Genomic DNA, 46,205 nt, shown 5'->3' with positions numbered 1-46,205 from the left:
CGCTGGTCGGCTCGTCCAGCACCAGCAGCGGCGCGCGGGTGGCGAACGCGGCGATCAGCGCGACCTTCTGCCGGTTCCCGGTCGAATAGGTCCGGGCGGGTTTCGAGGGGTCGAGGGCGAACCGGTCGACGAGCTCGTCACGGTAGGCCGGGTCGACGCCCGGGCCGGTGGACGCCTGCAGATGCAGGATCTCCGCGCCGGTCAGCTGCGGCCACAACGCGACATCCGCCGGCACATAGGCCAACAGCCGGTGTGCCAGAGTCACATTTGCCGCGTCGACATCGAACACCCAAGCCCGGCCGGCAGTGGGGCGGGCCAGGCCGAGCAGCAGGCGGATGGTGGTGGACTTACCGGCACCGTTCGGGCCGAGAAACCCGAACACCTCACCCGCGGCAACATCGACGGTGAGGTCGTCGAGGGCGACCAGGCGCCCGTACCGTTTGGTCAGGCCGACGGCGCGCAGCGCGAGAACGCTCATCACAGGAGTCCTTCGTGGTCGTACGGATATGACCGCCGACCAGACTTCCCGGCACACCTGCCCTCACCGTACGCCTACCGCCCCACCGCGGATAGCACCCGAGTAAAGGATCAGCGTTGCTCCATGTCCCGCTCGTAGACGTCGGGCACCCCGTCGGCGTCGGCGTCGAGTTCCTCGGCCGCGCAGATCCGCCTTAACCGGCACACTAGGTCCGGTCAGAACGGAAATTCCCGGCCTGGCCCGGCGGTGTAGGTGAACCTTGTCCGGGTAAACGCACGTTATGTTGTCCGAGGTATGCGCACGGCGTGGAAAGGATCGCTGCACCCTCGCGGCGACCGCGACCCTCGCCGCGACCATCAGATGAGCACCGAGCCGGGTCTCGCGCATACCGCCCTGATCGCCAGCTCGGACACCGAACTGCTCAGCATCCTCGTGCCCGAGCTGCGCCGGTCCACCGAACGCTACGACGAGACCCTGCTAGTGGTCCGCGAACACACCCGTACAGTCCTCGGCGAGCAGGTCGGCGCCCTGGAAAGCGCTGCGCTGGGTGAGCCCGCGGAGTTTTACCAGCGGCTGGGATTTGCCTACGAAGGGTTCCGCCGGTATCTGGCCGCACAGCAGGATGCCGGCCGGCGGGTACACCTGCTCGCCGAGCCCGACCTCACCGGGGCAACGGACGCCGGGCTACAGGCCGACCGGGCTGCCGCATACCTGGCCTACGAAGCAGTCTGTAACCAGACCTATGCCCCCTACGGGAGCGCGATCACCTGCCTCTGGAATCCGCAGCACCACCCCCGCCCGGTCCTCGACGGAGTACGAGCCACCCACCCGTACCTGCTCACCCCGACCGGACCGGTCCGATCCCCGACATACCTGGCCCCGCAGCGTTACCTCAGCGAACGGCAGGACATGCCGTGGCGGCCCGCGCCCGCCCACATCGACCACGAGCTGGTCCTATCCGAGGTAGCCGGCCTCAGCCGCCTGCGCACGGTGCTGCACACCTGGGCCATCGAGCACCAGTTCGCCAGCGAACCGGCCGAGGACCTGGTGGTCGCGACCGTCGAAGTGGCCGCCAACGGCCTGCGCCACGGCGCCCCACCCGTCCGGGTCCGCGCCTGGCACCACCACGACACCCTCATCGTCGAATGCGACGACAGCGCCGGCCGGCCCATCCCGGCCACCGCCGGATACCAGCGGCCGCAACCCGCCGACCCGACGCCCGGCGGTCGCGGATTGTGGGTAGCCCGGCAACTCGCCGACGTCGTCCAGATCCACTCGACGTCAAACCGCACCTGCGTACGGCTGCTTTTCCCGCAACACACGTCATGCACGCCCACGGTGTAGGCCGCCCGCCAGCCGATGGCGAGCCGCTCTCGAGTTTCGGGTGGCCGGTCCGGCACGGACCGGCGCACCTTCGGATCCTGCCGGCGTCTGCTGTGCGGGCTCCGTCAGTAATGATCACCAGTTCGCGCTGGTTCTCTCTTCCGGTGTCCCGCCTACCTTCGACTGCGGCCCGGTTAGCAGCTCCGGGCGAACACGTCGAGGATGCGGTTGCGGTCGTTCGGGACCAGGTTCGTTGCGTACGACACGAACGCCGCTCGGGTGCCGTCGGCGCTCAGGGCTGCTGAATCGCTGACGCTGTCACCTTCACCATTGGTGCCGGAAACACTGACTCGCCTGGTCACACCCGTCCACCGGTCCTGCACAAAGATGTCCTCAACGCCGTTGGTGTCGCCCGGCACCAAGTTCGTGGCGAACGATCCGAAAGCGACGAATCGGCCGTTGCCGCTGATCGCCGGCGCGAAGCTGTTGTCGTCGCCCTGCAGGCCGGTGCTCGACAGGCCGGCACGGCTGGTCGTATCGGCGCGGAGATCCCGTACGAAGATGTCCTGAACGGTGTTGGTGTCGCCCGGCACGACGTCGGGCGCGTCAGTGTAGAAAGCCACGTGCCGGCCCTGAGCACTGATCGCCGCATTCAACCCGAGGTTACCTCCGGCCGGGACGCCGCTACTGGTCACGCTCGCCAGTTCGGTGTGGTTCTGCCGTAGGTCCCGGACGAATACGCCGCTGGCGCCGCTCGGTACGAGATTGGTGGCGAATGAGCCGAAGGCGACGTAGCGGCCGTCCGCGGTGATGGTCGGGCCGAGGCTTCGCTCGTTGGCCTCGACACCGGCCGTGGATACGCTGATCCTTCGGGTAGTTCCGGCCTGCCGATCGTGGACGAAGACGTCTTCGGTGGCGTTGGTGTCCCCGGGCACGAGGTTAGCGGCGTGCGACACGAAGGCGACGTACCTGCCGTCGGCGCTGATGGCCGGACTGTGGCTGGTGTTGTCGGCCTCTGCCCCCGCGCTGGTGACGCTCACCCGGGTGGTGCGGGCTTCCCGGCGGTCCCGGACGAAGATGTCACCGCGGTCGTTGGTGTCGCCGCTCGCCAGGTTGGTGGCATGGGACGAGAAAGCGACATACCGCCCGTCGCCGCTGATCGACGGTTCGGACGCCTCCTGATCGGCCTGCACGCCGCCGGTGGCCACGCTGATACGGCTGGTGGTCCGAGTCCGCAGATCCCGGACGAACACATCGGCGACGGCATTGGTGTCGCCGGCCACCAGGGTCGTGCCCGTGGACCAGAAGGCCACATATCGGCCGTTACCACTGACTGCGGGAGCGAAGCTCTCGCCGTCCGACTCCGTGCCCGCGCTGGACACGCTGACCCGGTTCGTGAGATCGCCACCGGTCGAAACGGCGGCAGCCGAGGAGGCCGACTCCAGGACCAGCAGACCACCGACCACGATCACCGTCGCCGTTCGGCTCCGAAAACGTCTCATCATTACCCCCATCACAGCAGCGGCGACCGGGGTCCGGGGTCAGAATTAACCTCAGCCTCCACCGGTTGACGGACAGCAGCAAGCGAAAGGAATGCCAACCAGGCGTGGAGACATTCGAGATCAACAGACTGCCAGTCCGTCACCCCGAAGCATCACCCCCACGGTGAAGAGCAATCTTCGACTGGCTGAGCTATTCTTATGCGCTTGGAGACAGCGCGTTGTCTCCGATCAGCTGCCTCAGACCCCGGTAGCGCACCGATTCCGACAAGATGACCGGGGGCAGTTGTGGCCGTTGAACAGCGTGCGTCAAGGAAATCCTCAACAGGGCGTCCGCATGACCACGTTGCGGCACGGATGATCCACGGTGACTGATGCGGACTGGCATACGCTGCCGATATTGCCGCCCTTTCTGCTTACTCCTGCGACGGATCGTCTCGGCCCAGCGGTGACCGTGATCGGCGACGCCGGCATGGCGATCGCGGAGGTGGCGGCGCACGGGCAATGGTCGCTCGCCCTCGGCGAACAGGTATCGGCGGCCGTGCGCAAATGCCTGGCCGGACCCTCTGCCTCGATCATCGTCGATCTGCGCGATCTCGTTGATCCTGACGGCGTCAGCGTGTCGTTCTGGTTGAGGTTGTGGCAATGGGCCTGGCTCGGCACGACGCCGATGAGTGTGTCGTTCTGCGTGCCTGCTACGGCCGCGTTGAGCCGGCGCCTGCGATATTTCCCAGGGCCGGCGCCACGCGTGTTCACTGCCGTGGCCGAGGCGCGTAAAGCGATCGCTGGACGGATGTTGCGCGCGGACTGTCTGCAAACCTGTCTGCTGCCCCGGCCGGGATCGGTCAAGGCCGCTCGCGCCCTCGTCACGCAGGCCTGTCACGCGTGGCACCTGCCAGAGCTGCTGCAGGAGGGCTGGTCGATCGTATCCGAGCTGGCCGGCAACGCCGTGGAGCACGCCCGCACCGATTTCATCGTCACTGTGTTGCGCAGCGGACCACGACTGCACGTAGCGGTTCATGACTGCGTCAGCTGGTTCCCGTGCCCGACCGGATTGCAGCTCATCGACCCGCAGGCCCCGCTCGACGAACGGGGGCGGGGCCTGCGGCTGGTGCACCGCGTCGCCGCTGCTTGGGGCGCCATGCCGACTCATGACGGCAAGGTGGTATGGGCGACGGTGATGTGACGGCAACGGCGCCGGGTGCGGGGTGCGGGTGCCATCACGGGCTTTGGCCCTCCTGAAACCCACCGACCGCATCTTGGGCTGTCGAGGGCCACAACGGCATCGGCCGGCACGTCGCCCAGCACCTGGTCGCCGAGGGCGAGACCGTAGTGGACGTTCCGACGAAGCCGTAGGCCCGAGTGTTCACCACCGGCCAAGGCCACAACATCGACACGGTCGACGCGCACAGCGTCGCTGTCGTCCCTACGGACGGCCGGGTTGCGGCACGTCGTCATCGACGACACCACCGGGGGTCGCGGCTGCTCGTCGACCGCCGGGACCAACTCGGCCACACCCGCACCGAGATCATGTCCCAGCTGCATCACCTGCGGCCCGAGACTGGCGGGGCGAAGAGGTCAAATCAGTCGCGAACGTGGTCGCTCGTCGGCCAAACCCACGACCGAGCCGGGCACCGGGAGTCACCGCACCTATCCGGCACAGCCGATTGTCGGCGACCGTGAACCGGTGCCGCCCATCCGAATGGATCGGTCTGACCTATTCGGCTCGATTGCCCTATTTGACCAGTGGGCGCACTCTGTCGGCATGACACACGTGCGATTACGGAGCCGCGCAGCATCCCGACGACTGGCCTTCATCAACGCCTACCAGTTCCCCGCCAGCGTCCGTCTACGATTCGCCGGCCACCACGAGGCTTTGTCTGCCGAGAAGGTGAGCACGGTGGAAGCTGCCACCCGGCAGTGGTTCCGGCTCGCCGCTCGTCAGCCCAAGGCGAGGCTGGCCATGCCCTCGATGATCGTTGACGACATGTGGCATGAGCTCGTCCTGCACACCCGCGACTACGAGCAGTTCTGCCAGACGGCGTTCGTGAGCTTCCTGCACCACACGCCTGAGTCCGCCGTGAGTGCGGAAAGTGCCGCGGCCAACCGGGTCGCTGGGCTTGCGATGACCTACCGGCTGGCCCAGCAGGATGAAGGTGGCGCACCAGGCGGGCTACCGCTGCTGTTCCGAGTGGATCAGGAACTGAATATCGGCGGCGGACGTCGCTACCTAGCCGACTGCGGCGGCCGCGGGCAGTGCCACGACATGCCGGGCGGACATTGCCTGCAGCACCTCCGCGGTCCGGGACGTTGGCACCGCACCCATCGGAGGCAACCCATTGAGCCGAACTATGCAGGCGTATATCCGGCCGGTCCCGCTGGCGGAGGCAACGGTTGCGTCGGCGGAGGAGGCTGAGCGCGCCTGATCAGGTCAGGTGTGATCCGGCAGTCGCCTTCCCGCCAGGCGCTGGCTCCTACTCAGTCGCAGGCGTCGCCGTCGCCGTCTCGATTCGATGCTGCGCGATGACATAACGGGTACCCATGAGCTGAGTCGACGGCTCGGCGTCAGCGGCCGCCAGGAATAAACCTAGCGCTGCAACAACCCCAAATAAATGCAGTCTTTAGGAAGGTGTTATCCAGCCGCGCAGTAACCGGTCAACGGTGGCACCCGGGCGGGCTTCTTCTTCGTCATCCGGGCGTGGTCTCCTCGCCGATCGCGGCGCCGCGATCGTAGTCGACGCGTTCCGGCCGGCAAGCCGTCTGCATCTGCTGGGACTAGCCTGATGCGCCCACACCGGCGCAGGTTGGCATGCGCTGCTCCTATGTTGCGGTGGAATCTGGGTAACCGGTGACACACACGTGGCCCCGGACCCCGGTCATCCCGAAACGACCGAGGAGGACTCGTGCAAGGAACACGGCGATGGGCAGCCGCCCTTGTGCTGACGGCGTTCGCTTTCTCGCTGGGACTATCCAGCCCGGTAGCCGCCGCACCGACGATGTCGAGCGCGACGCAGAACTGCTGTCCGGTGACGGCGGTCCTGGTGAACGAGGCCGACGAAGGGCAGATCAGAATCGACCTCACGAACACCGGTGACGTGAACGCCACCGTGGTCAGCTTCATCCGGCGCCCCTGGGAAGGTGGCCCCTACTCTGACTTCATGGATCCCGGTGCGACGGCCTCGCGGGTCTACGTCGTCGGAACCGAGAGGTACGACATCCGCGTCACCGTGGACGGATGTGACACGGTCCGGTTCAAGGGCCGCTGGACCGCGCCGACGGCCGTGTGACCGACGCGCGGCCGTGCCGCAGGGCGGCCCCAGCCGCCCTGCGCGCCCGGCCGCAGTGAGCGCAGACGTCGTGGTGGGCCTTGAGTCAGGTGGCGCAGTGTTCGACGATCTGGCCGACCTAGCCGAACGGCAGATTCGGGCGGGCGACACCGCGTCCGCGGTCGCGTCCTGGATCGCGGCCAGGTTGGCGGAGAAGTTCAAAGGAGTTCGTGATGTCGCTGCCTCTGGTGTCCTGTCTCATGCCGACGTATCAGCGCCGGGGCTTCGTGCCCCTGGCGATCGAGGGTTTCCTGCGCCAGGACTACCCGGACCGGGAACTGGTCATCCAGGTCCATGCCCTGCGCAGCGAAGCGGCGGGCGTCTGCGGCGTACGCTCGCTGCTCTTCTACGACCCGGTGGCGCAAGCCGCCTGGCGCTACTGCAACCCCGGCGGCGCTCTCGCCTGGGTGGCCTGGCTCGTCGATGTGTTTCACCCGCCAGTTCCGCGAGCGCCACCCGTTCGACGCGGTAGCCTGCGGCGAGGACACCCGGCTGCTGTGGCGCAGCCGATCGTGCCGGATCATGACCCTCGACTACCCGGCCATTATGGTGGCAACGCTGCACCGCCACAACAGCGGCCGTACCGTCCCGAAGGGCGCCCGCTGGCAGCCGGTGCCGGTGGCCGAGGCGACGGCCATGCTCGGGGCGCAGGTCGCGGCCTACCGTGCGGCGGCTCGTTGCTGGCGCGGACGCACCGCGACCTCACCGTGGTGGTAGTCAACGACGGTGACCCGGCCGCCGTGGCCGCTGCTGGCCCATCTGGACGATCCCCGACTGGTCCGGTTCGACCTGGACCGCAACCAGGGCCGGTACTCTGCGACGCGGTGGTGCTCGCCGCCACCGGCAGTCCGTGGTTCGCGCCGCACGACGCCGACGAGTGGAGTGATCCGGACCGGCTCGCCACGTTGCTGCCACCGGAGCAGGTTGCCCGGGCCAACGCGCGACTTCGCCGGCGCCGGAGCGGCCAGCATGAGCGATCGCCGTTACGCGGTGTGATGATCTTGCGCTTAGACCGGAAGTACTGGTCAAGCCGACGCCGTGACCTCCGGTTCGCGCTTTCGATCTTCAATGACTCGCCCAGGCCCGCCGACTGGCGACCTGATTTGCCGCCGATAATGCTCGTTCCGGAGGTTGCACATCTCGCTGCGGCTGCTCTGGCGTGGAGGACCGGCGGGCGGTTGCGGGTACAACGCCCGCCGGTGCGATCAAGAGTACGAGGCCGGGAGTCCGGTGCGGACGAGAAGCATCCTGACTGGTCTGGACGCGTCAATCGGCAGGTGCCCGGTATTGGACGTGAGTCGCCGCTGCCGTGTCGTCATCCCAGCGGTGCGAACTGCCGAAGCGCTGGTTCACCGGCCGGTTCGTCGAGAGCCGGATCGCCGACCGTAACGTGCAGGCCTGGAACTGCGGGGTCGGGCCGGTTTATCAGCTGGTCCGTCGACGGAACCGGGGCTGGAGAACGACACCGTAGGCGCTGCAGGACGAGAAGACGTCGGTGGCGGCCAGTGCGACGCCGTGATCTGGGCCCCGGTGACCGGCAGGGTGGGCGAGACCTGGTCGAGCAAACGCTGCGTCATAGTGGCGTCAATCTCGTGGTCGGCGCTGATGCGAACATCGGCCTCGGTCGCCAGGTCCACGACGTCGTCGCTACCGGGCGGGGATCGAACCGCGGTGGACCATACATGGCAGGATGAGAACCGCGTTTTCCCTGTTCCCGGGCCGTTTGTTGCCGTCTCGGCGGTTCGGTACGCGCCGCACGCGCGCGATCGTAAGAACCCTTTGCATCTCAGTGACCCTGCGTAATATGTACGGGCGCAACGGCTCCGTCCGCTGCCACCGTCGGCGACAAAGCCGGTCAGCGTCGGCTGACCCGCGCTTTGTCTGCGGCGGATGAGGACGCCCGTAAGGCCCCCGGAGCACCGGACGACGGCCACGACCGGAATGAAACACCACCCCAACGGCCGGTATCCCAGCGGGATGGCTCGCCTGCCCCGAGCGAACTGCGCCACAGTGACATCGGGGTTGATCACCTCGACCCGAACAACCGGTACTCGATGGTGTCGACCACAAGTCCGGCACACTTCCTGGCCAGCATGACGCGGAGGAGCGTGATGGCCCACGTAGGTATCGAGTGTCCGCTGACGCCTTCGACGACGAGCAGGTCACACTACCGGAGTCGCTGCGCCACCGTCGCGTAGAACTGCGGGCTCCCTACATGAAGCTTCGGGAAGAGCACGAACTGCAACTGGCTGCCGGGGACACCGAAGCCGGCGGCTGAGGCTTCGATCTGCCGTTGCGGGTGGGCGCTGGCGCCTCTCTGGTGAAACCTATGCCCGGCCGGGTGATAGCCGGACTGCTGGTGTCTGTGGGTCACCGGTTGCATGGCGGACGGAAGGGACGCGAATCGCCGGAGGTGTTTGCGGGTTCTGTGCTCGTTGAGGCTTTGGATGCTATTGCCTGATAACAGGCGGATAGGGATGTGCGGCAGCGAGGCAGCAGTCGGGTCAACTGAACGTGTCGGCGAGGAGGTCGAGGATCATGTCACAGGGGCAGGGGCGTCGCCGCCCGTGGGGTGATCTACCAGTGCGGGTCAAGGTGCTGTGTGCGGTGAGCGTCGCCGCGGTCGCGGCGGTGGTGGCCGGCCTGGTCGGGATTGTCAAGCTCGGCGCGGTGGACGAGACCGGTGGTGGCATCTATGAGAACAACTTGCTACCGATCTCGGCACTGGCACAGATCGACGGCGACGTCAACGAGGTCCGGGCGACCATTCTGCGGCATGTCATCAGCACCGATCCCGCGAGTATGCGTGAACGGGAGCAGGAGATCGCCGATTTCCGGAACGGTCTGACCGAGTTGTGGAGGCAGTACTCGTCGGCTCCGGGCACCGACGAGGAGAAGGCCGTCCGCGAACAGTTCGAAACGGCGCTGGCAACCATGTACGAGGTCACCGACGAGCAGATCCTGCCGGCGAGCCGCGCCCTGCGGACGGCAGAGGTCGCCGCGGCCGAGAGGGAGCAGTTCGACCCGGCCTTCGACGCCGTCAGTGAGGCGCTGAGCGGGCTCAGCAAGCTCGAGATGGCACAGGCCAGCGCGGGTGCCGCGCAGGCGGAGGCGACCTACCGCAGTGCCCGTACCCTGCTGATCGTCGTCCTCGTGCTGGGGCTGGGTGGGGCGCTCACCGTCGGGTTGTACGCGGCGCGGTCCATCAGCATCCCGCTCGGGCACGTCGTGGCGGCTTTGCGCCGGGTGGAGCACGGCGACCTAACCACCGTCGCGGACGTGCGCACCCGCGACGAATTGGGTCAGCTGGGCGACGCGCTCAACGCGACGACGCTTCGGCTGCGCGAGATTATCGGCGGGCGCCTGGCGCAGACCGCATCCGGTCTGGCCGCCGCCGCCGAGGAACTGTCCGCCGTCAGCATGCAACTGCAGTCGGGCGCCGGTGACGTCACGTCGAAAGCCACCACGGCGACCCACGCCACCGAGGAGGTCAACACCGGCGTCCAGTCGATCGCCGCAGGGGCGGAGCAGATGAGCGCCTCGATCACCGAGATCGCGTCGAACGCGGGACAGGCCGCACAGGTCGCCCAGCAGGGCATGGCGGTCGCAGAACGCACCACTGCCCAGGTCGCACAGCTTGCACCGCGAGCGCGGAGATCGGGGAGGTTGTCCGCCTGATCACCACCATCGCGGAACAGACCAATCTGCTCGCTCTCAACGCCACCATTGAAGCAGCGCGGGCCGGCGAGCTGGGTAAAGGCTTCGCCGTGGTCGCCGGCGAAGTCAAGGACCTCGCGCAGCAGACCGGCAAGGCCACCGAGGAGATCACCGCCAGGATCGGAGCGATCCAGAACTCCAGCTCCTTCGCCGCATCGGCGATCGGCGAGATCACCGAAGTGATCGCACGGATCGGGGACTACACCACCACGATCGCGTCCGCCGTCGAACAACAGACCGCCACCACCGCGGAAATGAGCAGGTCGGTCACCGAGGCAGCCGGCAACAGCGGTGCCGTGGCGCAGACCGTCGCCGGCGTTGCCGACGTCGCCGCCACCACCGCTCAGGGCGCCGAGGCCACCCAGCAAGCCGCCACCGACCTGACCCGGCTCGCCGACGAAATCACCACCATCGTCGCCGGCTTCCGCCACTAATTCCCGGCGCTGCTTCCGAAGCGTCGTTGAACGGTGCCTTACGCTCATTTCGCCCACCTGGGGGCTGGGCAGGACAGGGGGCCGCCACCGAGGGTCGGTGGGTTAGGTCCGGGTTGCGTCACACCAGTGACAGACACCGGCAGCACCCCTGGCAAAAGGCCATCATTTTGGGCAGACCCTGCCGAACGCTAGGACACCACTGTCGGCCCCGCGAGTGCCTCCCCTCGCAAACTGACTTCGCCGGCGTATCAGTACTCGTAGCGTAAAGGCGTGGACGACCTGCCAGAACCTCGCATTCCCGCGACGCTGATCCACGAACTCGGCTGCCAACAGCTCCTCGCGCTTCGGCAACTTCAGCGGGCGATGAATCGCTACCGCCGCCCTCTGGCCGAGCAGACGTGGCTCCAAGCCGCCATCGATCAGCTGGAAACCGCGCTTCGACAGCTGCAGGCCAACCACGCCTTGCCCCTGCTGCAGCAAAAGCAGCCATCACTCGACCGGCGGCGTGCGACGAACCCAACACGGGCACTCACCCCCCGCAGAAAGTCACCGTGAACCACAGCGTCATCGGCCGGCCACAGCACATCGTTCTGCCGGGTAGCGACGGCGCATTGCTGCGCCGCCGCCCCCTCAGAACCGGGCGTGCACGTTTGCCTTGCCCCGGTTACGCCTGATGACGGAAGAGTCGTGCCGCCCGGGAAACATCGTCGTGATGAAATGGGTATTTTGATCTTCACGACGCGGGCCGCCTGGTGTGCCGAAACCCGAAGGGGAATCCCGTTCCGGTGGGTGCGGATCGGTCGTCCGCCGCTGTTGCCGGTGAGAGGAGCAGCGGGTGGTGCTGGGGTGGCGGCTTGTGGGTCGGGTCAGTTCGGGACACCCGCGAAAGCTCACCGTCGGCGGTGATCTCCGCTGAACCGACGGAGTAGTGACGCCGTCCGGCAACCAGGCCGGACGGCGTCTCACCCTTTGCCTCAGGTTCGAACCACGCACATGGCCCGCTGTATTTGCCTCAGGTCCAGGCCCGGCCAGTCCAGGCCCGGCCCAGCCAGGTCCCGGCGGTCCAGGCCCGTCCGGTCCAGGCCCGCCCGGTCCAGGCGCGGCCCGTCCAGTCTGTGCCGGTCCAGCGCCGGCCGGCCCAGTTCAGCGACGTCCAGGTGGCGGTGTTCCAGGTCACCGATGCCCACGACGTGCCGTTGTAGGCCGAACCGCTCCAGACGTTCCCGTTCCAGGTACCCCCGGTCCAGGCCCGGCCGTCCCGGGCCAGCGCCGTCCAGACCAGCGGCCGCCACGGCGCGCCGAAGATGTCACGCTCCCCGGTCAGCGCCCTGCCGGTGACCGAGTCCACGACGTACGAGCTGCCGCGGGAGCCCTCGAGCGTGCCCAGACCGGTGGCCGGCAGGAAGGTCTGCCGGGCGTTCAGCGGCGCGGTGAGCGTGGCCGCCTCGGCGATGTCGAGCTGTCCCGCACCGGCCGCGATCGGGTCGGCACCGGCCAGCGGGTCGGCCGAGGCCACCAGCAGCTTCTTGACCTGGTCCGGGGTGAGTCCGGGCCGCTGTTGCAGGAGCAGCGCGACGGAACCGGAGACCACGGCGGTGGCCTGTGAGGTGCCGCTGCCACGGAACGTCGTCTCGCTCACCCGGGCGGCCGGGTACTCGGTGTCGATGTACGAGCCGGGCACCCGCAGCGAGACGATGGACCGGCCGGTGGCCACCAGGTCGGCGTGCCGGGCGACGCTGCCACGGGTCGAGAACGAGGCCACCGTGTCGTCGGTCCGGATCTCGGTGCCGTTGGCGTCGGCGGCACCGACCGCGATCACGTACGGGTTCGCGGCCGGCATGGTGACCCGAGTGGAGGTGGGTCCGTCGTTGCCGACCGCCACGACCACCACGATGCCCTTGCGCCAGGCCGCCTCGACCGCGTACGAGAGCGGGTCGAGAACGGCGCTCTGGGTCGAGTCGGCGCCGAACGAGAGGTTCAGCACCCGGATGTTGAGGCCCGGATCGTTGCGGTGGGTGACCACCCAGTCGATCGCCGCGATCACCTGCGAGACGTCGGCGGCACCATCGGCCGCCGCCACCTTGAGACTGATCAGCTTCGCACCGGGTGCCAGACCCTCGAAACCGGAGGCCGGGTCGTTGCCGGCGATGATGCCGGCCATGTGCGTGCCGTGCCCGTAGCTGTCGACGTTGACCAGGCCCGGCGTCTGCGACTCGAATGAGAGATCGGGCCCGTTGACCACCTTGCCGGCCTGCATCAGACCCGGCACCGGAGCCACCCCCGAGTCGATCAGGGCCACACCGATGCCCGCGCCGGTCAGCGCCGCGGTGTTGGCCTTCTTACCGCCCGCCGCCTTCTTGACGCTGCCGACCGACGCGTTCACACCGCCGTCGTCGATCCACTTCTTGCCCTTCATCCGGACCGTGCCGTCCGCGGTGACCTCGGCCACCCCCGGCGTACGCTCCAGCTCCGGCACCGCGCCGGAGGGTACCCGCGCGGCGAATCCGGAGATCACCGATAGTTCCCGCTCGACGGTGCCACCGGACCGGCGCACGAACGCCTCGGCCCGGGCCAGCGCGTCCGGCGACGCGGTACGGACGATCACGTCGACCGCCGGCCCGCTCGCCACCGCCGGGGTGCCGACCGCGGCCAGACCCAGCACCGTACAGAGACCGGTAACAGTCGCTGCCCATCTGCCGCCCACGCTGCTCCCTCCACCCGACTGGTCGCATGATCACCGCGACGTGCGGCGCCCATCGTCCGCAGGGCGCAATACCTGAGGACTTCTGATCTCGCCGTCTTCGGCGCGACGTCCTTCGGACGGGGTGGTCTTGTAGACGGATGATCCGGCGCTAACTCCAGTTGCTCGGGTACTACGCCGAGGTCGGCGTCCGTTAATGAGCGAATCTCGGATCTGGCAGCCAGCCGTCGATGAGGTGAGCAATGATGCAGGGCGTGGTGCCGTAGGCACCGTAGGTACCGAGATGATCGGGGTGTCGCGCAGGTGAAGAACTGGAGCATCGGCAGGCGGCTGGGTGCCGGGTTCCTGGTGGTGGTGCTCACCATGGTGGCACTTGTCGCGGTCGGCATCGTGCAGGTGCGCACCATCGACAGCGGGCTGACGACCATCAATGACCAGAACGCGGTCAAGCAGCGCTTCGCGATCAACTTCCGGGGCAGTGTGCACGACCGGGCTATCGCGTTGCGCGACGTGCTGTTCGCGGAGAACCTGGAGCAGGTCAACGAAGAGGTCGATCTGATCGAAGAACTCGCCGGGAAGTACACGGTCTCGGAAGAGAAGATGAAGGCGATCTTCGCCGATCCGGCCAACACCAGCGACGCCGAGAAGGCCGCGTTCGCAGAGATCAACAGGGTGCAGGAAGAGACGCTGCCGCTGATCGACGAGGTGATCGAGCTACGCCGCGCTGGTGACAATGACCAGGCTCTGCGGGTGCTCATCGAGCAGGCCAAGCCCGCGTTCATCGAGTGGCTCCGGGTGATCAACGTGTTCATCGACCTGGAGGAGGCGATGAACCAGAAGGAGACCGCCGCGGCCCGGTCGATCGCCGGTACCTTCATTGCGCTGATGACCGGCCTGCTGCTGGTGGCCATCGCCATCGCCGTCTTCGTCGCGTGGCGCACCACTCGCAGCATCACCCGGCCGCTGGCCGAGGCCGGCGAGGTCATGTCGGCGGTCGCCGGCGGCGACCTCACTCGCCGGCTCGACGTGCAGACGCAGGACGAGGTGGGCCGGATGAGCGCCTCGATGAACTCCGCGCTCGACTCCGTCGGCGCCGTCCTGCAGCGGCTGGCCGCCAGCTCGGCGACGCTCGGCGCGGCCAGCGACCGGATCGGCGCCCTCTCGACCGAGCTGGCCGGCGGCGCGCAGCGGTCCTCGGCGCAGGCCGAGACGGTGGCCGCGGCCGCCGGTGAGGTGTCCCGCAGCGTCCAGACGGTCGCCGCCGGCGCCGAGGAGATGGGCGTGTCGATCCGCGAGATCGCGCAGAACGCCAGTCAAGCGGCCAACGTGGCCGGCCAAGCCGTCACGGTCACCCGCACCACCACCGAGACCGTGTCCCGGCTCGGCACCTCGAGCCAGGAGATCGGCGACGTCATCAAAGTCATCACCAGCATCGCCGAGCAGACCAACCTGCTGGCGCTGAACGCCACCATCGAGTCTGCCCGGGCCGGCGAAGCCGGCAAGGGCTTCGCGGTGGTCGCCGGCGAGGTCAAGGACCTGGCCCAGGAGACGGCCCGGGCCACCGAGGACATCTCCCGCCGGGTGCAGGCGATCCAGGCCGACACGGCCGGCGCGGTCTCCGCGATCCAGGAGGTCTCCCGGATCATCGCCCAGATCAACAACTACCAGACCACGATCGCCTCGGCGGTCGAGGAGCAGACGGCCACCACCAGTGAGATGAACCGCAGCGTCGCCGAGGCCGCCGACGGCTCGGGTCAGATCGCCGCCAACATCGACGACGTGGCTGCCCTGGCCCGCACCAGCAGCGAGCTGGTCAGCCAGTCCGAACAGGCCGCACACGAGCTGTCCGACATCTCCAGAGAACTACGAGAACTGGTCGCCAGCTTCCGGCTATAGCCGTACGCCCACGTCACCTGGCCCCGGCGTGCGCCCGGGTGGTGCGTATATCGGCCAGATCCAGTCCTGTGGTGCGGGTGAAGGTGCGGACCGCCGCTTCCATCTGGTCCGCCAAAGCCCCAAGGGCAATGTGCTGCCAGCTGGCCGGCCCTCGGATCTCAGTCGAGTCGCAAGGTGGCGCACAAGTATGGCCCCCGGCGTGCTGGCAACAGGGTGGCTGCCCAACGGCCCGACCGCGCCCAACGGCCCAGGTGAAGTGCCGCTCCCTGGGGCCGTTCACCACGGGAGCGATCTCGCAGATTGGCCGATGCGGCTACCTCCGCGGATTACGGTTGCTGTCAGAACCGCGCCGGCGCCCAGCGCGCACCTCAACCCCATGGCAGGCCACCATGAGCCAGCAAGAGGACCGGGTCAGTTGTGACGGTCAGTCGGTCGGTGCGCTGGAGGAAGTCCTGTCCGCAGCTCTTGAGGCGTACATCGGCGTCGACGCCGAGGGCCGGGTGGTGGGATGGAATCGCGCGGCTTTTGAGACATTCGGCTACACCCAGGACCAGGCGTGCGGGCAACCGGTCATGGAGTTGATAGTGCCGGCGCGGCTTCGGGCGGCGCACCGCGCTCGTATCACCCGCGTGTCCGGGGACGCCGGTCAGGTCGAACGCCAACGCCTGCAGCTTGTCGTCGCCCACCGTGACGGTCACGAATTCCCGATCGAGGCGACGTTGACCTCGACCGACGGGCCGGACGGACGCCGCTTCCACGTCTTCGCTCATGACGTGACGGTCACGGTACGGGCGCAGCGCTTCGCCGCGATCGAGGCGGCGGTCTCCCGGGGTTTGGCCGACGCGAGCAGTAGCAAGCAGGCCGCTGAGCGGGTGGTGCAGTCGCTGGCCGCCGGCATGGGCTGGCCGATCGTGGAGATGTGGCTGGTCGATGACGCCCGGCAGGTACTGGTCTGCGCGGCGCGGTCGACCACCCGGGATGTCCGGGACTTCTGCCAGCCGGAGCTGGAGTATGGCGTCGGGCTCCCCGGCGCGGTGCAGGCCTCCGGACGACCTCGCTGGATCCCGGACCTCGCCGCGGACGCCACCTCGCTGCGCAGCCGCCTGGCCACCCGCTACGGGCTCCGGGTCGCCGTCGGCGTGCCGATCAACTCCGGCAGTGTCACTCTGGGTGCCCTGGCGGTGTACGGCGAGCACGTCGAAGATCCCGAGGACAGCCTGACCGCGCTGCTCGCCGGCGTCGCGGCGCACACCGGGCAGTACCTGGAACGGCGTCGGGCCGAAGAACTGGCTATCGAGTTGGCTCGCACGAAGGACGAGTTCCTCGCCATGGTCACCCACGAGCTACGCAATCCGCTGTCCATCATCACGAGCACCGCGGCGCTGTTCGACGACGAACTCGACGATCTGTCGAACGAGCAACAACGGCAGTACCTGCACATCATCACCCGCAGCGCGGAACGCCTCACCGTGATGACCGGTGACCTGCTCGACCTCGCCCGCCTCGAGACCGGACACCTGGGCATCGATCCTTCCGCCATCGACTTGGCCGAGGTCATCGGCCAGGCCGTGCACGCAGCCGGCACCGCCGCGGCGAGCAAACACCTGAAGCTCACCGCGGACCTCGACTCCACCATGTGTCTGTACGCCGACGCCGACCGGTTACGCCAAGTGGCGGACAACCTGCTCAGCAACGCCATCAAGTACACCCCGGCCGGTGGCACCGTCACCGTGACCGCGCATCTCGACGGCGACGACAGAATCCGCTGGACCGTTGCGGATACCGGCATCGGTATCCCCGCCGCCGACCGGCCACGACTGTTCCGCCGCTTCTACCGGGCGTCCACCGCCCTGCAGCATCGCATCCCGGGCACCGGACTCGGCTTGGTCGTCACGCGCGCCATCATCGAACGCCACCACGGCAGCATCTCCGTTGCCGACCACGACGGCCCGGGCACCACCTTCGTCATCACCCTCCCGGTCAAACCTCCTGCCTGAGCGGGCCACCGAACCGGCACCGCTGATGTGAAGGAAGGGCTCGCTGCGGCGGGCTCATCGCGACCGCGGGGCGGGAACCTGGCTGCCTGAGCAGCAGGGAGGTTCCGTACGCGGTATGACCTCACCCATGGTGGGCAATATCCAGTGATGACCAGATGGAATAGGTAGCGTCCTCCCCACGCCGACGAGGAGATCGCCCGGTGGGCCCTCGACCGGCCACCCGAGCTGCAAGCTCTCCGCGGTACGTTACGCCGGCTCGTCACGCAAGGGGCCATACCGACCATGGCCGATGCCGAGGATTTCGCCGAGCGACTGGTCCTAGTCGCCACCGAACTGGCCAGTAACGCCCTGCGGCACGGCCGTCCGCCGACCGTGCTGGTCGTCTTCCGAGCGGACGGTCACATCGTCGTGGACGTGATCGACAGCGACGCGCAAGCCGCCCCTGCCGTGGAGCCCCACCGCACGCCGGACACCGGCGGTACGGGCTTACCGGTGGTGCAACGCCTCGCCGAGCAAGTCGGCTGGTACACCACCACGCCCGGCAAACACGTATGGGCCTCATTGACGATCACTGATGACCAGCCATGAGGCGCAACGTGTTCGAGCAGGTAGTTCTCGTGCCACGTCGCGTTCGAGATCGGCGACCTCCAGGCCGACGCATTAGGCTGCCGTCGTGGAATCAGCAGGTACGCCGGGCGAGATCGAGCTACTGCGTCAGTTCAAGACGCTGACCGACGCATCCCTGTCTCGCCTCGACGTCTCCGACCTGTTGGACACGCTGCTGGAGCGAGTACGAAGCGTGTTACGGGTCGACACCGCAGTGGTCCTGCTGCTCGACCTGCACGCGGGCCAGTTGGTGGCGACCGCTTCCAAGGGTCTGGAGGAAGAGGTTCGTCAGGGTTTCCGGATTGCGGTAGGCGCCGGTTTCGCCGGGCGGATCGCCCAGACGGGTCAGCCCTTGGTCCTCGACGAGGTGACGTCCGCCAACGTCGTCAACCCCTTGCTGCTCAGGACGGGTATCCGCTCGCTGCTCGGCGTGCCGATCCTCGCCACCGGCAACCTCGTCGGCGTACTGCACGTCGGCACCGTCACCCCCCGAACGTTCACTGCCGACGACGTCATGCTCCTGCAGGTGGCAGCTGACCGGGCCGGCGTGGCCGGACAGTCGCGATTGCAGCAACGCGAACACACTGCGGCCCTCGCCCTGCAACGGAGCCTGGTACCACCACAGTCACCCACCGTGGCGGGCCTGCAGGTCGCGGTCAGGTACGTGCCCGGGCACGAGTTCGGTGTCGGCGGCGACTGGTACGACATGTTCAGCCTGCCCTCCGGCTGGCTCGGCCTGGTCATCGGCGACGTCTCCGGTCACGGTCTGGCATCGGCTGTGGTGATGGGCCGCATCCGCAGCGCGCTGCGCGCCTACGCCCTGCTCAGCGACAATCCCGCTCAAGCTCTGATGTCGCTCGATCGCAAGGTGCAACATTTCGAGGCCGGTGCGCTCACCACCGCCCTGTACGCCATGATCTCCCCAGACCGGTCCACGGTACAACTGTCGACAGCCGGCCACCTACGTCCCGTACTCGCCGTCCCCGGCCAGCAACCCGCACTCGTGGACATGCCCGTCGACGCCCCCCTGGGCGTCAGCCGGTGGGCGCACAACCGGCACACCACCTCGATCAACCTACCGGTCGGCGCACTGATGCTGTGCTACACCGACGGACTGGTCGAACGCCGCCACCGAATCATCGACGTCGGCATCAAGACGCTACTCAACACCGTTCGCCCCGACGACCCAGAGACCGTGTGCGCCACCGTCATGTCCGAGATCGCCCAAGACCGGCCGACCGACGACATCGCCATCCTCGCGATCCGACACTGACCGCGCCGCCCAACCGGCCCCCTTCTGCACCGTCTGGACCGCCGTCGCCGACATCCCCGTTCTCCTCGCCGAAATCGACCTGTACCGCTGGGACTGTGCCCCGAACGGTGTTTCTGGCCCGATTCGCCGGATTTCGGTCCGGCGGGATGGGCACTGTGAGTAATGACCGCAGAGATCGTGCGTCCACGGAAGAACGTCGGCGCCAAGGGCCGACAGCTGTCGCCTGAGCAGGCCGCAGCGGCAGCGATGGTGGCCGAGGCCCGGCAGCGAGGGTTGGCGCTGACCGGCCCTGACGGGCTGCTGAAATTGTTCACCAAGAATGTCCTCGAAACAGCGCTGAACGAGGAGATGACCGAACACCTCGGTCACGAGAAGAACCAGGCCGACAACGGTCGCGTTTCGACGAATGTGCGTAACGGCAGAAGATCGAAGACGGTGGTCTCGGACGCGGCCGGTGAAGTCTCTATTGATGTTCCCCGCGATCGTGAGGGCACATTCGAGCCGAAGATCGTGAGGAGACGGCAGCGCCGCCTCGGTGAGGTCGACGAAATGGTGCTGTCGTTGTACGCGAAAGGGCTGACAACCGGCGAGATCTCAGCGCATTTCGCAGAAATCTACGGCGCGTCGATTTCCAAGGAGACGGTCTCCCGGATCACCGACAAAGTGGTGGCCGAGATGACGGAATGGTCGTCGCGGCCCCTCGACGTCGTCTACGTCGCCGTGTTCATCGACGCCATCGTCGTCAAGGTGCGCGACGGCCAGGTCGCGAACCGGCCTGTCTACGCGGCTATCGGGGTCACCGTAGACGGCCGCAAGGACGTCCTGGGCCTGTGGGCCGGCACCGGCGGTGAAGGCGCGAAATTCTGGATGAGCGTCCTGGTCGATCTGAAAAACCGCGGCGTGTCCGATGTGTTCTTCCTGGTCTGCGACGGACTGAAAGGGCTACCCGGCGTCGTGGAAGCAGTGTGGCCGCAGACCATTGTTCAAACCTGCATCATTCATCTCATCAGGAACACCTTCCGGCTGACCTCACGCAGGGACAGCGACGCCATTAAGAAAGATATCAAGCCGATTTACACGGCGCCGAACGCCGACGCCGCACTCGCTGCCCTCGACGATCTGGAAGAGAATTGGGGAACTCAATATCGGGCGATGATCCGGCTGTGGCGTAACGCGTGGAACGAATTCATTCCTTTCTCGACTACGACGTCGAGATCCGCACGATGATCTGCTCGACCAACGCCATCGAATCGTTGAACGCCCGCTACCGCCGCGCGGTCCGAGCCCGCGGCCACTTCCCGACCGAGCAGGCCGCAATGAAGTGCCTGTACCTTGTGACCCGCAGTCTCGACCCGACCGGCACGGGCCGTACACGATGGACAATGCGCTGGAAGCCTGTGATCAACGCCTTCGCCATCACGTTCGGTGACCGCTGGCCGACCGCCGAGACCTACTAACCGAATGCCAGAAACACCGTTCGCGTTACGGACCCGCGGTTGATGATCGGCGTCCGTCATGGGGTCATTGTGACCACATCACTGCTGCTGGGGTAGTGGTCGAACGTTGCTTGTTCTATGGCAAGTAACACCGATCGGGTGACCAGCGAACGCGCTGCCCGATCCCGGCGGTGGCCGGGCGTTGAACGGAGCTGACTCTTTGCTCTGCGTGAGCGTCCGCGTTGGTGTTGCGTTCGCGGATCATGCGGCGCAGGCCGGCTCGGGCGGCCAGCAGGTCGTCTTGAGCCTGCTCGAGCTTGGTCGTGAGGGCGCCGTTGTCGTGTCGAAGCTGGTCGATGGTGGCATTGGCGGCGTCGGTCTCGAGGGTGAGTTCGTTGATCCGCGCGATCAAGTCGGGGGTGTGGAGCTGGTCGAGCTGGCTGCCGAGCTGGCGCCGCAGCCGGTCGCGCAGGTCGTCGTTCTCTTTTCGGGTCCGCGCGTTGGCGTCCCCGCATGATTGCCAGTTCGGCTTGCAGTCCAGCGGGTCGCGCCCAGGCGCCGACGTCGTTTACCTGGTGGCGGGGATGTTGGGATTGTTGCCGGAGCGGCAGGAAGGTGAGCGGCAGAACTCGCTGGGCGGAGGCGGCCCGCATGCGCCGTAGAACCCGGCTGGCCTTTTCGACCTCCGACCTTTCGACCGGGTCCAGCGCGTGCAGTCTTTGGTGCATGCGTTCGGCGACGTCGCCGAACGCGGTGACCTGCTCGTCGAGGTTGCGCACGACGAAGTCCGCGGCGTCCATGGCCAGTGCGGTCTCCCGGTCGGCCCGTAGTTCTCGCACGTGGGTCCTCCACTGCCGGAAGATAGGACGGGTCCGGCCGGTAGAAGCCGCAGCCGGAAGTTCACTGAACGTCGCCGCACCACCGTGACGGCGCCGGCCGGTGAGACTGACCGACGACGGCACCCCGACCGCGACCAGGCCTCAGGTACGTTTGTCGGCCGGGTCGATACCACGGAACCGTTCAAAAGCCACTGTCACCGCCCCAACTGATCTCCCGGATGACGGCGACGCCATTGGAGTTCGCCCTCGACCTCGCCGCCCCGCTCGTCGCGTTGCTGAAGCCCGTACAGCGGCCCGTTTGTCCGCGTCGCTGGCGTGCAGATTCGGCTCCATCGACGACACCGACACCTGCCCGAGCAGGCTCTGGACAACATCGCGGGCCACCCCGGCCCGGATCCACCCCGTACCACCGCGCCGACCACCAGCGCACCGGCCGGACCCGGCCGGCGTCGGCCTGGTGATCAAGACCGACGGCACCACTACTGGACACAGAACTTCGGTCGCGTCTGACAAATCCGCGCGGCGGCCGGTCGACTTTCGACCGGCCGCATCCGCGGTATCCCACTTCGCTGATCACGAAAACGTGCGGGCGTAGGTACATGCGCAGTTTGCGGGCGAGCCGAACCCGATCCGCCTTCAGCGCCGGCGATGGAGGGTCGCCGATCATGGCCTGGTGGCGGGCGGGGTCGAGCATGTCGCGCTGGAAGATTCGCGCGTCCGCGGTCGAGGATCCAGATCAACGTGTCCAACGCCGGATCGGCCAGGCCGGCAAGGTCTCGGAACGGGTGAGGTGCCGGGCGAGGTGGATCTTCTCGATGCGAGTGCGTTCAGCGTCGCGTACCACGGGTGCCGACGCTGGCGAGTCCGGCGTCTGCGTGGCCATGGTCTTCCCTCAGATCGAGGACTCACATCCGGCGCGGGTGGCGGCCCCTTCCGCGTCCAGCGTCCGGCGAGTATAACTAACTAACCAGTACATACATTGAGGCGGCAGGAGCTCTCAGGCAGTTCCGGCCGTAGTCACCTTCCGTTGCTCCGCAGCCGGCCAGGCCACCGAGGAAGGCAGGGCGTCGTGCTCATCGCTGATCATCATGCTGCGCAGTACACGACAACCGGACCGGCGAGCGCTGCGCAACTGACGATCGCCAACGCATGCTTGTTCGCGTCGCTGTTCTCAGCTGCCGTCATGAAAGGTCGGCAGGATGGACGGTGGCATCGGGCCCTTGTTGCGGCGGCCCTGACCGGTTTCCTCCCAGGCGTGGGCAAGGATGCCGACGCTGCGGCTCAGCACGAACAGGCCCCGTGCCAGTGGTGGCGGGAAGCCCAGCTCGGCGTACACGACGGCGGTGCAGCCGTCGATGTTGATCGGCACGGGCCGGCTGCTGCCTTCGGCGAGGACTCGTTCGATCGCGTGTGCGGCCCGCAGGTAGGTTCCGTCCACGACACCGTCGGTAACAGCGTGTTCCACTTGGCCGAGCAGGGGATCTCGGCGCGGGTCGACGGTGTGGAAGCGGTGTCCGAAGCCGGGCAGATATTTGGACTGGGCCTGCCAGGTTTGGACGGTCGCCGCGGCGGCGGTGGCGAGGTCGGTGCCGTCCTGATGCAGCTGCCGGACGTCGGCCAGCAGGGCCATGCATTGTTCGCCGGCGCCGCCGTGCACGTCACCGAGCAGGTTCACCCCGGTCGCTACCGCGTTGTTCAGGCCGATGCCGCAGGTCGCTGCCATGCGCGCCACCGCGATGGACGGCGCGTGCGGTCCGTGATCCACCGAGGCGACGAGTGCCGCCTCGAGCAGGCGCTCCTGGCCGGCGGTAGCGATCTCGCCGCGCACCATGAGCCAGATGATTCCGGGGAAGCTGATCGAGCCGATCAGGTCCTGCACCGGTTGCCCGCGCAGTTCGATGCGGTTGGGCTCGATTCGTGAGACGCTCGTCGCCCACCAGTCGGACACGTCCTGGACGGTCGGTTCGGGCCGTTCGTCGGTCACGGTGCGGTCACCTCGCCGGTGGGGCATTTGTATTCGCCGTTGTGTTCGCCAAGCAGCGGTGGCGGTGCCGTCGGCCGCAGGGGTTCGCCGTTGACCAAGACCCCGTTGCCGGTGACTCGCAGCGTGCGGTTCGGATCGCCGGGGAACTCCAGCTCGGTGAGGAAGCCGCGCACCTTCAGTTGGTCGAGCTCCATCGCCTGCGGAACAGTGAGGATGCGGGCTGCCGGGACTCCGGCTGTCGACAGGCGTTCTTCCCACTCGATGGCTGGCCGGCCGCGCAACGCGGTGTTGATCTCGTCGTTGAGCGCCGCCCGATGCTGTTTGCGGGCCTCACGTTCGGCGAACCTTGTGTCGGTGAGCAGGTCGGTACGCTCGATGATCCGGCAGAGGGTGTCGAACTGCTCCTGCCGGTTCGCGGCGATGTTGAGAGCTCCGTCCGCCGCTTGAAAGGTACCGGACGGCGCGGCGGTGGCATTCTGGTCGCCCATCGGTTCCGGAGGGACGCCGCTGACGAGGTAATTCGACGCCGCCCATCCCATCGCGGACAGCGACGTCTCCAGCATCGAGACGTCCAGGCAGACGCCTTTGCCGGTCCGTGTCCGGCCGGCGAGTGCCGCGGCGATTGTCATGGCGGCGACCAGCCCACCGATGGTGTCGGAGACCGGGAACCCGACTCGCAGCGGCGCGGTCTGCGGGGTCCCCGTGACGCTCATCATGCCGGACAAGCCCTGGATAATCTGGTCGTATGCCGGCGCCTGGCGCATCGGCCCGGTCTGGCCGAACCCGGAGATCGCGCAGTACACCAGGCGCGGGTTGATCCGCTGCAGGGCAGCCCAGTCGTAGCCGATCCGGCTGAGCACGCCGGCTCGGAAGTTTTCCAGCAGCACGTCCGCTCCGCGCAGCAGGCCCTCGAAGGTCGTGCGGTCGGCGGGGTTCTTGAGGTCGAGTTCGACGGACTTCTTGCCCGCGTTCTGCGCGAGGAAGGAGGCGCCGATCCCGGCGTGATTCAGGTCCGGCTCCGGACCGAGCTTGCGGGCGAGGTCGCCGTCGCCGGGTCGTTCGATCTTGACGACTTCCGCACCGAGAAGCATCAGTTGGTAGCTGCAGTACGGGCCGGCCAGGACGTTGGTCAGGTCCAGGACCTGGACGCCGTGCAGTGGTCGATCGTCATCCATGAGACGTGCCCCTCGGTCGTCATCGGGCGGGCAGCCCGGCGTGGCGGAACTGCTCCCAAATCTTCCGCGGAGCCAAGGCATTGCGAGGCGACCTCGCGGCCCGTACGTTACACCTAGTCCACAGAGCGGTCCATATGGTCTGCCAAGTGGTTCACCGAGGAGTGCTGATGACTGACGACCCGCAGGACGTGCCGATGGCTGTCGGTTGTTTGGTCGCCGGGGAGTGGCTGGTTGACGGGCAGCACGCGGACCGGGTCAGTCCCTGGACCCGGGCCGTCGTCAGCACTGCTCGGCAGGCTGGCGATGCTGATGTCGAGGCGGCCCGGCGTTATGCGCGTCGAGGTGCCAAGGCGGTTGCCCGGATGTCGCCCGCGGCGCGCGCCGGCGTACTCGAACGCGCCGCGGACACGGCCCTCGCCCGGCGCGATGAGCTGGCCCGGTTGCTCGCCCTGGAACTCGGCAAGCCGGTCAAGGACGGCCGTGGCGAGATCGACCGGGTGGCTGACACCTTCGCGGTTTGCGCCGCCGAGGCTCGACGCATCGGCGGCGAGGTCCTGCCGGTGGCGGGTTGGGCCCGCGGTGTGGGCAACACTGCGCTGACCCACAGGGCCCCGGTCGGTGTCACCCTCGCCATCACCCCGTTCAACGCGCCGGCGAATCTGCTCGCCCACAAGCTGGGCGCCTCTTTTGCGGCCGGCAACACGACGATGGTGAAACCACCGCCCCAGGCCCCGGCCTCTTCCGTGGCGGTGGTGCGCCTGCTGCTCGACAGCGGGATGCCGCCCGAGGCGGTGCAGGTGCTGCATGGCGGCGGCCCGGTCGGTGCGGCGCTGAGTTCCGCGCCCGAGGTCGGGGTCATCAGCTTCACCGGAAGCCCGGAGACGGGTGCGGCGGTGGCCCGCTCGGCGGGCGCCAAACGTCTGGTCATGGAACTCGGTGGCAACGCCGCGACGATCATCTGCGAGGACGCGGACATCGCCGCAGCCGCCCGGATCTGCGCCGCCACCGGCTACAGCAACTCCGGGCAGAGCTGCATCTCGGTGCAGCGTGTCTACGTCCACCGCAGCCGTTATGCGGAGTTCCTCGAGGCGTTCACCTTCGCGGTCGAGAAGCTCACGGTCGGGGATCCGCTCGATCCGGCCACGGATGTCGGCTCGATGGTCGACGACGACGCGGCTGAACGAGTCGTCGCGTGGGCGCAGGACGCCGCCGCCGGCGGTGCGAGCATCACCACCGGCGGCCGTCGCGACGGCGCGACGGTGATCCCCACTGTCGTCGCGTCCGCACCGGCTGATGCTCGTCTGATTCGTGAGGAGGTGTTCGGCGCCGCCGTCGCGGTGCAGTCGTTCGACGACTTCGACGAGGTGCTGGGCACCTGCAACGAAAGCCGCTACGGGTTGCAGGCCGGCCTGTTCACCCACGACGTACGCCGGATCCTGACCGCCTGGCGCGAGCTTGAGGTCGGCGGACTGATCGTCAACGGTTCCTCGAACTTCCGCCTGGACCACGTGCCGTTCGGCGGCGTCAAAGACTCCGGCTTCGGCCGGGAGGCACCGCGCTGGATGATCGACGACTACACGGTCGTCAAGACGCTCCTGCTGCGCGGCATGTCCCTTCACGGAGACCAGGAGGAGATCTGATGGGCTCGGTCACCGCCGCCGAGGCGATGGTTAACCAGCTGGAGCAGTACGGGGTCGAGTACATCTTCGGCACCTGCGGGCACACCAACATCGCGCTGCTGGACGCGATCGGGCGAAGCAGCATCACGTTCGTCATCGCCCGGCACGAGCAGGCCGCAGCGCACGCGGCCGACGGCTACGCCCGGGCCAGCGGCCGCACCGGCGTGGTGCTCATGCATGTCGGTCCCGGTCTGACCAACGGGGTCACCGGCGTGCTCACCGCCGCCCTCGACTCGGTTCCGCTGGTGGCGATCGCCGGTGACATCCCGTCTTACTACCACGGCAGGCACCCGCACCAAGAGGTGAACCTGCACGCCGACGCCGACCAGACCGCGATCTACCGGCCCTTCGTGAAACGGGCCTGGCAGGTCCACCGGGCGGCCGACCTGCCTCGCTTCACCGAGCGCGCCTTCTGGACCGCGGCCTCCGGGCGGCCAGGCGCGGTGCTGCTCAGCGTGCCGATGGACCACTTCTCCCGGCCAGCACCGGTCGACACCGGCAGCACCTACCCCTTGGCAGCCCCGCATCGCCCGGCGCTGGCCGCAGAGGTCGCCGATCGCGTCGCCGACATGCTCCTCGCCGCGGACAAACCCCTTATCTACGTCGGAGGCGGTCTGCGTCGCAGGCCCGGGCTCGACGCGCTGCGGTCGCTGATCGAACACCTGGACATCCCGGTCGTGCACTCGCTGATGGCCAAGGGGACACTGCCCGACAGCCATCCGCTGCTGCTCGGCATGCCCGGCTTCTGGGGCCTGGAGGTGACCAACCAGTACACCCGGGAGGCCGACATCGTCCTGGCCCTGGCTACCCGTTTCGCCGAGACCGACGCCAGCTCCTGGGACACCCGCTACACCTGGCAGTTCCCGCCCGGCCGGCTCATCCAGATCGACATCGACCCGGCCGAGATCGGCCGCAACTACCCGGTCGAGATCGGCGCCGTCGCCGACGTCGCGCATGCGGTGCAGGCGATCGACACCGCCGTCCGCGCCCGCTCGCCGCAGCCCCGCCGCCGCGAAGGGCTACGCGAGACCATCACCATGACAAGGCGGACCCTGTTCACCGACAGCCGCGAACGCGGCACCAGCGACAAGTTTCCGTTACGCCCGGAACGCATCCTCACCGACCTGCGGGTGAACCTGCCCGCCGACGCGGTGCTGGTGACCGATGTGGGCTGGAACAAGAACGGGGTCGCCCAGTGCTACGAACTGCCCGAGCAGGGGCGTTTCATCACACCGGGCGGCGCCTCGACCATGGGTTTCGGCCCGGCGGCGGCGGTCGGTGTGCAGATCGCCCAACCCGAGCGGACCGTGGTCGCCCTGATCGGCGACGGGGGCATGAGCGCACAACTCCCGGCGCTGCCGATGGCCGTGGAGCAGGGCGCACCGGTGATCTTCGTGGTCATGAACAACCGATCCCACGGCACCATCAGCGACTTGCAGGCCGCCAACTTCGGGCAGAGCTTCGGCTGCGACTTCACCGGCCCGGATGGCACGCCGTACAGCCCGGACTTCGCCGATCTCGGCCGCGCCTGCGGCGCTGACGGCTATGCCGTGAAAAGCGCTGACGACCTCGGGGACGCGCTGCGCGCGGCCCTTGCCGCCCGGCGGCCGACGGTTATCGACGTGCCGATGATCAACGAACCGGTGCCTACTCCCGGGCATTGGAACATCAAGGACATCTACCAGGGCATCTTCGGCTGATTCCCGGAAGGTCAGGTCGTCTTGCCGGAACGGTTGTTCATCCTCAACGGCCCGAATCTCAACATGCTCGGCCGGCGTGAGCCGCACCTGTACGGCCGGACCACGCTGGCCGACATCGAGAGCCGATGCAGGGCAGTCGCCGAGGAGCTCGATTTCGACCTGTTCTTCACCCAGTCCAACGCCGAGGGCCAGCTCATCGACTGGGTTCACCAGGCTTATGAGGAAGCGGCCGCAGTCATCGTCAACCCGGCCGGGCTCTCCACCCGTTCCGTCGCCCTCTACGACGCTCTGCGCATGCTCGACCGGCCGATCGTCGAGGTGCACCTCACCAACGTGTTCGGCCGCGAACCGCTCTATCGCAACTTGCTGACTGCGGCCGCCGCCTGGGGGTTTCTCGCGGGCTTCGGTGCGGAGGTCTACGAAATGGGAATGCGCGGACTGGCCGGCCACCTGTCGCGAGGCGGCCAGCCGTGCGGATAGGGATCATCGGCTGCGGCCGAATCGCACGCAACCACGTCAGCGCGCTCCGCGGTATCGACGGCGTCCGGGTAGCCGCGGTAGCTGACGTCGATGCCCGGCGCGCTCGTGCGTTCGCCCAGGAGCACGGTGTCGACAAATCCTTCGGCGACGTGGAACAGCTGCTGGACGCCGGTCTCGGAGCTGTGACCATCTGTACCCCGCACGCCGAGCACGAGGCCGGGGTACTCGCGGCGGCGCGCCGCGGTGTGCACGTGCTCTGCGAGAAGCCGATTGCCCTCCGGGTCGAACAGGCCGAGCGGATGATCACCGCGACCGACGCCGCCGGCGTGCGGTTCGGGGTGCTCTTCCAACGCCGTTTCTGGCCGGCGGCGGCGCGCATTCGCGCGGCGATCGACGACGGACGGATGGGGCTGCCGATCTGCGGCGGAGTCGTGGCCCGGCTCAACCGGGGAGCCGACTACTACCGGGCCGAGCCATGGCGCGGCCGCTGGGAAACGGAGGGCGGCGGCGTCCTGATGACCCAGGTGATTCACCACATCGACCTGCTGCAGTGGTTCATGGGTCCGGCCCGAAAGGTCACCGGCCGCTGCGCCACCCTCGTCCACCAGCAGATCGTCGAGGTGGAGGACACTGCAGCCGCCCTCATCGAGTTCGCCTCCGGCGCGCTCGCCACGGTTCAGGCCGGTACCACCTTCCAGCCCGGGCTCGGAGTGCAGGTGTGGGTGAGCGACGCGCACGGCCGGACGGCGAGCCTTATGGAATCACCGGAGGGCATCGCCTACACCGACGTCCGGACCCTGCCCGGTGAGGAGACGTTCGCCGGCGCAGGGGGGCCATCCGACCTCTCGTTGGCCGAGATTCATGACCATCTGGCGCCCTACCATGCCCTGCACATCGCCGACTTCGTGGCGGCGCTGCGCGACGGCCGGGATCCGGCCGTGACCGGCAGGGAGGCGCTGCGATCGCTGGCGATCGTCGAGGCCGTTTACGAGTCGTCGCGTTCCGGCTCGGCCGTGGAGTTGTCGTCGTGACAGCGGGGAAACGGTCAGCTGCTGAACGGGCGATCGAAGCCCCGTTCGGCCATCTGCCGGGCCATCTGCTGCAGGTCAGCAGCAAACTCCGTGACCCGATCAGGCGTGAAGCGGAGCGTAGGCCCGCTCAGCGCCAGGGCGGCGACGACACCGCCGGTGTGGCCGAGCACGGGTACGGCCACCGCGGAGAGCCCGTCCTCGCGTTCGCCGTGGCTCTCGCCGTACCCCCGCTCGGCGGCCTCGGCGATCCACCCGCGCATCGTCTCGGCATGCTGTCGCCCGTAGGGCGAGGTCTTGGCGATCCGCTCCACCAGGGCCGGGGTGGCGTCGCGCAGCAGAACCTTGGAGGAGGCGCCGGCCCACATCGGCAGTTCGTCGCCGACCTGCACGACGTGCCGCAACGGTTGCGGGCTCTCCTGCTGAGCGACGCATACCCGGTAGATGTCGCGAACCACGTACACGTTGACCGTCTCGCGCCGGCGGGCGGCCAGCTCACGCATGCCGCGCTGGGTTTCGGGTGGCAGCTCCCAGCTGCGGCGGGCGAGGTGGGCCCAGCGCCACAGTCCAGGCCCGGCCATGTATCCGCTGCCGGTGGCCCACAGCAGGCCGCTCTGTTCGAGAGTCGACACCAGACGCAGCACCGTCGTCTTGGCCAGCCCGGTCTCCTCCACGATCTGCCGGATCGTCAGCCTGGGCCGGTCGTCGGTCAGCAGGCCGAGAATGCCCAGCGCCCGCTGAACGCTACGTACTCCCTGCTGATCGGCCGCCTCCGCCGCGGCGTTGCGGGTAGTAGGCACGTCCACGGTTGCGCACTCTCCTCGTATCCCGGAAACGATTCGTCGACCATCCTGCCTGCACCGCCCCGATTCTCGGGTGCGGGCCTCCGCATTCACATATCCGTAACGGACCGGACTCAAGCCCTTGTCACGGCCGCGGGACGCCCGTACCTTACGCGTAATCCGCAGAGCGGTTCAACTGGTCCGCTTAATGGTCCGCCGTCAGGCTGGCCGCCAGGTGTGATTTGCCGACACATATCTGAGAGCGAGGCACATTTGCTGAGGAACCCGTCCCGTACCGCTGGCCCGCGGGGCCGGCGAACGGGTCACGCACCGGGAGCGACAGCCGATGGCCGCTGAACCGGAAGCCGTACCGGATGGCCCCGCCTCGTCAGCCGAGCCGGAGGCCCGGCGAGAGTGGCTCGAGCCGAGAATCCTGCGCCTCTGGGGCTCGATCGAGCTCTGGATCGGCTGCCTCGCTCTGGTGACGATCTTCGTCAGTGTGCTGTGGCAGGTGGTCAGTCGGTTCGTGCCTGCGCTCAACTGGCCCGGCGTGAGCGAGCTCGCCAACTACTCGCTGATCGTGCTGACCTTCATCATGGTCGGCTACCTGATCGGCAACAACGGCCACATCGCCATCCAGATCATCGACTACCTGGTGAAAGGACGCGCGTTCGTGCTGGTCAAGGCGGTGTCTGCGGCCTGCACGGGCGTGATCTGCGCACTACTCGTCTGGGAGGCATGGGAGCTGATCCAGGCCTACCCCACCCGGACGACGGCCGCCCTGGGCATCCCGATCTGGATCCTGTACGCGGTCCCGATGCTCGGGTTCGCCTCCGGAGCGGTCCGCGCCTTCGTCCGGGTGTTCGCCGCCAACCGCGACGAGGCCCCCTTCAACGCGGCGGAGGCGAAATGATCCTCGAACTGTGGATGGTCGGCGCGGTCATCGCACTGCTGCTGCTCATCCGGGTGCCGGTCGGCCTCGCCTTCATCGGGCCCAGCCTCTGGTACGCGCTGGCCGACGGCCGCTCCGCCGGATTCGCCGTGAAGACCACCTTCGACGGGCTCAACAGCTTTCCGTTGCTGGCCGTCCCCCTGTTCATCCTGGTCGGAGTCTTGGCCAACCGGCTCGGCATCGCCGACCGGCTCTACGAGTTCTGCCTCGCCGCGCTGGGCCGGCTACGGGGCAACCTGGCGTACGTGAACGTCGGCTCCGCTGTTGGCTTCTCCTGGATGAGCGGGTCCGCGCTGGCCGACGTGGCCGGCCTCGGCAAGATGCAGATCCCGCAGATGATCAAGGCCGGCTACCCCGCCGGCTTCGCCTCCGGCCTAACCGCATCGTCGTCACTGATCAGCCCGGTGATGCCGCCGAGCATCCCCGCCGTCATCTACGCCGCGACAGCAACGATCTCCACCGGCGCCTTGTTCGCCGCATCCGTCCTACCCGCCTTCGCCATGGCCGCCGGGCTCTGTGTCTACATCCTGATCTGGACCATGCGGCGGCCACAGTTCGGATCGATACCGTTCGACCGTGACCGTTTCGTCCGTGCCGCGCTGGGGGCCGTCGGTCCGCTCCTTACCCCGGTGATCCTGTTGGGCGGCATCCTGTCCGGCACCTTCACCCCGACCGAGGCCGCGTCCGTAGCGGTCCTCTACATGCTGGTCCTCGGGCTGGTTTACCGCTCCGCCACGGCCCGCGTGCTGCTCAAGTCGCTGCGCGAAACTGCGGTCATCACCGGCGGCATCACCCTCATCCTGGGCGCTGCCGCACTGCTCGGCCTGCTCCTGACCCGTGCACACGTCTCCCGCAACATCGCCGAGTACCTCACCTCGGTGTCGGAGAACCCCTGGGTCTTCATGATCCTCGTCAATCTCATCCTGCTGGTTCTCGGTGCGCTCATCGACGCCACCGCGGTCATCCTGGTGACGGTGCCGGTGTTGCTGCCTATCGCCGTGGACCTCGGCGTCGATCCCGTTTATTTCGGCGTCGTCATGATCATGAATCTGATGATCGGTCTGCTGACCCCGCCGGTGGGAAGCGTCCTCTACATCACCAGTTCCGTTACCGGCAAACCAGTCGACGTCGTGTTCCGCGGCGTTGCGCCGTTCCTGATTCCCCTGATCGCCGTGCTGATCCTGGTCACCGCACTGCCGGGCTTCGTGCTCTGGCTGCCCGGCCTCCTCGGATTCTGACCGACCAACCCGCCGTCCCGTACCGGGAGGAGAACACCATGCACCGACGTCCAGTAGGGTGGCACCGCCTCACCGCAGCGCTCACCCTCCCGATAGCACTCGTACTCGCCGCAGGCTGCTCCACCTCGAGCAACACCCCCGCCGCCGAGGGCGAGAACCCCACCCTGAGCATCAAGATCGGTAGCTCGCAACCGGAGAGCCAGCCGAACTTCTACTGCGGCATGAAACTGCTCAAGGAACGGGTCGAGGCGCAGAACCTCGGCCTCACCATCGAAATGTTCCCCAACAGCCAGCTCGGACCGGATGCCGAGCGCTTCGCCGGCGTACAGAGCGGCGACATCGACATCGACCTGCAGGGCGGCTCGGCGATGTCGACCGCCTTCCCCCAGATCGGTGTGCTCGACGCAGCCTACGCCTTCAACGACATCGACCACTTCTTCAAATGGGTCGACGCGAACGGCAAGGACTTCTTCGCCGATTTCAACACGGCCACCAACACCACCATCGTCGACGCCTGGTACTTCGGCATGCGCACCTTCACCGCGACCAAGCCGATCCGCAAACCGGAGGATCTCGCCGGTCTTAAGATCCGGTTCCCGAACACCCCACAGTTCCTGGCCAACGCCAAGGCGCTCGGCGCCAACGCGGTCGCCATCGCCGTCGAGGAGCTCTACCTGGCGCTGCAGCAGGGCGTCGCCCAAGGCCAGGAAAACCCGGTGGTCGCCACCCACGCGCAGAAATTCGACGAAATCCTCAAGGTGGCCAGCCTCACCAACCACCAGGTCGGCGCCCACTACGTGGTGATCTCCGACAAGACCCTCGACAAGATGAGCCAGCCGCAGAAGGACGCCCTGTTCAAGGCAATCCACGACATCCGCGCCGAAAACCGCAAGTGCGTCGACGACGAGACCGAGAAGGTCCTCGACGGCTGGCGGGGCGATTCCACCCGTACCGTCGTGGAAATCGACCAGGTCGACCGCGACGCCTTCATCAAGAAGGCCGAAGCATTCTTCAACAGCCACTACACCGGCGAGAACCTGGAGCTCTACAAGAGCGTCCGGACCTCCGCCGGATGACCCACGTGCTGATCGGACTGGTCGGTGCCGGCATCGGCCAGTCCCACTCTCCGCTGCTGCATCAGCGGGAGGCCGACCGGCACGGCATCCGGCTGATCTACACCACGATCGACTCGCATGTCATCGGCTTGCGCGCCGCTGATCTGCCCGACGTGCTGCGCTGGGCACGCACGCTCGGCTATCGCGGGCTCAACGTCACCCACCCGTTCAAGCAGGAGATCATCAAACACCTGGACCACCTCTCGGCCGAGGCGCGCACGCTCGGCGCCGTCAACACCGTCGTCTTCGACGACGACACCACCACAGGACACAACACCGACGCGTACGGCTTCCAATGCGCGTTCGCCGAAGAGTTCCCCGACGCGCCCCGGCGTCACGTCGTTCAGCTCGGGGCCGGTGGTGCCGGATCAGCCGTCGCCCACGCCATGCTCGGCCTCGGCGCGGAACACCTCACCGTCGTCGACATCGACCGGGCCCGGGCGCTTACTCTCGCCGACCGGCTCGGCCCCCGCGTCAGCGTCGCCTCCCCGGCCGGGGTGAGCGAACTGCTGGCCACCGCTGACGGCGTCATCAACGCCACTCCGATCGGCATGGACCATCACCCCGGCTCGCCGGTCGCCGCCACCGACCTGCGCGCCGGCATGTGGGTGGCCGACCTCGTCTACCGGCCCGCCGACACCGCGCTGCTGCAGGCCGCCCGCAGCATCGGCGCGCCCACCCTGCCCGGCGTACCAATGAGCGTCTACCAGGCGGTCGCCGCGTTCGAGCTGTTCACCGGCCGGTCGGCGGACCCCGGGGCGATGTTCGCCGATTCGGCCGAACTGCTGCGAGCCGGTCGCTGAACTCGGCTCCCGCTATGCAGCGTCGTACCGTTCATCGCCCTGCTGATCGCGGTGGCGCTGCTCAAAGTGCTCGCGGCTGACTGGTGGGCCCGGCTGCGCAACAGGGCGCTGGTCGGAGGCCGCACTTCTTCGCCCGGATCGCAGCAGAATCCGCACCTCGGGGCTCGCGATCAGGCGCGGCACGGCGAGTATTTTCTCACGGCGGGCCGGCTTCCGGGGCGATCTCCTGCTGGGCGCCGATCAGGAGGACGCGCGCTCCGGTTCCCGCGAGGGCGTCGCCGACCGCGAGTCCCGCCCGGTCGGCGACCCAGACGGTCACCGTTGCGCTGTCGTGTCCGGAGCCGTTCTGAGAGAGCCAGGCGCGTACGCCCGCCACACGAGGCAGGTCGATGCCGGGCACGGCCGGCAGCGCGTCGATGCCGCCGGCGGCCACGATCACCGTCTCCGGCGCGATCGCGGCGACCGCGGCCGGATCGGCGGGTGTCGACAGCCGCACGTCCACCCCGGCGCGCGCCAGCTGGCTGCGATACCAGTCCGTCAGCCGGCCGAACTCCGGACGGGTGGGAAGACTTGCCGCCAGGCGGAACTGACCGCCGACGATGGGGGCCGCCTCGAGCAGCGTTACCTGATGCCCTCGTGCCGCCGCACTCAGGTTGACGCCCACCAGCAGAACGGTCGCAGCCAATCCAGCGAGCATTTTTGGCATCTGACTCGATCGGTTTTCCGGCATGGTTGCCGCCCATCGTCGAACCGCCCACGTTGCGCGGGGGCGAGGTTGCGGGCCCGGCGAGACGTGAGTCACCGCCTCGCCGGGCCGGCGGCGTGTCCTACTTGCGGATTCGTACCGTCGCTGTCGATGTGAGCTGCTGTTGCTTCCCTTCGTGCCGGAAGTTGGCCGTCAGGGTCAGCGGCACGGCGTCGTCTTCTGGCACGTTGTTGTCGAGGTCGGCCTTGTCGAAGACCACGAACAGCGTGCGGCCGATCGCCTTCGCGTGTGTGGCCGTGACGGGCGTCTGCGACAGTGGTGTCCACAGTTCGACCCCGCCGTCGAGCCGATAACCGGCCGGTAGGGACAGTGTCGCCGTCACGACGCCCCGGACTCCGGTGAAGATCCCGGTCCGGGAACCGAGGTCGACTGTCTCGGGGGTGAACCGCAGCGCACCCGGGAGGTCCCGGGGCGTCGGGTACACCTCGATCTTGCCGGCCGGCCGCGGGTCGGTGCAGTCGTTGAAGAAGTACTCACCGGCGCGGTCGAACGTGAACTCGAAGCGTTCCCCCGGAGCCAACCGAGGATTGAACAAACCTTCGAAGTACTGGGTCGCACAGTGCGGCAGCTGGTTGGGGAAGTTCGGGAACGTCTCCGCTTCGGGATTGAGGAACGTCACGGTGGTGCCCACCGGCACCCGCAGATGGGTCGGCGCCATACCCCGCTGCGAGGTGCTGTCCCGCGCCGCGGCGGTGTCCGTCGTACGGTCCTGGCGGCCCAGCAAAACCGTGTTGCCGACGGTCGCTCCTTCCACCGGGCCGCCCTGCACCGGACGGCGGATCGTCAGCGGAGCCGTGTCCGGCCCCTCCTGGCTGCCCGACTCGGTCGTGTAGGTGCCGCCGAGCTTGAAGGCCCACAGCGAGTCGCCCTGAGTCACCGAGCCGCCGTAGGGGTTCGTGGACCCGGCGGCGAGAACCGCAACGTACTGTTCACCGCCGGCGAGGTAGGTGATCGGGGCGCCCGAGATACCCGACCCGGTCTGGAACTCCCACAGGACATCACCGTCGCGGGCGTCCATCGCCAGTAGGCGACCATCGATCTGGCCGGCGAACAGCAGATCGGTCGCGGTCGTCATCGGGCCTTGGCCGTGCGACATGTCCGTGCCGAGGTGGTTGCGCCACCTCACCTTGCCGGTCGAAGCGTCGTAGGCGAGGATGCCTCCGGTCTGGTATTGGCCGATCGCCCGCTGCCCGTTGGCGGTGGCGCCGTTCCAGTGCGCCACCGGGTTGGTGCCGTACGGGAAGTAGACCATGTTCGTGCTGTGGCTGTAGGAGTTGTTCGACCAGTCACCACCGCCGTTCTGGCTGGTGGTGGACAGGATCGGCAGGTCCCACTGCGGGTCGTACATACAGCCGCGGCGATGGTCCGAGGGATAGCCCTCCGGATAGGTCAGGAATGGCTCATCCACCTTGACGTAGCTGTCCGGATTGAAGACCAGGTTGCCGTCCGCGGCCGGCTGGTAGCCGTTGTAGTTCGGCACGGCACGCCAAGGGTCGCCCGGGACAGTGCGCGGGTCGAGCTTCTGCCAGACGACGCATTCGGGCAACAGCCGTTCGGTCGGGAAGGGCTGGGTCTCGGCGTTGTGCTGCCGGGAGTCCCGGATCATCGGCCTGTCGACGACCGGCAGCACGGGTTTGCCGTTGGCCCGGTCGAGCACGAACTGGTGTCCCGACTTGCTGCCGTAGAACACCACCTTGCGCTTCTGGCCCTTGACCCGGATGTCGGCCAGCGTCGGCGGATGGACGTTGTCCATGTCCCACACGTCGTGGCGGATGGACTGGTAGTGCCACTTGTAGGCGCCGGTCTTCAGGTCGACGGCGACCATGGTGGTGGAGAACAGGTTGTCGCCGGGGCGCAGCGAGCCGTCCTGCGAGCTGCGGCAGCTGCGCGGGTTGCCGAAGGTCATGTAATAGAAGCCGAGCTCGGGGTCGACCGCGCCGTGCATCCACGGCGTCGCTCCGCCCTCGAGGTTGCACTGCGTGCCGTCGGGCAGCACCGGCCCCCAGGTATTGCCGGCGTCGACGGAGTTGCCGTTGACATCGGTGTAGACGGTTCCGCGGTCCGGCCCGCCGAAGAAGTGCCACAGGTAGCCGCCGTCGCTGGCGCGGACCGCGACGACTGCGGCCCGGTCGCCGTTGGCCGCGTGGGCGAAGACGATGCCGTCGTGGTACACGGTCGCAACCCGGTCGAGGTTGCCGAGATCAACGCCGGCCTGGACGGCCGGTTGCACGGCCCAGACCTGGCCCCCGGTGTCCTTGTCGAGGGCGACGACGCGATCGCCGTCGGCGAGTGTGTAGACCTTGCCCTGGCCGATGGAGACGCCGCGTCGCGTGTCCGATGTCGCGAAGCCCTCCGGTGCCCACTTCCACTTGGGGACACCGGTGGCGCCGTCGACGGCGATGACCTCGCCACCGGGTGTGTCGAGGTAGATGACCCCGTCGGCGACGATCGGTGTCGTCTGCTGGCCAACGGCGTCGCTGGCCGGTGCGACCGCCGAGACGTGCGTACGCCATGCGGGGCCGAGCTTGTCGAGGTTACGACGCGAGATCTGCTTAAGCGCCGAGTAGTGCTGATTCGCGAGGTTGCCGCCGACCGTGGGCATGTCCGCCCCGGTCGGCTCCAGGCCCGGTGGTTCGGTCCGTTGATGCAACTCTCGAGGGCTCTGAGCGACGGCAGCCGACGGTACGACGGCGATCGCGACGGCGATCAGGATCGGTGCGAAGATTCGTGGTTTCATCGGTCGCCTTCCGCTACGGTTTGCCGCGCCGGGCCGGGGTACAGAACGGTTCGTTGCCCATGGCCGACTTGATGCCGTGCTCAACGTGTGCCTGGAACTCGGCGGCGCCGGGGAAGGTCGAGTTCTCCTGGAAAGCGGCGCCCTCATGGCCGAGCGTGGTGACCCACGAGCGGCCACCGTCGTAGTACTGACACCAGGTGACCGGATGGAAGGCACCGTGCCCGGGGTGTGATCCCTCGGCACCCGCGCCGTCCGCCAGCGTCCGCTCGTCAACGGTGGCGAGGAAGGTCACGTCGGTCGGGTACGGGACGAGGTTGTACCACTCGTCGGAGAATCCCCAGCGCCGCTGAAGGTCCTTGGTCGACACGTCCCGGTCGTTGACGATGACGACGTCGCCGGGCTGGCTACGACCGTGGTTGTAGTAGTTGGCGTTGCCGAGTAGCCCTTCGTACCACTGCCAGCCGTACTCGGTGCCGAAGGCGTTGTGGATCCCGACGAAACCACCGCCGCCCTGGATGTACTTGCGCAGCGACTCCCGGGCCCAGTCGAGGCGGGTTCCTCCTTGCGCACCTCGCGCGTGGTTCCACAGGGTGTCGCGGGTGGGGCTCATGAAGATCACGGCTTTGTAGCTGGAGTTCAGCCGCTCCATCGCCTGGACGTCCTCGGTGACGTGCACCTCGATACCGTCGGCTTCGAGAATTCTGACCAGTGCGGCCTGTGCCACGTTGGAGCTGTCCAGCGGCCGTGGCCACGCCGCCGGGTCACTGTGGTCGTGCGTGATCACGTACGGGCGGGGCAGTCCGAGGCCCTGAACACTCGCGTTGTCGGGATCCAGAACCCGACCGAGGTTCGCGTGCCGCGGTCCGGCGGTGCGCGAGTACACCAGCACCTTGTTGTCGCGTGCGGTGCCCCAGTCGCTGAAACAAGTCGGGTCCACTCCGCGACACACGCCGTACACTGGATCGATGCCGCTAGGGCTTCCGCGGTCCTTCGGTGACTTCGTGATCGCGAGTGCCGACGCCGGCGCGAGGATGGCAAGCGCGGCAACCGGCACCACTGTCTTGAGCCAAGAGTTGTTCATGTTGGACGCCTTCGCCTGGAAATGGGTTCCAGTTGCATATGACTTCGCTCCTCTGCGATGCCATGGATGGATCGATCGACGTGGCAGGGCGCCGTCATGCGGGGCCGGTGCCCGTGGACTGGCCTGCGCTGGGGTACACGGCGACCGGGTTCGAGCTCAGCGCGCCGGACGTCAATAACAATGCCGGTCCGGCCGTCGCGGACCGGCGACGCGCATCGAGCTGCTCACAAGCGCCTGCGGTCACCGCGGCGCCGGAAGGCCGAGGGGCTGTAGAAGCGAGTGACCGTGCCGTCTGCGGCCGCCTCGTGGCTGTAGTGCTTGAGAAAGTCCCACAGCAGCGGCGACTCCTCGGCCGTGGTGTTGTGGGAACGGTAAAGGTTCCTTGTCAGCTTGAGGACTGGAACGCCGGTGTGGTGGTCTTTCCACGTCCAGCTCTGGAAGCGATCGTGGAAGCCGCTGCGCCGGCCGGCGACGGTGTCGACGTCGGCCAGAGCGAGGCGGTTGACCGACAGGTGGTACTGCGCCCAACTGTCGAGGGAGTTTTGCACGTCGTCCCACAGGGTGCCGTCGAGGAACGTTAGGTCGCCGTAGCCGTAGATCTGGTAGTTGGGGATCATCCGGCCACTGGCCGGATACGCCACGCCGTCGATGGTGACGGTTCCCGAGGTGTTCGGGGCAGCGGTGAAGGAGGTCGACGCGACCGCGGCGAAGTACTCCGGGAAGGCGATGGCGAGGTTTTGCGTGACCGCGCTGCCGGCCGATTGCCCGGTGGAGTAGAGCCTGGTGGTGTCGACGTCGTAGCGTGCGGTGATCGTGTCCCGCAGCTGTCGATAAAAAGTGTTCGAGTCGCGGTGGCTGACCGACACCGATGTGTTGCTGTACTGTTCGCAGATTACGACGAGGATGAAGCCTTCCCGTTCGGCGACCTTCCACCATTGTGTGGCGTCGAGGAACACCTTGTCGGTTTGGCTGTTTCCCGGCCACACGAACAGGACGGGCGCTTTGTTCCGCCACAGCTGGCGGGCGGAACGAGGTACGTAGGTGAGGTACTCCCTGACGAAGCCCTCGACCATCATGGTGTGGACCTCGATGCCGAGCCGTTCGTAGTCGGCACGTTCGTATAGCTGGTTGCCGTACGCGAAAAAGTTCTCGTAGCGGGTGTACGCGGTGAGGAAATCGACGATCCGGCGGGAGCCGACCGGTCGGCGCTGGACCGCGACCAGCGAGATCGGCCCGGCATGGGATGTCATCCAGCGGTCGGATCCGCGGCGTTGCCGATATACCGTGCCGAGTGTGTCGTGCCTGGCTCCGGACGCCACGGTGTCGTTGGCGCGTTTCCAATAGGAGAGGCTGGCTGTGACCGTCCGCAGGTCCGGGTTGATGTACCACGTCGGCACTGGCGTTTCGTCGTACCGGGCGAGATCGAAACCTTTTGGAAACTCGACCGGTAGGTAGCCGTCGGTCTGTCCACCGAACTCGCGTGCCGCGTATGAGGCCAGGTAGGCGGCACTCAGCCCCGGTGAATCAATGTAGACCTGGCTGACGACTCGCAGCGGATGTGCCACCGCCCAGGCCTCCAGGGCTGGCCCGCCGCGGGCATATCCGACGAGATAGTGCAGCCCGAAGATCGAGAAATAGCGATTGTTCTGATAGAAGGAGATCGCGGCGTCCACGTAGCCGGTCTCGTCTTCGGCGCTGTCCCAGCCGTCCGGACCGGGTTCCAGTATGAACAGGCCCTCTTCGCGTTCGTCGGCTATCTCCCGCCAACGGGAGGAGTGCAGGAACTCGGCGGTGTCCACGCCGTCCGGTACCGCGATGACCGTGTAGTAGGACCTAATCGGTGTCTCCGGCGAGATGTACACCTTCGCGGTGCGCGTGCGGCCGGCGATGTCGAACGACTTGGTCCAGTAGCCGGTCATCTCCCGCGGCAGTTTGTTGGCCCGGGTGTAGTCGTAAGCCGGGAAGGGGCGCCCGTCGAGGGGCTGAGGTTCGCCGACCGTGGCAGCGGAGGCCGTCGCGGGGGTGGACGTCGATGTTGTCAGCACCGCGGTCACGGCGATCCCGGCGGTGCCCTGAAGAAGTCGGCGGCGGTCGATGGTGGTCATGGGCGTCACCTTTCGCGGTCAACCTGTGTTCCGCTGGACGGACCATAAGTGCCGCTGAATGGTTCGGTCAATGCCGCGTGACGCTTCCCGGCCAGCGACCTCCGGCTCGGACACGGCAGGGGTGCGCTCGATGCAACGGGTCCTAGTGCGTTGACCATGAACGTTTCGCCGGGTCGGTGACACGCCGGACGGCGTCCAGCAACTCGTGCGGCGAGGGAAACACGATTCCGTCCGGGTGCGCCGGGCGTTGATCATCATGGCGTCGGCGTCCGGAACACCGGTGTCCTCGATCGCTCGTCTGGTCGCCGCGCAGAGGACACCGTGCGTGACGTGATCCACGCGTTCAACGAGAGCGGTTTACGCGCGCTGGACCCTAAGGGCCCGACGATGAATTAGCTGGTCGGCGGTTTTCATGATCGGCTCGTTGGGTTCGGTGTGATGAGTGAGGATGCCCTAGCGGTGAAGCTGGCTGTGCTGCGGCCGCATCTGGATGAGCGGCAGTGGCGGTTGCTGCTGGGTGCTGAGGCCGTGGCGATCGGCCGGGGCGGGATCGCGTTGGTGGCCCAGTTGTCGGGGGCCTCGCGGACCACGGTGCAGGCCGGGGTGAGTGAGGTCCGGGCGGGTGTTGAGCCGGACGGGCGGGTGCGGGCGCCGGGCGCGGGCCGCCCTTCGGTGGAACAGGCTCAGCCGGGCATCGTCGAGGCGTTGGACGCGTTGGTCTCGCCGGAAACTCGCGGGGATCCGACGTCGCCGTTGCGGTGGACCACAAAATCTTTGGCTCAGTTGATGAAAGGCTTGTATGCCGAGGGTTTCACCGTCAGTAAGAAGACCGTGGCCCGGCTGCTGAAACAGGCGGGGTATCGGCTGCAAGCGGTGTTCAAGACGAAGGAAGGCGCTGGGCATCCCGACCGTGATGCCCAGTTCGCCCACATCAACGCTCTCGCCGCCACGTTCCTGGACGCCGGTGACCCGGTGATCAGCGTGGACACGAAGAAGAAAGAACTGGTCGGTGAGTACGCGAAAACCGGCCGGGAATGGCAGCCGACCGGTCAGCCCGTGCAGGTCAACGGTCATGACTTCCCCAGCGGCGTGCCGCGCGCGATTCCGTACGGGGTCTATGACATCGGCGCCGATACCGGGTTCGTCACCGTCGGGGTGGATCACGACACGGCTGCTTTCGCGGTCAACGCGATCCGCACCTGGTGGGACACTGTCGGCCGGGACCGATATCCGAACAGCAGCCGGCTACTGCTCACCGCGGACTGCGGCGGCTCCAACGGTAACCGGCCGCGGGCGTTCAAGGTTGAGATCGCCGCGCTCGCGGCGCAGACCGGCCTGCAGATCACGGTCTGTCATTTCCCGCCCGGCACCTCGAAGTGGAACAAGGTCGAACACCGCCTGTTCTCGTTCATCTCGATGAACTGGCGCGGCCGGCCACTGACCGACTACCAGGTCATCGTGGAGACGATCGCCGCGACCACGACCGAGACCGGGTTGACCGTCGCCGCAGTCATGGACACCAACCAGTACCCCACCGGAATCCGAGTCAGCGACGCGCAGATCAAAGCCGTTCCGGTCCAGCGATACGCCTTCCACGGCGAGTGGAACTACGTCATCCACCCTGGACCGATCCCAGAAGCGTTACGAAACCAGACAATCGAGCTGGAACCGACCACCTAATTCATCGCCGGGCCCTTAGGATACGGGAGCCACGGCCTGTGCCGGCGTCCCCGGAGTCCCCGACCCGGCCATGTCTCCCGCCTTCGACCTGCCGGATGCCCTATGACGGTTCGGTCGGCTCCCTCCTACGAAGGAATGTGCCGGCCTGATCAGCGTCCACAGCGCCGTTCCCACCCGCCGACGGCACCCTGTGACCTAAAGTCGGGCGGTCGGCGCGACGGGAGAGGTGCTCATGGCGGCAGGGACCAAGGACGATCCGTGGCTGCTGCGGACGCCGCCGGGGTCGTCGGAGTACACGATGTACCGCGACGAGGCCGCCGATCCGGCCGCGCTGGTCTGCCAGGTCGGCTCGACCAGATTGACGTATCAGTTGCGCGCGGTCGAGGACCTGCACGCGTGGCTTCGGGAGCTGGGTGACTGGGTGCCGCTCGGCGCCGCCGACGAGAACAAGCCCGTCGCGGACGGCACGGTCGAGGCGTGGGGCCGCTCACCGGACAACCCGGTAGGCGGGTGGTACGGGCTGCGCAAGGGTTACCGCGGCCGGTTCGGTATGTACCTGCCGCCGCTGCTGGAGGAGCTCGGCCTGGCGGAGCTGACCCACGACGCCCGTAACAATCGCATGCGCGCCCTGTGATCCTGCGAACTACTTCTCCAGGATCTGCTTGAGCCGGGCGAGGTCTTTCCGATTCGCGCGGCGCATCGCCGCCGCCAGCATCGGAGCGGTGACATTCCCGAACCCGGCCGGCTCGCCCTGATTACGCAATGTCATCCGGGTCCGGCCCGGATCAACCGGCTGCCATGTGTAGGTGGTTTCCATGGGGAATGGGCCTTGCGCAGTCCGCATGACCAGCCGTTCGCCCGGCACGAGCTCGATGACCTCGTACGTGTAGGCCAGCCGACGGCCGAGGAACCGGGCGACGAAGTCCACGGCCGAGCCGACCTGCACTGGCGGCTTGGTATGCCAATTCACCGAGTGGATGTTGGCATACCAGTGGGTAGCGTTCGACGGGTCACCGGCGTACGCGGCGACCGCCGCGCGCGGGCGGTCGATCACAATCTCGGTAACCACGTCGACGGCCACGCCTGCATGCTACGGGCTGGTGTCCGGGTACCGGTCGGGGACAAAATTTCTGGTGCGCGGATGTCGGGATCCGGGCGGCCCGTTCCGACCGTTCGGCGGACGGAAGGAGACACCCATGAAATACATGATCATGATGTTCGGTGGCCTGGGGGCCTCGCTCGCCGATCGCAGCCCGCACTGGATCACCGAGATGCAGACGGCGATGATGGGCATGGACGGGGAGCTGCGTGAGTCCGGTGAGGTGGTGGAAAGCCGGCATCTGACCGATCCGAGCGGGGCTACCACCGTACGGTTCGCCGACGGAGCACCCGCATCGACGGACGGCCCGTTCGCCGAGATCAAAGAGTCTCTAGCCGGGTACTGGATCATCGAAGGCGATTACGAGCGGGCGGTGCAGATCGCGTCGCAGGTGGTTGCGGTGACCCAATACCCCGTGGAGGTTCGCCGGATCATGGACGAATCGCCCGAGCAGATGTAGCCGGCGCTGGTGTCCGAACCGTTCGAGGACCTGCTGCGCCAACTGGCGCCGCAGGTCCTCGGCGCGCTCGTGCGCCGGTACCGCCAGTTCGACGCGTGCGAGGATGCGGTCCAGGAGGCATTACTGGCGGCCACGCGGCAGTGGCCCGCCGATGGTGTACCGGAACGGCCCCGCGCGTGGCTGACCACTGTGGCCGTCCGCGTGCTGGTCGATCACTGGCGCAGCGACAGCGCCCGGCGCCGACGAGAGGTAACCGTCGCGCTCGACCCGACCCATCAGCCGAGCGCGGGGGAGCCGGACGACACGCTCGTGCTGTTGTTTCTGTGCTGCCACCCGGCGCTGTCGCCGCCTTCGCAGCTCGCGCTCACCCTGCGCGCGGTGGGTGGACTCAGCACCGCGCAGATCGCCGCGGCATTTCTCGTGCCGGAGGCCACCATGACCCAGCGGATCAGGCGGGCCAAGCAGCGCATCCGCGAGGCCGGCGCCCGGTTCGAAACTCCCACGCCGGCAGAGCGGGCCGGCCGCCTCGCCGTGGTGTTGCACGTGCTGTATCTGCTGTTCAACGAGGGCTATACAAATTTCACCCGGGTGGATCTCGCCACCGAGGCGATCCGGCTCACCCGGCTGCTGCACCGGCTGGTGCCGTTCGAAACCGAGGTCGCAGGGCTGCTTGCGCTCATGTTGCTCACCAACGCTCGCCGTGCCGCCCGCACCGACGTAGACGGCTCGCTGGTGCCCTTGGCCGACCAGTGCCGCGACCGGTGGGACCGGGCGGCGGTCGCCGAAGGGCAACGCCTGCTGACCCGTATCCTCGGCACCGGCCCGGTCGGCCAGTACCAGATCCAGGCCGCCATCGCCGCCCTGCACGACGAGGCCCCTACCGCCGCCGACACCGACTGGCTGCAGATCCTCGCCCTCTACGACGTGCTCGTTCAGGTCGCACCCGGCCCCATGGTCACCCTCAGCCGTGCCGTCGCCGTCGCGATGGTTCACGGTCCCGCCGCCGGTCTGGGCGTACTAGGTACCCTCGCCGCCGACGACCGGCTCTCCCACAGTCACCGCCTGGAAGCCGTCCGAGCCCACCTGCTCGAACTGGCCGGCGAACCCGGCGCGGCCCGCGAGTCCTACCTGAACGCCGCCCGGATGACCGCCAGCCTGCCCGAACAGCGTTACCTCACGCACCGCGCCGCGTTGCTCCGTTGAGCGCCCGCGGTCACGAGTAAGCGGGACCTCACGACTGGGCGGAGGGCAGGTGCACCTCGAAGCGGCATCCGCCGACGATGTTGCGGACGTCGACCCGGCCGCCGTGGGCTTCGACCAGGCCGCGGACGATCCAGCCCTTCGAAGTCGCCGATCAGGATTGGTAACTCCTGTCGGCGACCGCGACGGCCAGAAGAGGCCGGACGATTGCATTCGAGGTGCGGGTGGGTCGCCTGCCGGTTGTCGGCTGGCTAGCCCGTACAGCTCAGGCGTGGGCCGGCAGGCCGAGGTGGCGAAGCGCCGAACGTCACTGGGCGCAGCGATGGCGGTGGGCGTCTACTGGCACAACCCCACGGTGCTGTTCCCAGCTTCGAACTGGGCGGTAAGCTGCAGGAGTGGGACAACCGTGAAAAGGGCTTGTGCGTGGAGAACGCGCGCCAGAACACGCGGTGGCGGGCGGTCGACGTGTTCTCGGAGCTGGTGCGCGACGTCCTGGAGTACGCCGAGGCGATGAGCCGGGCACCACAGGCTGTGACCGACGAACCGGTGGACCGGCTACGCGCCCAGCTCGGATCCGCTGCCGTGGTCGATCTCACCTCGGTGGTCGTGGTGCCGG

The 46,205-nt window shown here is 67.6% G+C and carries 37 protein-coding genes and 4 pseudogenes; 30 read left to right on the top strand and 11 right to left on the bottom strand.

Going from position 1 to position 46,205, the window contains the following annotated elements:
- Positions 1-478, bottom strand: a 478-nt coding sequence (locus Ari01nite_RS46955; RefSeq protein ID WP_203790952.1) for an ABC transporter ATP-binding protein, incomplete at its 3' end; no start/stop codon positions are given.
- 360 nt (positions 479-838) lie between these two features.
- Here Ari01nite_RS46955 and Ari01nite_RS46950 point away from each other — a divergent pair.
- On the top strand, positions 839-1,822 hold the full coding sequence (locus Ari01nite_RS46950; RefSeq protein WP_203790951.1) for an ATP-binding protein: 984 nt from the start codon (positions 839-841) through the stop codon (positions 1,820-1,822).
- 173 nt (positions 1,823-1,995) lie between these two features.
- Here Ari01nite_RS46950 and Ari01nite_RS46945 read toward each other — a convergent pair whose 3' ends face one another.
- The gene (locus tag Ari01nite_RS46945) at positions 1,996-3,084 is read right to left on the bottom strand and encodes a TolB-like translocation protein (protein ID WP_203790950.1); all 1,089 of its coding nucleotides are present in this window, start codon (positions 3,082-3,084) and stop codon (positions 1,996-1,998) included.
- 583 nt (positions 3,085-3,667) lie between these two features.
- Between Ari01nite_RS46945 and Ari01nite_RS46940 the strand changes: the two genes are divergently transcribed.
- From Ari01nite_RS46940 to Ari01nite_RS46905, 8 genes are all read left to right on the top strand, one after another.
- The gene (locus Ari01nite_RS46940) at positions 3,668-4,486 is read left to right on the top strand and encodes an ATP-binding protein (RefSeq protein WP_203790949.1); all 819 of its coding nucleotides are present in this window, start codon (positions 3,668-3,670) and stop codon (positions 4,484-4,486) included.
- 579 nt (positions 4,487-5,065) lie between these two features.
- Positions 5,066-5,716, top strand: coding sequence for a UCP032817 domain-containing protein (locus tag Ari01nite_RS46935; protein WP_203790948.1), 651 nt, complete (start codon positions 5,066-5,068; stop codon positions 5,714-5,716).
- A gap of 487 nt (positions 5,717-6,203) precedes the next feature.
- Positions 6,204-6,587, top strand: coding sequence for a hypothetical protein (locus tag Ari01nite_RS46930; protein WP_203790947.1), 384 nt, complete (start codon positions 6,204-6,206; stop codon positions 6,585-6,587).
- Between the two features lie 462 nt (positions 6,588-7,049).
- Positions 7,050-7,343 (top strand): hypothetical protein, encoded by a 294-nt coding sequence (locus Ari01nite_RS46925; RefSeq protein ID WP_203790946.1) that lies wholly within the window; start codon positions 7,050-7,052, stop codon positions 7,341-7,343.
- A 1,414-nt stretch (positions 7,344-8,757) separates the two neighbouring features.
- On the top strand, positions 8,758-8,904 hold the full coding sequence (locus Ari01nite_RS46920) for a hypothetical protein (RefSeq protein ID WP_203790944.1): 147 nt from the start codon (positions 8,758-8,760) through the stop codon (positions 8,902-8,904).
- A gap of 353 nt (positions 8,905-9,257) precedes the next feature.
- Positions 9,258-10,304: a HAMP domain-containing methyl-accepting chemotaxis protein gene (locus tag Ari01nite_RS46915; RefSeq protein WP_239163631.1), complete on the top strand. Its 1,047-nt coding sequence runs from the start codon at positions 9,258-9,260 to the stop codon at positions 10,302-10,304.
- On the top strand, positions 10,283-10,777 hold the full coding sequence (locus Ari01nite_RS46910) for a methyl-accepting chemotaxis protein (RefSeq protein WP_203790958.1): 495 nt from the start codon (positions 10,283-10,285) through the stop codon (positions 10,775-10,777). Before Ari01nite_RS46915 ends, Ari01nite_RS46910 begins: the two co-directional genes overlap by 22 nt.
- 270 nt (positions 10,778-11,047) lie before the next feature.
- Positions 11,048-11,332, top strand: a complete 285-nt coding sequence (locus Ari01nite_RS46905) for a hypothetical protein (protein ID WP_203790940.1) — start codon at positions 11,048-11,050, stop codon at positions 11,330-11,332.
- A gap of 457 nt (positions 11,333-11,789) precedes the next feature.
- Here the strand turns inward: Ari01nite_RS46905 and Ari01nite_RS46900 are convergent, their stop codons facing one another.
- Positions 11,790-13,439, bottom strand: coding sequence for a S8 family serine peptidase (locus Ari01nite_RS46900; RefSeq protein WP_203790939.1), 1,650 nt, complete (start codon positions 13,437-13,439; stop codon positions 11,790-11,792).
- Between the two features lie 342 nt (positions 13,440-13,781).
- Between Ari01nite_RS46900 and Ari01nite_RS46895 the strand changes: the two genes are divergently transcribed.
- The 7 genes and pseudogenes from Ari01nite_RS46895 to Ari01nite_RS46870 all read left to right on the top strand — a co-directional run bounded on the left by Ari01nite_RS46895 (position 13,782) and on the right by Ari01nite_RS46870 (position 21,203).
- On the top strand, positions 13,782-15,374 hold the full coding sequence (locus tag Ari01nite_RS46895) for a methyl-accepting chemotaxis protein (RefSeq protein WP_203790938.1): 1,593 nt from the start codon (positions 13,782-13,784) through the stop codon (positions 15,372-15,374).
- Between the two features lie 128 nt (positions 15,375-15,502).
- Positions 15,503-16,114 (top strand): annotated as a pseudogene (locus Ari01nite_RS51575) (PAS domain S-box protein); the annotation flags it as partial.
- 33 nt (positions 16,115-16,147) lie between these two features.
- The gene (locus tag Ari01nite_RS46890; RefSeq protein WP_239163629.1) at positions 16,148-17,371 is read left to right on the top strand and encodes a GAF domain-containing sensor histidine kinase; all 1,224 of its coding nucleotides are present in this window, start codon (positions 16,148-16,150) and stop codon (positions 17,369-17,371) included.
- Between the two features lie 282 nt (positions 17,372-17,653).
- On the top strand, positions 17,654-17,959 hold the full coding sequence (locus Ari01nite_RS46885) for an ATP-binding protein (protein ID WP_239163628.1): 306 nt from the start codon (positions 17,654-17,656) through the stop codon (positions 17,957-17,959).
- Positions 17,960-18,044: 85 nt separating this feature from the next.
- Positions 18,045-19,250, top strand: coding sequence for a PP2C family protein-serine/threonine phosphatase (locus Ari01nite_RS46880; protein ID WP_275410947.1), 1,206 nt, complete (start codon positions 18,045-18,047; stop codon positions 19,248-19,250).
- A 162-nt stretch (positions 19,251-19,412) separates the two neighbouring features.
- A pseudogene (locus Ari01nite_RS46875) lies at positions 19,413-20,707 on the top strand (IS256 family transposase).
- Between the two features lie 208 nt (positions 20,708-20,915).
- Positions 20,916-21,203 (top strand): hypothetical protein, encoded by a 288-nt coding sequence (locus Ari01nite_RS46870; RefSeq protein WP_203790936.1) that lies wholly within the window; start codon positions 20,916-20,918, stop codon positions 21,201-21,203.
- 1,493 nt (positions 21,204-22,696) lie between these two features.
- Here Ari01nite_RS46870 and Ari01nite_RS46865 read toward each other — a convergent pair.
- Together Ari01nite_RS46865 and Ari01nite_RS46860 are read right to left on the bottom strand one after the other, a co-directional pair.
- Positions 22,697-23,509, bottom strand: a complete 813-nt coding sequence (locus Ari01nite_RS46865; RefSeq protein ID WP_239163626.1) for a citryl-CoA lyase — start codon at positions 23,507-23,509, stop codon at positions 22,697-22,699.
- Positions 23,506-24,684, bottom strand: a complete 1,179-nt coding sequence (locus Ari01nite_RS46860; RefSeq protein WP_203790934.1) for a CaiB/BaiF CoA transferase family protein — start codon at positions 24,682-24,684, stop codon at positions 23,506-23,508. Before Ari01nite_RS46860 ends, Ari01nite_RS46865 begins: the two co-directional genes overlap by 4 nt.
- Before the next feature lie 167 nt (positions 24,685-24,851).
- On the opposite strand from Ari01nite_RS46860, the gene Ari01nite_RS46855 reads away from it, so the two are divergent.
- From Ari01nite_RS46855 to Ari01nite_RS46840, 4 genes are read left to right on the top strand one after another with little or no spacing between them, the layout of a single operon-like run.
- Positions 24,852-26,324, top strand: a complete 1,473-nt coding sequence (locus Ari01nite_RS46855) for an aldehyde dehydrogenase family protein (RefSeq protein WP_203790933.1) — start codon at positions 24,852-24,854, stop codon at positions 26,322-26,324.
- Positions 26,324-28,063 (top strand): thiamine pyrophosphate-binding protein, encoded by a 1,740-nt coding sequence (locus Ari01nite_RS46850; RefSeq protein ID WP_203790931.1) that lies wholly within the window; start codon positions 26,324-26,326, stop codon positions 28,061-28,063. The genes Ari01nite_RS46855 and Ari01nite_RS46850 overlap by 1 nt, the downstream gene beginning before the upstream one ends.
- A 33-nt stretch (positions 28,064-28,096) precedes the next feature.
- Positions 28,097-28,543: a type II 3-dehydroquinate dehydratase gene (locus Ari01nite_RS46845; protein ID WP_203790929.1), complete on the top strand. Its 447-nt coding sequence runs from the start codon at positions 28,097-28,099 to the stop codon at positions 28,541-28,543.
- Positions 28,534-29,574, top strand: coding sequence for a Gfo/Idh/MocA family protein (locus Ari01nite_RS46840; protein WP_203790927.1), 1,041 nt, complete (start codon positions 28,534-28,536; stop codon positions 29,572-29,574). Before Ari01nite_RS46845 ends, Ari01nite_RS46840 begins: the two co-directional genes overlap by 10 nt.
- 14 nt (positions 29,575-29,588) lie before the next feature.
- Here Ari01nite_RS46840 and Ari01nite_RS46835 read toward each other — a convergent pair whose 3' ends face one another.
- The gene (locus tag Ari01nite_RS46835) at positions 29,589-30,377 is read right to left on the bottom strand and encodes an IclR family transcriptional regulator (RefSeq protein WP_239163625.1); all 789 of its coding nucleotides are present in this window, start codon (positions 30,375-30,377) and stop codon (positions 29,589-29,591) included.
- Positions 30,378-30,699: 322 nt separating this feature from the next.
- On the opposite strand from Ari01nite_RS46835, the gene Ari01nite_RS46830 reads away from it, so the two are divergent.
- The 4 genes from Ari01nite_RS46830 to Ari01nite_RS46815 are packed head-to-tail and all read left to right on the top strand — an operon-like array spanning position 30,700 to position 34,461.
- Entirely contained in the window at positions 30,700-31,266 is a 567-nt protein-coding gene (locus Ari01nite_RS46830) for a TRAP transporter small permease (RefSeq protein WP_203790925.1), read from the top strand.
- Positions 31,263-32,543: a TRAP transporter large permease gene (locus Ari01nite_RS46825; RefSeq protein WP_203790923.1), complete on the top strand. Its 1,281-nt coding sequence runs from the start codon at positions 31,263-31,265 to the stop codon at positions 32,541-32,543. The genes Ari01nite_RS46830 and Ari01nite_RS46825 overlap by 4 nt, the downstream gene beginning before the upstream one ends.
- A 38-nt stretch (positions 32,544-32,581) precedes the next feature.
- Positions 32,582-33,619, top strand: coding sequence for a TRAP transporter substrate-binding protein DctP (dctP, locus tag Ari01nite_RS46820; protein ID WP_203790921.1), 1,038 nt, complete (start codon positions 32,582-32,584; stop codon positions 33,617-33,619).
- Positions 33,616-34,461 carry a shikimate dehydrogenase gene (locus Ari01nite_RS46815; protein ID WP_203790919.1) on the top strand — a complete coding sequence of 282 codons (846 nt, stop codon included), beginning with the start codon at positions 33,616-33,618 and terminating at the stop codon, positions 34,459-34,461. The genes dctP and Ari01nite_RS46815 overlap by 4 nt, the downstream gene beginning before the upstream one ends.
- Before the next feature lie 196 nt (positions 34,462-34,657).
- Here Ari01nite_RS46815 and Ari01nite_RS46810 read toward each other — a convergent pair whose 3' ends face one another.
- The 4 genes from Ari01nite_RS46810 to Ari01nite_RS46795 all read right to left on the bottom strand — a co-directional run bounded on the left by Ari01nite_RS46810 (position 34,658) and on the right by Ari01nite_RS46795 (position 41,099).
- Positions 34,658-35,146 (bottom strand): hypothetical protein, encoded by a 489-nt coding sequence (locus tag Ari01nite_RS46810; RefSeq protein WP_203790917.1) that lies wholly within the window; start codon positions 35,144-35,146, stop codon positions 34,658-34,660.
- Positions 35,147-35,288: 142 nt separating this feature from the next.
- Positions 35,289-37,964 (bottom strand): outer membrane protein assembly factor BamB family protein, encoded by a 2,676-nt coding sequence (locus Ari01nite_RS46805; RefSeq protein ID WP_203790914.1) that lies wholly within the window; start codon positions 37,962-37,964, stop codon positions 35,289-35,291.
- 13 nt (positions 37,965-37,977) lie between these two features.
- Entirely contained in the window at positions 37,978-38,913 is a 936-nt protein-coding gene (locus Ari01nite_RS46800) for a ThuA domain-containing protein (protein WP_239163624.1), read from the bottom strand.
- Positions 38,914-39,269: 356 nt separating this feature from the next.
- Complete coding sequence (locus Ari01nite_RS46795; RefSeq protein WP_203790910.1) at positions 39,270-41,099, bottom strand: alpha/beta hydrolase family protein; 1,830 nt, start codon at positions 41,097-41,099, stop codon at positions 39,270-39,272.
- 244 nt (positions 41,100-41,343) lie between these two features.
- Here Ari01nite_RS46795 and Ari01nite_RS51350 point away from each other — a divergent pair.
- The 3 genes and pseudogenes from Ari01nite_RS51350 to Ari01nite_RS46785 form a co-directional block, all read left to right on the top strand.
- Positions 41,344-41,528 (top strand): annotated as a pseudogene (locus tag Ari01nite_RS51350) (helix-turn-helix domain-containing protein); the annotation flags it as partial.
- 57 nt (positions 41,529-41,585) lie between these two features.
- On the top strand, positions 41,586-42,830 hold the full coding sequence (locus Ari01nite_RS46790; protein WP_438872304.1) for an ISAzo13 family transposase: 1,245 nt from the start codon (positions 41,586-41,588) through the stop codon (positions 42,828-42,830).
- 232 nt (positions 42,831-43,062) lie between these two features.
- The gene (locus tag Ari01nite_RS46785) at positions 43,063-43,464 is read left to right on the top strand and encodes a DUF6855 family protein (RefSeq protein ID WP_239163623.1); all 402 of its coding nucleotides are present in this window, start codon (positions 43,063-43,065) and stop codon (positions 43,462-43,464) included.
- Between the two features lie 9 nt (positions 43,465-43,473).
- On the opposite strand, the gene Ari01nite_RS46780 is transcribed toward Ari01nite_RS46785, so the two are convergent.
- Positions 43,474-43,911: an SRPBCC family protein gene (locus Ari01nite_RS46780; protein ID WP_203790907.1), complete on the bottom strand. Its 438-nt coding sequence runs from the start codon at positions 43,909-43,911 to the stop codon at positions 43,474-43,476.
- Positions 43,912-44,026: 115 nt separating this feature from the next.
- On the opposite strand from Ari01nite_RS46780, the gene Ari01nite_RS46775 reads away from it, so the two are divergent.
- The 3 genes and pseudogenes from Ari01nite_RS46775 to Ari01nite_RS46765 all read left to right on the top strand — a co-directional run.
- Entirely contained in the window at positions 44,027-44,389 is a 363-nt protein-coding gene (locus Ari01nite_RS46775; protein WP_203790906.1) for a YciI family protein, read from the top strand.
- A gap of 6 nt (positions 44,390-44,395) precedes the next feature.
- Positions 44,396-45,592: an RNA polymerase sigma factor gene (locus tag Ari01nite_RS46770; RefSeq protein ID WP_438872305.1), complete on the top strand. Its 1,197-nt coding sequence runs from the start codon at positions 44,396-44,398 to the stop codon at positions 45,590-45,592.
- A 420-nt stretch (positions 45,593-46,012) separates the two neighbouring features.
- Positions 46,013-46,205, top strand: a pseudogene (locus Ari01nite_RS46765) (hypothetical protein); the annotation flags it as partial.

Source organism: Paractinoplanes rishiriensis (assembly GCF_016862375.1).
GTDB classification, from domain to species: Bacteria; Actinomycetota; Actinomycetes; order Mycobacteriales; family Micromonosporaceae; genus Actinoplanes; species Actinoplanes rishiriensis.
Note: the sequence above shows the minus strand (reverse complement) of the source record. Positions and strands in the feature narration are given on the sequence as shown.

Coding starts and splice junctions, on each gene's coding strand:
- Ari01nite_RS46885 (WP_239163628.1), top strand. CDS start 17,654: ATGGCCGATGCCGAGGATTTCGCCGAGCGACTGGTCCTAGTCGCCACC.
- Ari01nite_RS46925 (WP_203790946.1), top strand. CDS start 7,050: ATGTGTTTCACCCGCCAGTTCCGCGAGCGCCACCCGTTCGACGCGGTA.
- Ari01nite_RS46950 (WP_203790951.1), top strand. CDS start 839: ATGAGCACCGAGCCGGGTCTCGCGCATACCGCCCTGATCGCCAGCTCG.
- dctP (WP_203790921.1), top strand. CDS start 32,582: ATGCACCGACGTCCAGTAGGGTGGCACCGCCTCACCGCAGCGCTCACC.
- Ari01nite_RS46855 (WP_203790933.1), top strand. CDS start 24,852: ATGACTGACGACCCGCAGGACGTGCCGATGGCTGTCGGTTGTTTGGTC.
- Ari01nite_RS46775 (WP_203790906.1), top strand. CDS start 44,027: ATGAAATACATGATCATGATGTTCGGTGGCCTGGGGGCCTCGCTCGCC.
- Ari01nite_RS46935 (WP_203790948.1), top strand. CDS start 5,066: ATGACACACGTGCGATTACGGAGCCGCGCAGCATCCCGACGACTGGCC.
- Ari01nite_RS46815 (WP_203790919.1), top strand. CDS start 33,616: ATGACCCACGTGCTGATCGGACTGGTCGGTGCCGGCATCGGCCAGTCC.
- Ari01nite_RS46785 (WP_239163623.1), top strand. CDS start 43,063: ATGGCGGCAGGGACCAAGGACGATCCGTGGCTGCTGCGGACGCCGCCG.
- Ari01nite_RS46850 (WP_203790931.1), top strand. CDS start 26,324: ATGGGCTCGGTCACCGCCGCCGAGGCGATGGTTAACCAGCTGGAGCAG.
- Ari01nite_RS46825 (WP_203790923.1), top strand. CDS start 31,263: ATGATCCTCGAACTGTGGATGGTCGGCGCGGTCATCGCACTGCTGCTG.
- Ari01nite_RS46805 (WP_203790914.1), bottom strand. CDS start 37,964: ATGAAACCACGAATCTTCGCACCGATCCTGATCGCCGTCGCGATCGCC.
- Ari01nite_RS46830 (WP_203790925.1), top strand. CDS start 30,700: ATGGCCGCTGAACCGGAAGCCGTACCGGATGGCCCCGCCTCGTCAGCC.
- Ari01nite_RS46860 (WP_203790934.1), bottom strand. CDS start 24,684: ATGGATGACGATCGACCACTGCACGGCGTCCAGGTCCTGGACCTGACC.